42 protein-coding genes (1 of these 42 running past the window's edge) are annotated in these 57671 nt (G+C 65.3%); 23 read left to right on the forward strand and 19 right to left on the reverse strand.

Going from position 1 to position 57671, the window contains the following annotated elements; genetic code table 11:
- Positions 1 to 62: 62 nt before the first annotated feature.
- Both Q0071_RS19020 and Q0071_RS19025 read right to left on the reverse strand, forming a co-directional pair.
- The gene (locus Q0071_RS19020; RefSeq protein WP_298173405.1) at positions 63 to 1478 is read right to left on the reverse strand and encodes a hypothetical protein; all 1416 of its coding nucleotides are present in this window, start codon (positions 1476 to 1478) and stop codon (positions 63 to 65) included.
- Positions 1475 to 2662 carry a polysaccharide biosynthesis/export family protein gene (locus tag Q0071_RS19025; protein ID WP_298173408.1) on the reverse strand — a complete coding sequence of 396 codons (1188 nt, stop codon included), beginning with the start codon at positions 2660 to 2662 and terminating at the stop codon, positions 1475 to 1477. The genes Q0071_RS19020 and Q0071_RS19025 overlap by 4 nt, the downstream gene beginning before the upstream one ends.
- Positions 2663 to 3077: 415 nt before the next feature.
- Here Q0071_RS19025 and Q0071_RS19030 point away from each other — a divergent pair, with 415 nt between their 5' ends.
- Positions 3078 to 4520 (forward strand): sigma-54 dependent transcriptional regulator, encoded by a 1443-nt coding sequence (locus Q0071_RS19030; protein ID WP_298173411.1) that lies wholly within the window; start codon positions 3078 to 3080, stop codon positions 4518 to 4520.
- Between the two features lie 12 nt (positions 4521 to 4532).
- Here the strand turns inward: Q0071_RS19030 and Q0071_RS19035 are convergent, their stop codons facing one another.
- Positions 4533 to 5669: an aromatic ring-hydroxylating dioxygenase subunit alpha gene (locus Q0071_RS19035; protein ID WP_298173414.1), complete on the reverse strand. Its 1137-nt coding sequence runs from the start codon at positions 5667 to 5669 to the stop codon at positions 4533 to 4535.
- Positions 5670 to 5750: 81 nt separating this feature from the next.
- On the opposite strand from Q0071_RS19035, the gene Q0071_RS19040 reads away from it, so the two are divergent.
- The 4 genes from Q0071_RS19040 to Q0071_RS19055 all read left to right on the forward strand — a co-directional run bounded on the left by Q0071_RS19040 (position 5751) and on the right by Q0071_RS19055 (position 13539).
- Complete coding sequence (locus Q0071_RS19040; RefSeq protein WP_298173416.1) at positions 5751 to 7379, forward strand: NAD(P)/FAD-dependent oxidoreductase; 1629 nt, start codon at positions 5751 to 5753, stop codon at positions 7377 to 7379.
- Entirely contained in the window at positions 7379 to 8782 is a 1404-nt protein-coding gene (locus tag Q0071_RS19045) for an APC family permease (protein WP_298173419.1), read from the forward strand. The genes Q0071_RS19040 and Q0071_RS19045 overlap by 1 nt, the downstream gene beginning before the upstream one ends.
- A 2-nt stretch (positions 8783 to 8784) precedes the next feature.
- On the forward strand, positions 8785 to 9411 hold the full coding sequence (locus Q0071_RS19050) for a TetR family transcriptional regulator C-terminal domain-containing protein (RefSeq protein WP_298173421.1): 627 nt from the start codon (positions 8785 to 8787) through the stop codon (positions 9409 to 9411).
- Between the two features lie 138 nt (positions 9412 to 9549).
- Complete coding sequence (locus Q0071_RS19055) at positions 9550 to 13539, forward strand: non-ribosomal peptide synthetase (protein ID WP_298173424.1); 3990 nt, start codon at positions 9550 to 9552, stop codon at positions 13537 to 13539.
- Positions 13540 to 13696: 157 nt separating this feature from the next.
- Here the strand turns inward: Q0071_RS19055 and Q0071_RS19060 are convergent, their stop codons facing one another.
- Both Q0071_RS19060 and Q0071_RS19065 read right to left on the reverse strand, forming a co-directional pair.
- Positions 13697 to 15448: a M10 family metallopeptidase gene (locus Q0071_RS19060; RefSeq protein WP_298173428.1), complete on the reverse strand. Its 1752-nt coding sequence runs from the start codon at positions 15446 to 15448 to the stop codon at positions 13697 to 13699.
- A 186-nt stretch (positions 15449 to 15634) separates the two neighbouring features.
- A complete protein-coding gene (locus Q0071_RS19065; RefSeq protein WP_298173431.1) occupies positions 15635 to 17134 on the reverse strand; it encodes a glycerol-3-phosphate dehydrogenase in 1500 nt (499 codons plus the stop codon).
- Positions 17135 to 17387: 253 nt separating this feature from the next.
- Here Q0071_RS19065 and Q0071_RS19070 point away from each other — a divergent pair, with 253 nt between their 5' ends.
- Positions 17388 to 18692: a dienelactone hydrolase gene (locus tag Q0071_RS19070; RefSeq protein WP_298173435.1), complete on the forward strand. Its 1305-nt coding sequence runs from the start codon at positions 17388 to 17390 to the stop codon at positions 18690 to 18692.
- Positions 18693 to 18901: 209 nt separating this feature from the next.
- Here Q0071_RS19070 and Q0071_RS19075 read toward each other — a convergent pair whose 3' ends face one another.
- Complete coding sequence (locus Q0071_RS19075) at positions 18902 to 19912, reverse strand: LysR family transcriptional regulator (protein ID WP_298173438.1); 1011 nt, start codon at positions 19910 to 19912, stop codon at positions 18902 to 18904.
- A gap of 95 nt (positions 19913 to 20007) precedes the next feature.
- On the opposite strand from Q0071_RS19075, the gene Q0071_RS19080 reads away from it, so the two are divergent.
- The 5 genes from Q0071_RS19080 (at position 20008) to Q0071_RS19100 (ending at position 25092) form a co-directional block, all read left to right on the forward strand.
- Positions 20008 to 20964: a LysR family transcriptional regulator gene (locus Q0071_RS19080; protein WP_298173441.1), complete on the forward strand. Its 957-nt coding sequence runs from the start codon at positions 20008 to 20010 to the stop codon at positions 20962 to 20964.
- A gap of 132 nt (positions 20965 to 21096) precedes the next feature.
- The gene (locus Q0071_RS19085; protein WP_298173444.1) at positions 21097 to 22233 is read left to right on the forward strand and encodes a TauD/TfdA family dioxygenase; all 1137 of its coding nucleotides are present in this window, start codon (positions 21097 to 21099) and stop codon (positions 22231 to 22233) included.
- Entirely contained in the window at positions 22230 to 22949 is a 720-nt protein-coding gene (locus Q0071_RS19090) for a class II aldolase/adducin family protein (RefSeq protein WP_298173447.1), read from the forward strand. The genes Q0071_RS19085 and Q0071_RS19090 overlap by 4 nt, the downstream gene beginning before the upstream one ends.
- Before the next feature lie 109 nt (positions 22950 to 23058).
- Positions 23059 to 24132, forward strand: a complete 1074-nt coding sequence (locus tag Q0071_RS19095) for an alcohol dehydrogenase family protein (RefSeq protein ID WP_298173450.1) — start codon at positions 23059 to 23061, stop codon at positions 24130 to 24132.
- A gap of 6 nt (positions 24133 to 24138) precedes the next feature.
- Positions 24139 to 25092: an NAD(P)-dependent oxidoreductase gene (locus tag Q0071_RS19100; RefSeq protein WP_298173453.1), complete on the forward strand. Its 954-nt coding sequence runs from the start codon at positions 24139 to 24141 to the stop codon at positions 25090 to 25092.
- A 35-nt stretch (positions 25093 to 25127) separates the two neighbouring features.
- Here the strand turns inward: Q0071_RS19100 and Q0071_RS19105 are convergent, their stop codons facing one another.
- From Q0071_RS19105 to Q0071_RS19130, 6 genes are all read right to left on the reverse strand, one after another.
- Complete coding sequence (locus Q0071_RS19105; RefSeq protein WP_298173456.1) at positions 25128 to 26747, reverse strand: GMC family oxidoreductase N-terminal domain-containing protein; 1620 nt, start codon at positions 26745 to 26747, stop codon at positions 25128 to 25130.
- Positions 26744 to 27931 (reverse strand): mandelate racemase/muconate lactonizing enzyme family protein, encoded by a 1188-nt coding sequence (locus Q0071_RS19110; RefSeq protein ID WP_298173459.1) that lies wholly within the window; start codon positions 27929 to 27931, stop codon positions 26744 to 26746. The genes Q0071_RS19105 and Q0071_RS19110 overlap by 4 nt, the downstream gene beginning before the upstream one ends.
- Complete coding sequence (locus Q0071_RS19115) at positions 27928 to 29370, reverse strand: aldehyde dehydrogenase family protein (protein ID WP_298173463.1); 1443 nt, start codon at positions 29368 to 29370, stop codon at positions 27928 to 27930. Before Q0071_RS19115 ends, Q0071_RS19110 begins: the two co-directional genes overlap by 4 nt.
- Positions 29363 to 30673, reverse strand: a complete 1311-nt coding sequence (locus Q0071_RS19120) for an MFS transporter (protein ID WP_298173467.1) — start codon at positions 30671 to 30673, stop codon at positions 29363 to 29365. The genes Q0071_RS19115 and Q0071_RS19120 overlap by 8 nt, the downstream gene beginning before the upstream one ends.
- 18 nt (positions 30674 to 30691) lie before the next feature.
- Positions 30692 to 32782, reverse strand: a complete 2091-nt coding sequence (locus tag Q0071_RS19125) for a tetratricopeptide repeat-containing sulfotransferase family protein (protein WP_298173470.1) — start codon at positions 32780 to 32782, stop codon at positions 30692 to 30694.
- A 123-nt stretch (positions 32783 to 32905) separates the two neighbouring features.
- Positions 32906 to 35590: a TonB-dependent receptor gene (locus Q0071_RS19130; RefSeq protein WP_298173473.1), complete on the reverse strand. Its 2685-nt coding sequence runs from the start codon at positions 35588 to 35590 to the stop codon at positions 32906 to 32908.
- Positions 35591 to 36149: 559 nt separating this feature from the next.
- Between Q0071_RS19130 and Q0071_RS19135 the strand changes: the two genes are divergently transcribed.
- From Q0071_RS19135 to Q0071_RS19170, 8 genes are read left to right on the forward strand one after another with little or no spacing between them, the layout of a single operon-like run.
- Positions 36150 to 37361, forward strand: coding sequence for an aromatic ring-hydroxylating dioxygenase subunit alpha (locus Q0071_RS19135; RefSeq protein WP_298173476.1), 1212 nt, complete (start codon positions 36150 to 36152; stop codon positions 37359 to 37361).
- Positions 37351 to 38616, forward strand: coding sequence for a cystathionine gamma-synthase family protein (locus Q0071_RS19140; RefSeq protein WP_298173478.1), 1266 nt, complete (start codon positions 37351 to 37353; stop codon positions 38614 to 38616). Before Q0071_RS19135 ends, Q0071_RS19140 begins: the two co-directional genes overlap by 11 nt.
- Positions 38617 to 38619: 3 nt before the next feature.
- Positions 38620 to 40080: an NAD(P)/FAD-dependent oxidoreductase gene (locus tag Q0071_RS19145; protein WP_298173481.1), complete on the forward strand. Its 1461-nt coding sequence runs from the start codon at positions 38620 to 38622 to the stop codon at positions 40078 to 40080.
- 1 nt (position 40081) lies between these two features.
- A complete protein-coding gene (locus Q0071_RS19150) occupies positions 40082 to 41302 on the forward strand; it encodes an FAD-binding oxidoreductase (RefSeq protein ID WP_298173483.1) in 1221 nt (406 codons plus the stop codon).
- The gene (locus Q0071_RS19155; protein ID WP_298173486.1) at positions 41299 to 42558 is read left to right on the forward strand and encodes a sarcosine oxidase subunit beta family protein; all 1260 of its coding nucleotides are present in this window, start codon (positions 41299 to 41301) and stop codon (positions 42556 to 42558) included. The genes Q0071_RS19150 and Q0071_RS19155 overlap by 4 nt, the downstream gene beginning before the upstream one ends.
- A gap of 13 nt (positions 42559 to 42571) precedes the next feature.
- The gene (locus Q0071_RS19160) at positions 42572 to 42835 is read left to right on the forward strand and encodes a sarcosine oxidase subunit delta (RefSeq protein ID WP_298173489.1); all 264 of its coding nucleotides are present in this window, start codon (positions 42572 to 42574) and stop codon (positions 42833 to 42835) included.
- A complete protein-coding gene (locus Q0071_RS19165) occupies positions 42832 to 45597 on the forward strand; it encodes a 2Fe-2S iron-sulfur cluster-binding protein (RefSeq protein ID WP_298173492.1) in 2766 nt (921 codons plus the stop codon). The genes Q0071_RS19160 and Q0071_RS19165 overlap by 4 nt, the downstream gene beginning before the upstream one ends.
- Entirely contained in the window at positions 45590 to 46084 is a 495-nt protein-coding gene (locus Q0071_RS19170; RefSeq protein ID WP_298173495.1) for a sarcosine oxidase subunit gamma family protein, read from the forward strand. The genes Q0071_RS19165 and Q0071_RS19170 overlap by 8 nt, the downstream gene beginning before the upstream one ends.
- A 143-nt stretch (positions 46085 to 46227) precedes the next feature.
- On the opposite strand, the gene Q0071_RS19175 is transcribed toward Q0071_RS19170, so the two are convergent.
- The 3 genes from Q0071_RS19175 to Q0071_RS19185 all read right to left on the reverse strand — a co-directional run bounded on the left by Q0071_RS19175 (position 46228) and on the right by Q0071_RS19185 (position 48983).
- Entirely contained in the window at positions 46228 to 47592 is a 1365-nt protein-coding gene (locus tag Q0071_RS19175) for an FAD-dependent oxidoreductase (protein WP_298173498.1), read from the reverse strand.
- 103 nt (positions 47593 to 47695) lie between these two features.
- Positions 47696 to 48094: a PilZ domain-containing protein gene (locus Q0071_RS19180; RefSeq protein WP_298173501.1), complete on the reverse strand. Its 399-nt coding sequence runs from the start codon at positions 48092 to 48094 to the stop codon at positions 47696 to 47698.
- Positions 48095 to 48284: 190 nt separating this feature from the next.
- Positions 48285 to 48983, reverse strand: a complete 699-nt coding sequence (locus Q0071_RS19185; RefSeq protein WP_298173503.1) for a pirin family protein — start codon at positions 48981 to 48983, stop codon at positions 48285 to 48287.
- A gap of 129 nt (positions 48984 to 49112) precedes the next feature.
- On the opposite strand from Q0071_RS19185, the gene Q0071_RS19190 reads away from it, so the two are divergent.
- Positions 49113 to 50042: a LysR family transcriptional regulator gene (locus Q0071_RS19190; protein ID WP_298173505.1), complete on the forward strand. Its 930-nt coding sequence runs from the start codon at positions 49113 to 49115 to the stop codon at positions 50040 to 50042.
- 3 nt (positions 50043 to 50045) lie between these two features.
- On the opposite strand, the gene Q0071_RS19195 is transcribed toward Q0071_RS19190, so the two are convergent.
- Positions 50046 to 51239, reverse strand: a complete 1194-nt coding sequence (locus tag Q0071_RS19195; RefSeq protein ID WP_298173507.1) for an acyl-CoA dehydrogenase family protein — start codon at positions 51237 to 51239, stop codon at positions 50046 to 50048.
- 148 nt (positions 51240 to 51387) lie between these two features.
- Between Q0071_RS19195 and Q0071_RS19200 the strand changes: the two genes are divergently transcribed.
- Positions 51388 to 52659 (forward strand): HD-GYP domain-containing protein, encoded by a 1272-nt coding sequence (locus Q0071_RS19200; RefSeq protein WP_298173509.1) that lies wholly within the window; start codon positions 51388 to 51390, stop codon positions 52657 to 52659.
- On the opposite strand, the gene Q0071_RS19205 is transcribed toward Q0071_RS19200, so the two are convergent.
- Both Q0071_RS19205 and Q0071_RS19210 read right to left on the reverse strand, forming a co-directional pair.
- Positions 52635 to 54275 carry an NAD(P)/FAD-dependent oxidoreductase gene (locus Q0071_RS19205; protein WP_298173511.1) on the reverse strand — a complete coding sequence of 547 codons (1641 nt, stop codon included), beginning with the start codon at positions 54273 to 54275 and terminating at the stop codon, positions 52635 to 52637. The genes Q0071_RS19200 and Q0071_RS19205 overlap by 25 nt on opposite strands.
- Positions 54276 to 54462: 187 nt before the next feature.
- A complete protein-coding gene (locus tag Q0071_RS19210; protein ID WP_298173513.1) occupies positions 54463 to 54777 on the reverse strand; it encodes a PilZ domain-containing protein in 315 nt (104 codons plus the stop codon).
- A 124-nt stretch (positions 54778 to 54901) separates the two neighbouring features.
- Between Q0071_RS19210 and maiA the strand changes: the two genes are divergently transcribed.
- Both maiA and Q0071_RS19220 read left to right on the forward strand, forming a co-directional pair.
- Positions 54902 to 55540 (forward strand): maleylacetoacetate isomerase, encoded by a 639-nt coding sequence (maiA, locus tag Q0071_RS19215; protein WP_298173515.1) that lies wholly within the window; start codon positions 54902 to 54904, stop codon positions 55538 to 55540.
- A gap of 35 nt (positions 55541 to 55575) precedes the next feature.
- Complete coding sequence (locus Q0071_RS19220) at positions 55576 to 56814, forward strand: dipeptidase (RefSeq protein ID WP_298173517.1); 1239 nt, start codon at positions 55576 to 55578, stop codon at positions 56812 to 56814.
- A 61-nt stretch (positions 56815 to 56875) separates the two neighbouring features.
- Here Q0071_RS19220 and Q0071_RS19225 read toward each other — a convergent pair whose 3' ends face one another.
- Positions 56876 to 57671, reverse strand: the 3' portion of a protein-coding gene (locus tag Q0071_RS19225; RefSeq protein ID WP_298173519.1) for a Ppx/GppA family phosphatase. The gene runs 680 nt beyond the window's last position; only the last 796 of its 1476 coding nucleotides appear in the window; its start codon lies off the right edge, out of view; the stop codon is at positions 56876 to 56878.

Genomic DNA, 57671 nt, shown 5'->3' on the forward strand with positions numbered 1-57671 from the left:
CCCTGCAAAGTAGAGGCCGCCCGTGATCCACAGGATCCAGGTCGCGCCGATCGTGCCGGTGATCAGCCTTTCCGCAACATGCGCTCGAGGAGGGGTTGCCGCAGCCATGCCAGCGCGAATGCTAGCAGTGTCAGCATGCTTGCCGCTAGGGCACCGGCGAGAGCTATCACCAGAGATGGGCTCGACGGGCGCTTGGGCAGCGATGGCGAGGCCAGCGTCTGGACCAGCGGATAGGATGCGAACGGGTCCTGCTTGTTGGTATCGATGCGGGCAAGGGCGGAGGAGAACACCGCCTCGGCGACGTGGTGATCGCGCTGGAGGTCCGCAAGCTCGGACGCCTGCTCGATCAGCGCGGGCGATTGGGCCTGCGCGCGGGCGAGATCGCCCCGGATTTCGGCGAGGGCCGCACCGGCGCCGGCGGCCTGCGCATCGTTGACAGTCATCGCCTGCATCAGGTTGGACCGTCCGTCCGCCACCTGCATATCGATACCGGCCATGATCGCACCTTCCGAAAGGCCGGTCAGCTGCCGCCCGCGCGTCACCAGAGCCGCGCGCAGGGCATCGCGCTCGCCATTGGCCTTGGCCATCTCGACATGGCGTTCACCCAGCGTGGCGGACTTCTCGCTCGCCTGGGCATTGCTGGTGGCGTAGCGATCGGCGAGCTGCTGGAACACCGGATCGCCGCGCAGCCGCATGGCGATATCCGCGGCATGCGGGTTGCTGCCAAGGCTGCCCGAAAGCCGCCCGGCGGTCCCGGCATACTGGCGCAGCTGCATGCGCACGTCGCGCTCCTTGTCGTGGAGGGTATCGACCGCAGTGATGCGCGCGTTGAACTGCTCCAGCGTGGCAAGGCCATGGCTTGCCTGAAAAGCGATCAGCTTGCGCTGCGCGGTCTGCACCTTGTTCGAGAGCTCGACGAGGCGCTTGACGTCGGATTCCTCGCGCTTGTGCGCTTCGTCGGCGCGCAGCATGTCGAGCCGGGCGAGAAAGGCGTTCTGCAGCGCATCCGCACGGGCCTTGGCCTGCTGTGCGGAGCGGCCGGTGATGCTGACGTGAATGAGATTGGTCTGGTCGACGAGCTTGATGACCGGATCAGGGAAAAGATCGCCGTCCTCGCCTATCAGCTTGGCCGCTGCCCGCTGGGTGATGTCTGCCGAAAGAAGCTGCTTGTAGTTCTCGGTCGGGCTCAGGGTCGAGCTTGAGAAGGCAGAGCTGGATGAAGACTGGGCTTGCCCGATCGATTCCACGTTGAGCGAGCTGCCCACGCCGGAGCCCGGCACGATCAGGCTGAACTCGCTGGTGTAGCTGCGCGGCACGATCAGCAGATAGGCCGCCGTGGCGAACCAGATCACGCCCAGCACCGGGGCAATGCTCCGGACATAGCGCTGGTAGCGGCCCACGGCGGGGAGGTGGGGGAGGAGGACCCGGCGCAGCCATTCGCGGCGGCGGTCCAGCATGCGGATGTGCTTCTGGCTCATTTCTTGAGACCGTTGACCAGCACGGCAGGCCCGAGCAGGCTGCCGACCACGCCCACTGCATCGACGAAGGTCATCGCGTCGCTGTCGTAGCAAGCGATTGCATCGCCGGGCATGAGCATGGGGTTGAGATCGTCGCGATCCGAACTACGCACGAGGCCTTCTACCGAACGCGCGATCACCACCGAGCGCCCGGTGACCGGATTGCGCGAGATGAGCACGGCCTTGCGGCCCGCGTTCATCGCCGAACCGCCGACACAGTTGGCGGAAACGAGGCCCTGCAGCATGCGCGTGCCATAGGGGAAGCTCGTCGAATCCCTGTTGATCGCCGAAGCCGAGTTGCTGCTGGCCGGACGCGAGAGGTTGGAGAGATAGACGCGCACGCCCGGGGCGGTCACGCTGCTGGGGCGGACGTAGTCGGCCTGGAAGCAGCCTGCGGACGGCACGATGATGCGGTCTCCGGCGGCAAGCTGCGGATCGGCCGGGACACCGCCGGTGAAGGCCGGGGTGACGTCGATCACCGCGTAGCTATCGCCGCGCACGAGATAGACGGCCTGTGCTGCGGCATCGGGGCGGATGCCGCCCGCAGCGCGCAGTGCGGCCGAAAGCGAACGGCCCGAATTGAAATCACCTCCAGCCGGATGGTCGACCGTCGTTGCGCGCGAGTCTGCGGCGCGTTCGCCGGCGCGGACGAGGCCGGGTTCGAACACCGCTCCTTCGACCGATACCTGCACCCCGGCGGCTTCAACCTGGGCCAGCTTCACGCCGCCGGCCACATCGCGGACAAGCGCGCCGGCGATCAGGCGCTGACGGACTTCGCGTTCCACCGCACTTACCGGGCGGCCGGCTGCCACGATCTCACCCAGAAAGGGGATGGTGAGGCGGCCGTTTGCGGCCACGACATAGCTGCCGGTCAGCGTTTCAGCATCACCGGCGACGGCAAGCTTCAAGCGGTCACCGGGGCCGACGAGATCGGGGCTTCCGGAAAAGACATTGGCATCGACATGCACGAGGTGGGCGATGACGCCCGGCGCGCCCGGCAAGCTGCAGGTGGCAAGCGGCTGGTTTTCGAGCTGCTGTTCGCGCTGGAACCGTGCGCCGGGCAGGTTGGCCGGAGTCGGCATCGTCGCGCATCCGCCGAGAAGCGCAGTGCACAGCAGCATGCTGAGGGTGGTTCGGGAATTCATGGTCATCTCCTGATGTGCTTCAGGAGACAGCAAGGCGCGTGCCAGCTTCGCATTCTGCATGAGAACCTACGCAAAACTGCGCGAAACGCGAGATGACCGGGGTCCAGGCGAGATCGGATCATTGCAAAATGCGTAGAAATGCGTACGCAATTTGCGAAGAAATGCCGTTGCGAAATGCGAATCGCGGTATGCGAAGCGGCCGAAATGCAAATGTTTCCGCGCTTGGCACGGTTCCTGCAAAGCACGGATCATTCGTCAGTGCGGGCCCATGCGACGATCGCGCGAGCTTGCCGCACTTTCGCAAAGGGACACGCCGATCGCTTTTTCAGCACCTGCTGCTCCGGCAGCCGCTGATCAGGCGATTGGTTGCGAATTGGAAAGCACTGCGTTTGCATAATGCAAGCGGCAGCATGAAGTGGATAAGCGTATGGCGCGCGAGAAAATTCTGATCGTCGAGGACCTTGCCTCTCTGGCAATGGCCTACGCAGCCCAGATCGAGAAGGCGGGGCACCAGCCGTTCGTGGCGCATTCCGCTGCGGCGGCGCTCGCGGCGCTTGCTGAAACGCCGGATTTCGGCGCCATCCTGCTGGACCTCCAACTGCCCGATGCCGACGGGCTGGAATGGCTGCGCGCCAATCCGGGCATCTGCGAGACCTATCCGGTGATCGTCGCCACGGCAGACGGTTCGCTCTCGCGCGCGATCGAAGCGATGCGGATCGGTGCGTTCGATTTCCTCGTAAAGCCGATTGCCGGTGCGCGGCTGCTTGCGGTGCTGGCAAGCGCGATCGAACTTGGCAAATCCGCCAGCCGCGCTGCGCCCACCGGTGCTCCGCAGAAGGCGAAGAAGGCCAAACCCGGCACGTTCATCGGCAATTCGCCGCAGATGCAGGAAGTCTATCGCCAGATCGAATGCGTTGCCTCAAGCCGTGCCACGGTGTTCATCACCGGTGAGAGCGGGACCGGCAAGGAAGTTTGCGCCGAAGCCATCCACGGTGCGAGCGGACGGGCCGGCGGCCCTTTCATTGCTCTGAACTGCGGCGCCATCCCTGAGAACCTGCTGGAATCGGAGATCTTCGGCCACCTCAAGGGCTCGTTCACCGGTGCGGTGAGCGACCGCGTCGGCGCGGCGCAGGCGGCGCACAAGGGGACGCTGTTCCTCGACGAAATCTGCGAGATGCCACTGCCGCTGCAGGTCAAGCTGCTGCGCTTCCTGCAGACCGGCTCGATCCAGCGCGTCGGCTCCAACCGTATCGAGGAAGTCGACGTCCGCATCGTCTGCGCGACCAACCGCGATCCGGAGCGCGAAGTGGCGGAAGGGCGCTTCCGGGAAGACCTGTTCTACCGCCTCGCCGTGGTGCCGTTGCATATGCCGCCCCTGCGCGAACGCGTCGGCGATGTCCGCGAACTTGCCGAAGGGTTTCTCCAGCGTTTCGCGCGTGAGGAAGGCAAGACCTTCAACCCGCTCGCCGCTGCCCAGCTTGCTGCGCTGGAACAGTACCGTTGGCCGGGCAACGTGCGCGAACTGCAGAACGTGATGCGCCGTGCAGCGGTGCTCCACATGGGCCCCGATCTGCCGGCATCGGCATTTCCGCTCTCCAGCCAGGTCACAGCGCCGCCTGCCGCAGCCCAGCAGCCTGCACCGGTCGGCGCGCGCTCACCGGTCGAGGTCGACCCAGCGACGGATGTGCTTGCCGTGGTCAATGCGGTGAAGGGGCTCACGCTCGACGAACTGGAGCGCATCGCCATCGAGGCGGCGATCGACAATGCAGGCGGCAGCCTGCCCTCGGCGGCCAAGGCGCTCGGCGTCAGCCCTTCGACGCTCTATCGCAAGCGCGAGCGGTGGATGGCGGCGAGCTAAGCGCCCGCGCGCTCAGGGTTCGCCGCAGCGTTCGATGTAGCGCCGGATATCGAGGCTGAGGTCCTCGATCGGCGCGTAGTAGCCGTGCGTGTGGACGCGCGCGGCGATACCGGACTGGACGCGTTCGCACACGGCCCAGTCCTGCCGGTTGACGAGGTCCCAGAAGTTCACCGCGTCCGCTGGGTCGAAATCCGCTTTGGCCATCTCGTCCGGGTGGAACAGGAAGCGGCATTCGATCAGGGTGCGATCCGCCGCCAAGGGCCACAGCAGGAAGGCCGCGGCGTGATCGCAGCTGACGCTGAACATGAGGTTGGGATAGATCAGCTCGCCCTTGTGGCGCACCTTTTCTTCCTCGGAGAGGCCGGGGAAGGGGGCGCGGTTGGTCGTGCCGGTCATCGTGTAAGTATAAGCGCCTTCGCGATGCGGGATGCCGGCTTCCCAATCGAGGTCGATCCCGCCGCGCACCTTGAACGCGGGCACGATCGCGGTGAGCTCCGGGTGGACGCCGGGGCAGTGATAGCACTCGTTGTAGTTTTCGAGGATCAGCTTCCAGTTGGCGCACACTTCGTAGCGGATTGTCTGCGCGGTGCGCAGATCGGCAAGCGGATAGTTGGCGAGGCGGCGCGCCGGTTCGGCCAGCTCCGCCGCGAAAGCGGGCGCGGTTTCGGGCGAGAGGTTGAGGAACACGAACCCGCCCCAGGTCTCGACCGCCACCGGATGCAGGCCGAACCGGCTCTTGTCGAAACCCGGCGCGTCCTGCAGCTGCGGTGCTGCCAGCAGGCGGCCATCCAGCGCATAGGACCAGCCGTGGTACGGGCAGCGGATCATCGTCTTGCCGACAACCCCGGCATCGAGCGTGACGCCCCAACGCGCATCGCTGACTGCGTCGCACATCCGCCCGCCGCGGTGTCGGCAGACGTTGTAGTGCGCATGGAGCGCGCCCTGCTTGCCGCGCACCACGATCACGCTTTCGCCCGCCACATCGAGCACCTGATGATCGCCGGGGCCGGGCATGTCCTCTTCGCGGCCTGCGCAGAACCACTGGCGGTGGAAGATCGCGGCCTTGTCGCGCGCGAAGGCTTCGGCGGTGAGGTAGGCAGAGCTTTCGAGCGACTGCTCCATGCCGCCATTGGCTTGCTGAACGTTCATCGCCGCTTGCTCCGCATCGCTTATTAGACGCTTGCCTTATAAGCACCATTGCGGCACTCATCCAGCCAGAAAGCGAGGGGGATGAGCAGCGCGGCCATGGATGTGACGGGCAACGTCTGGGATGCGATCATTGTCGGCGCGGGGCACAATGGGCTGACCGCGGCGGCCTATCTGGCCAAGGCGGGGCGTTCGGTGCTGGTGCTGGAAGCGCGGCCCATCGTCGGCGGAGCCTGCGTGACCGAGGAGGTTATCCCCGGCCACCGCGTTTCGTTCACGTCCTACATCGCCTCGATGCTGATGCCGACGGTGATCCGCGACCTCGATCTCGGCCGCCACGGGTTGCGCATGGTGGCCTGCGATCCGATCCTGACGGTGCCGCTGGGCGAAGATGAAATCATCCGCTGGTGGGCAGATCCGGAGCGGACCGCGCAGGAAATCGCCCGCTTTTCCTCGCGCGATGCGGAAAGCTTCCTCGAAGTCGACCGCAAGCTCAAGGCGCTCGCCGCCTATCTCCAGCCCTTCTTCCTCGAATCCCCGCCAGACCTTGCCGCGCGCGGGCTCGACCGGCTGCGCGAAGGGCTGCGGATGATCCGCCGCTTCCGCCGCATCAAGGGCACCGAGATCGGCGAGATGGTGCAGTTCCTCACCGGCAGCCTTGGCGAGTTCCTTGATCGGCATTTCGAATCCGATGCCGCCAAGCGCATGATCCTGGCCAACAACGTCTATGGCAAACATGGCGGACCCTATGAACCGGGTTCGGCAGTGGGCCTCTTGTTCCACCTGCTCGCAGGCGGGGACCATGCGGTGCAGGGTTTCAACGGCCATGTCATGGGCGGGATGGGCGCGGTTTCGGGCGCGATTGCCGCTGCCGCGCGCGGCTTTGGCGCAGTGATCGAAACGAGTGCGCCGGTCGGCAGCATCGACGTGTTCGCCGGGCGGGCAACCGGAGTGACCCTGCTCGACGGGCGGCAGGTGCGCGGGCGTGTCGTGCTTTCCAACGCCGATCCCAAGCGCACGTTCCTCGCGCTGCTGGCCAAGGCCGATCTGCCTGATGATTTCCGCCGCGATATCGCTGCGATCAAGATGGGCGGCCCGGCGGCCAAGCTCAACATCGCGCTTTCGGGCGAGCCCACGGTGATCGGTCGCAGCCCGGATGCGACGCCGCTGGAGCGCGCACTCCTCACCATCGCGCCCACGCTGGAGGGCGCGCAGCGCTGCGCCGATATCGCCCGTTTCGGCGATGTGCCTGAGGAACTGTGGATCGATTGCGTGATCCCCAGCCTCGTTGACGACAGCCTCTGCCCGCCGGGGCATCATATGCTGACCTGCTTCATCCAGTACGTGCCCTACAACCTGCGCGAGGGCACGTGGGACGAAAAGCGCGAGGCGCTGGCGGAATCGATCATCAGCCAGATCAGCCGCCACATGCCGAACCTGCGTGAGCTGATCCTCGGCCGCGTGATGCTGACCCCGCTGGATCTGGAGCGGATCTACGGCCTGACCGAAGGCAATATCTTCCATGGCGACCTGCACCCTGGCGCGCTGTTCTCGATGCGCCCGGTGCCGCGCTGGTCGCAGTATCGCACGCCGGTCGAGGGGCTGTACCTTTGCGGGGCCGGCGCGCATCCCGGCGGAGGCGTGACCGGCGCACCGGGGCATAACGCGGCCATGCAAGTGCTGCGCGATACCAAGAAGCAGGGCCGGCGCTGATGGCCGGCGGCGCGCCCCATCCGGCCAAAGTGATGGGCGTTGCCGATCTTGCGATGTTCTACGTAGTGACCGGCGTCAGTCTGCGCTGGATCGCGACCGCGGCGGCCTTCGGGCCGAGCTCGATCGTGATCTGGGTGGGCGCGCTCTTGTGCTTCTACCTGCCCTTCGTGCTCGCCATCGTCGAGCTCTCCTCGCGTTATCCGCAGGAGGGCGGGCTCTATATCTGGACGCGCGAGGCCTTCGGGCCATACGTCGGCTTCATGGCGGGGTGGAGCTACTTCACCTCGAACCTCCCCTATTTCCCCAGCGTGCTCTATTTCGATGCCGGCAACGCGATCTACATCGGCGGGACGAGTTGGCTCCATCTGCGCAGCAATCCGGTGTTTTTCATGAGCTTTGCGCTGGCCGCGCTGGCCTTCATCACCGCGATCAACATCTTCGGCCTGCGCTTCGGGCGCTGGCTGCACAATCTGGGCGCGGTCGGCATGTGGGGGCCGGCGCTGATCGTGATCGTGCTGGGCGGGATGGCCTGGTGGCAGTTCGGCTCGGCGACGGAGTTCACGCCGCAATCTTTCGTGCCGGTGTTCGATATCCAGCACATGATCATGTGGGCGGCGATTGCCTTTGCGCTCTCCGGCGCGGAGACCGCCTCGTTCATGAGCGGCGAGATCAAGGACCCGCGCCGCACGATCCCGCGCGCATTGCCGATTGCGGGGGTGGTGATCGTCTCCTGCTACATCATCGGCACGTTCGCCGTGCTGCTGGCGATGCCCGCGAGCGAAGTCAACACGCTGCAGGGCCTGATCCAGGCGGGTGCGGTGGCGGCGCAGAAGGTGGGGGCGGGCTGGATCGTGGTGCCGCTGGCGCTGCTCATCACGCTTGGCAATCTCGGCGCGGCGAGCGGGTTCCTTTCGTGCGCTGCGCGCATTCCCTTTGCGGTGGGGATCGACCGGCTGCTCCCGCCGGTCTTCGCCAAGGTCCATCCCAAGTGGGGTACGCCTTATGTCGCGATCCTCGTGCAGGGCGGGCTCGGTGCAGTGCTGTGCATCCTCGGGCAGGCTGGAACCGGGGTGAAAGGCGCGTATGACGTGCTGGTGAGCATGGGGATCATCGCTGCCTTCCTGCCTTTCGCGCTGGTCTTCCTCGCGGTGATCCGCCTGCAGGGCCGCCCTGCCGAAGCGGGGGTCACCCGGCTGCCCGGCGGGCGCGTAACGTCCACGGTCTTCGCCTGCATCGGGCTTGCCACCACGCTCACCGCGCTGGTGCTGGCGGGCTTCCCGGCAACGGACGAGCCGAACAAGCTGCTTGCGGTAATCAAGATCCTGGGCCTCACTGCCGTGCTGCTGGGCAGCGGGACGCTGGTCTATTACCTCGGCCAGCGCTCGGCGCGGCGAGCCGCCTGACCATGGCGAGCACGGCCCTGAAACCGCCGGTACCTCCGCGCCGTCGCCGCGCGTCTCCGCTAGTGCGGCGCGCCGACCTTGTGGCGGCGACGGTCAGCTGCCTTGCTCACCTCGGCGCCAAGGGGACCACGGGGCGCGAGATTTGCCGGAGGGCCGGGGTCAGCCACGGCTTGCTGCGGCACTATTTCCGCAATCCGGACAACCTCCTACTCGAGACCTACGAACAGCTCTGCGAGGACATGCTTGCGCAGATGGAGGCGGTGGCCATGCCCCACGCGGCGGACCCGCTGGACGCGCTCCATCGTTACTTCCTTGCGGTCTTTTCGGATGACTGGGCTGGGCCCGATATCATTGGCGCGTGGATGGTGTTCTGGCAGCAGGCCCGCAGCCGGGCCGATTTCGCAGCCGTTTCGGACAGTTTCAACTTGCGGCAGCGCGCGCTGCTCGAACGCCTCGTCGCGGCGCTTCCCGCGCGTGCAGACGCGCTGCCCATGGCCGATGCGATTGCGCTGCTTTCGGCGGTGCTCGACGGGCTGTGGATCGAATACTACCTCTCGGACCAGCGCACTCCGCGCGAGCGCTGCGTTGCCCTGTGCGATGCTGCCGCGCGCCGCTTGTTTGGCGTTTGAGCGGGATCAGGGTAGCGGCGCGCCCTTACTGGCACAAGGCTCAGCTGGGCGCAAAATGCCCATGCCATGGGGATTTGCTCCACGGTTTCGGGGCTATCCGCTGCTTGACCGCCTTTTCCGCAGCGATAGAGGGGCGCAATGCTCCCAGCACCTCAAGTCCATCCTGCTTTGCTCCACGCGTTCCTTGCCGAAGCGGTCGCGCGCTATCCGGATGGCACCGCGATCGAGGTGCCGCCTGCGCGCACCCGTCCCGAACGGCAGGTGATGACGTATGCCGAACTCGCGGTGCTGACTGACCGGCTCGCGCTTCATCTCGCGCCGCAGCTCCAGCCAGAGCGGATCGTCGCGCTGCTGCTGCCGCGCACTTCGCCGATGCTTTATGTGGCGCAGATCGCGGTGCTCAAGGCGGGCGGCGCCTATACCGCGATCGATCCCTCGTTTCCTGATGACCGCATCGCTGAAGTGCTAGAGGATGCTGATGCGGTTGCTGTGCTGACCGATGCGGTCGGTGCACAGCGGCTTGGATCCATCGCGGGCACGGTGCCGCTGCTTCTGGTGGCAGAGCTTGCAATGCAGGCGCCGCCCGCAGGCACGACGCTGCCCACCGAAGTGCGCCCTGATCAGCTGGCCTATGTGATCTACACCAGCGGAACGACCGGCAAGCCCAAGGGCGTGATGGTCGAGCACCGCAATGTGGCCAATCTTGTTGCATCCGATCTCGCTGAATTCGGTCTTACGCCTTCAGACCGCGTGATCCAGGGTTCGTCTGCGGCCTACGATTCCTCGATCGAGGAAATCTGGCTGGCGCTCGCCTCCGGCGCGACGCTGGTGGTGATGGACGACGAGGCCGCACGGCTTGGCCCCGATATCGTCGCATGGCTGCAGCGCGAACGCGCCAGCGTTTTCTGCCCGCCGCCGACTTTGCTGCGCAGCAGTGGTTGCCGCGATCCGGAAGCCGCGCTCCCCGATCTGAAGTTGCTCTACGTTGGCGGCGAGGCGCTGCCGCGTGACATAGCTGACCGTTGGGCCAAGGGTCGCCGCATGGTCAACGGCTATGGCCCCACGGAATGTGCGGTGACCTGCCTGCGCGGTGACATTGTCCCCGGCGGGCCGATCACCATCGGCCGCCCGGTGCCGGGAATGGAGGCCTTCGTACTGGGCGAAGACCTTGAGCCGGTTGCAGAGGGCGAGCAGGGCGAGCTGTGCATGGGCGGCGCGGGCGTTGCGCGCGGCTATCGCCACCGTGAGGACCTGACCGCCGAGAAGTTTGTCGATCACCCGACCTGCGGGCGGATCTACCGGACCGGGGACCTCGTCCACCGCGAGCCGGACGGCAACCTGTTCTACCATGGGCGCATCGACGCGCAGGTCAAGATCCGTGGCTACCGCGTCGAACTGGGCGAGATCGAGGCGCGCCTTGCCGCGCTGCCCGGCGTGCGCGCGGCGGCAGCGCGGCTGCAGGATGCAGGCGGCGTGCCCGAACTTGTCGCCTATGTCGTGCCGGGCGAGGGTGTGGATGCGCTCGATCTGGACGATCTGCGCACGCAGCTTGCCAGCACGGTGCCGAGCTACATGGTGCCCCGCCGCATCGGCATGCTCGCCGAGCTTCCGACCACGGTTGGCGGCAAGCTCAACCGCGCGGTGCTGCCGGTGATGACCTTTTCCGCCGATGCGGGGCCTGCGCGCGATATCGTGCCGCCGGCGACCCCGCTCGAAGCTGCGCTAGCCGCCGCCGTCGCCGATATCCTGACACGTCCTGACGGCGTGTCGGTCGATGACGATTTCTTCGAGGATCTCGGCGGCGATTCCTTGAGTGCCGCGCTGCTGGTCACGCTGCTGCGCGAGGGCGGCGCTGGGGACTGGGTCACGGTCAGCGATATCTATGCGGCGCGCACCGTCCGCGCGCTCGCCGCACTGGGTGAGGAAGCAAATGCCGCTTCCGCCAATGCTGCGCAGCATAAGGCGCCCGTGCTGGTGCGCGAGGGCGAGGCACGGCCGGTTCTCGCCAATATCGTCCAGATCGCCTGGCTGGCTGGCGAAATTGCCTTTGGCGGCTGGGTGAGCTGGGCTGCCGCCTGGGTGCTGTTTCCGCTACTGTTCGACAAGCTCGATCTTGTCGCCTTCGTGCTGCTCACGCCGCTGATCACCGTGGCGGGCGTTGCGCTTTATCTGCCGGTTTCGGTGGGGTTCACGCTCCTCGTGAAGTGGATCGCGCTAGGGCGCTACCGTCCGGTCCGCGCGCCGGTCTGGAGCACCTATTACCTCCGGCACTGGGTCACCGTGCAATCGGCGCGGCTGATCCCGTGGCCGATGCTCTCGGGCACGGTGTTCATGAATTCCGTGCTGCGCCTGCTGGGCGCGAAAATCGGTCACGGCGTGCATATCCATCGCGGCGTTCATCTCCATCGCGGCGGCTGGGATCTGCTTGAGATCGGCGACAACGTGACGCTGGGGCAGGACGCGCATATCGGCCTCGTCGAATACGACCGGGGCGATATCGTCGTCGGACGCATCGTGATCGAGGCCGAGGCCACCCTGCAGACGCGCGCGACGGTGGAGCAGAATTGCCGCATCGGCGCGGGCAGCGTGATTGCGCCGCTCTCGGTGGTGACCCCGGGCACCACGGTGCCGCCGGGCGAGCTTTGGGACGGCGTGCCGGCTCGCCGCGTCGGCCCGGCACCCGAAGCGCCTGCGCTTACCGGCACCGGCCTGCACTTCAGCCCTGTCATGCACGGCCTGGCGACCTTGGCTGCTGAAGGGATCGCGACGATGCTCGGCGCGCTGCCCGCCGGTCTTCTTGCCTTGCTGCTGTGCTACCTCCTCGGTGTCGGCTCGGAGGAAATCTGGGTCTGGATCTACGCGCCGAAGCTTGATCCGCAGGTGCTCGCGGTCGTCTTCGGGGTGACTGTGGTCAGTGTGCCCGTCAGCCTCGTCTGGAGCGCGCTGATGGTCCGCGCGATGGGCCGGGTGAAACCCGGAGTGATCGACCGCTGGAGCCTTGCCTACATCCGCGTCTGGCTGAAATCGGCGGCGACGTTCAATGCCGGGCAGTGGCTTTCAGGCACGCTGTTCTGGAAGCAATGGCTGCGGCTTGCGGGGGCCAATATCGGCGAAAAGTGCGAAATCAGCACGATCTTCGATGTGACGCCCGAACTCGTCACCATCGGCGCGGAGACCTTCTTTGCCGACGGCATTTACCTCGGCGGGCCGGAGATCACGCGCGGCACGGTGCGGCTCGCGCCGATCGTGCTCGGGCGCAACACTTTCCTTGGCAACCATGCTGTGATCCCGGCGGGCGAAGTGCTGCCGGACGATATCCTGATCGGCATCAGCACGGTCGCCCACGCCAGCGAAATCGCCACCGGCCAATCCCGCTTCGGGCGGCCAAGCTTCGATCTGCCGCGCCGGCAGGTGGTGGAGATGGACCGCAGCCTCACGCACGATCCCTCGCTGATCCGCTATTGCAACCGCGTGTTCTGGGAATTGCTGCGTTTCGTGCTGCCGGTCGGCACGCTGCTGGCAACGGTGTTGTGGTACAAACTGCTGGTGGAAGGCGCGCCGGAAGCGAACGACCTCGAGTTCGCGCTGATCGTGATTCCGCTGGCGACGCTGGCCCCGCTACTTGCGCTGCTGCTCGCTGTCACTGTGCTCAAGTGGACGCTGATGGGCCGGGTAAAGCCGGGTCAGCACGCGCTGTGGTCCTGCTGGGCCAGCCGGTGGGACTTCGTTTTCGTGGCCTGGGCGCGCTATGCCAATGCGATTCTGCAGCAGCTTGAAGGCACGTTCCTGCTGACGATCTACTTGCGCCTGATGGGCCTCAAGATCGGCAAGCACGCAGTGCTCGGGCCGCAATTCTCGCAAGTCGTCGATCCAGACATGATCGAGATCGGGGACGGCGCGACAGTAACCGCGTTCTTCCAGGCGCACACCTTCGAGGACCGCGTGCTCAAGGTGGACAAGGTGCGGATCATGGCAGGCGCGACGATCGGTGCCGGCACTGTCCCGCTCTATGGCTGCGTTGTGGGCGAAGGCGCGCATGTCGGCCCGGGCAGCGTGATCATGAAGCAGGAGAGCCTGCTGCCCGGCCTGTCGTATCAGGGCGTGCCGCTCAAGGTGGTGCGTGGCTAGATCCTGACGCTAGAGCGCGATGACATCTGATGGAATCGTCGGCCCGGACTTGATCCGGGCCTTGGCTTTCTTTTTCGGGCGCCACGCCAGAAGAACAGCCCAACCCCGTGTCAAGCACGGGGAGACGCATGAAGGATCAATCTAAAGTCTGCAGTTTCTAGAGGACGAAATCGAGGCCGGTGAGGGCGGGTGCCTTTTCGATCCGGATCGCGAAGTCTGCCGTGCCGTTGCCGTCGATATCGCCGCTGACGAGGCCGACGCCGTTGGTCACGACATAGCGCAATTGGCCCGCAACCTTGGTGAAGGCCCCGCTGCCGATCCATGTGAAAGCGTCATTGACGGTGGCGGTCTGCTTCACGGCGTCCATGCCGGAAAGATCGATCCGGTCTCCCTGTGCGCGGCTCAAATCGAGGATCGTATCCGCGCTCGTCACGGCGGTGCCGGAAATGTCGCCCATCGCCGTGAAGCGGAAAACGTCGCCGCCTTCGCCGCCTTCGAGTATATCACGACCGCCGCCGCCGATCAGGATATCGCTGCCGCCACCGCCGATCAATTGATCCGCCCCGTTTCCTCCGTCGAGCACATTGGCCGCGCCATCGCCGATGAGAATGTCTGCGCCAGTGCCGCCGATGAGGTTCTCGATCCCGATCAGCGTGTCGTTTCCGCCGCCGCCGGTGGCCTGCGCTCCGCTGATGGCCAGGCTCACGCGGACGGGTGCACTGCCCGAGGCATAGCTCGCCGTGTCGTTGCCTGCGCCGCCATCAAGCGTGTCATTCCCGGCGCCGCCGATCAGCACGTCGTCATTCTCGCCGCCGGAGAGCGTGTCATTGCCGGCCCCTCCATCGAGCAGGTCGTTCCCGGCGCGGCCCTGCAGTGTATCGTTGCCGCCATTGCCGCGCAGCGTGTCCGCTCCCGCGCCGCCATCGAGGGTGTTGGCAAGTTCGTTGCCCAGCAGCGTATCCGCGCCTGCGCCGCCAATCGCGTTCTCGATGGTGCAGCCAAACGCAATGCCGATGTTGTTGGTGAGTGAAACACCGCTGTAGGCGAGCGAGGAATAAGCCCCTGGCGTCAGGTCCAGCGTGCAGCCGTTGGTGAACGTCGCGACGCTGAACGTGTCCGTTCCGCCCGCATCCCAGATCGCCTCGAACGAAGGCGCGGCGGGATTGAAGGCGTAGGTGTCGTTGCCAGTCCGCGTCGTCATGTTCGCGCCGTAGAGCGCCTGGATCGCCTGAATGTCATAGACCATCGGCGTCTTGACGAGGAACTCGGCGATCCCCGTCGCGGGGTTTGTCCACCACACCTTCTCAGGCGAGGTATACGACATGATCGTGTAGCGCTGGTTGTCGTATCCCGCCGGGATCTTGGGTGTTTCGAACGGATGCTTGAGGCCGAGGCTGTGGCCGATCTCGTGCAGCATCGCCATGTAGTTGTAGGTGCCCGGCGCGAAGGACTGGCCGATGATGGCGTCGTCGATCCAGATATCGCCATGCGCATTGCTGCGCCCGTCCGATACGCCGAGGGAATAGCCCCAGTAGCCTGCTGAAACTGCCGAGGTGAAGGCGATGCGGATATCGCCGACCGTGCCGCCGGCGGTCTCGGCCACTTGCGTGAAGGCAATGTTCGCAATCTCCGACCAGGCGCCGAAGGCCTTGGTGATCATCGCGGCTTGCCCGCTTGTCACCGCACCCGTCACCGCCGCCGCATTTTCACCGCGCCCATAGGGGTTGGCGAACTGGCTGGCGACGCCGTCCGCCCAGGGGAAACTGTAACTCACCTGCGTGGTGCCGCCGGCATCCTTGTTCGACCAGGCCACCCGGAACGCCGCCTGCGAGGGGAGCAGCGCATTGATGAAGGGCTTGGTGCTGGCGCCGACGCGCGCGACGGTGGAAAGGTCGGTGAAGCGGGGCATGGCTGGGGCTCGTGCGGTAAGGGATGACCCTTGCAGCAATGCCAACACCGTCTGAAGGTGCGTCTAAACCCCCGCGCGGACTATCCCGCAGCGCCAAAGCGCCGTTTCGCGGGGCTTACCGCTTATCAACCATGGCAAGGCGCACGCATGCGCGGTTCCCGTTGGTTAAGCGTTTTGCGCGCACGCTTAGGGATTTTGCCCCGCAAGATAGGCCTCGACTGCATCTGCCGTGCCTGGCGGCACATGGAGACCCAGCTTGCTGCGGCGATAGAGCACGTCTTCGGCGGTGCAGGCCCATTCCTGCGCTGCGAGGTAATCGACTTCGGCTTGGGTCAGGCCGCCGCCGAAATCGGTGCCGAGCGCTTCCATGGTCTGCGCGGTGCCCAGGATCACCCGCGCGCGCGTGCCATAGGCGCGGGCGAGCCGGGTGAGTAGCGCGCGCGGCAGGCCGGGATGCGCGGATGCCAGCTGCGCGGCGAAGGCTTCGAAGTCATCGCCGGGAATATCACCGCCTGGCAAGTCGACACCGGCGGTCCAGTCCCCCTTGGCGCCCGGATAGAAAGGCACCAGCTTTTCCAGCGCATGCTCGGCGAGTTTGCGATAGGTGGTGATCTTGCCGCCGAACACGCTGAGCAGCGGCGCTTTCCCGTCGCCGCCATCGAGATCGAGCACATAGTCCCGCGTCACTGCCGAAGCGTTCGCGGCATGATCGTCGTAGAGTGGGCGGATGCCGGCATAGCTCCACACCACATCCTGCGGGTGAATTTCGCGGGAGAAATAGCGGCGCACCGTCTCGCACAAGTAGTCGGTTTCCTCGGGCGAGATCTGCGCCTTGCCGGGAAGCTGCTCCCACGGCTCGTCGGTCGTGCCGACCAGCGTGAAATCGTGCTCGTAAGGGATCGCGAAAACGACGCGGCGGTCCGGGTTCTGGAGCAGGAACGCGTGATCGCCTTCGTAGAGCTTGGGCACGATGATGTGGCTGCCCTTGATCAGCCGTACACCGCGATCCTGGCTGGCGCTGGCGGCGCGCTGGAGCACATCCTCGACCCATGGGCCCGCCGCGTTGACAAGGCCGCGCGCCAGCACCGTGCGGGTTCCGCTGCCGCTGGCGATCTCTGCCTTCCACAGCGCGCCCTCGCGTACTGCGGAAACCAGCTTGGTGCGCGTCTCGATCCGCGCGCCGCGCTCCGCCGCATCGCGCGCGTTGAGCACGACGAGGCGGCTGTCCTCGACCCAGCAATCGGAATAGACGAACGCCGTTTTTGCACCCGGCTTCAGGCCATTGCCCAGCGCCGAGCGGGCGAGGTTCACAGTCCGCGTTGCCGGCAGCTTCTTGCGGCCGCCGAGGTGGTCGTAAAGGAACAGACCCAGTCGCACGAGCCAGGCGGGGCGGGGCGAATTCATCTGTGGCAGCACGAAAGCCAGCGGCCAGATGATGTGCGGGGCCATGCCCAGCAGCCGCTCGCGCTCGATCAGAGCTTCGCGCACCAAGCGGAACTCGTAGTATTCGAGATAGCGCAAGCCCCCGTGGATCAGCTTGGTGCTGGCCGATGAGGTGTGGCTGGCAAGGTCTTCCTGCTCGACCAGCAGCACCGAAAGCCCGCGCCCGGCGGCATCGCGGGCAATCCCGGCGCCATTGATCCCCCCGCCAACGATCAGCAGGTCATAGGTTTCCGGATCCGGCACGTGGTTGCTCCTGCCTGCCATTGGGGCACTGATGTGGTGGCGTCCGCTCCTTAGCCACGCGCGCGTGGTCGGACAAATGCAGCTAGCGCAACCGGGGATGCGAATACAAGATGGCGTAACTGCAGGTAAATGCGGTAACAGGGGCTATGCGAGAGGCAAGGCCATACCCGGCGATTGACCGGGAGAACCCATCGATTCACGCCGGATGCGGGCCTTGCAATGCCTGCTGCCCGGCATTTCGGACGATTCGCGCTTGAGGCCGCTCTCCGTTTTCGCGGCGATGCTCACCGCCTCTTCCGTCGCTGCGGCTCCCGCCGAAGCAGCGCCCCCACCCAGCATTCCCGAAGTCGGCGCGCCCGCACTTGCGGCGCTTGGCCCCAACGGCGTTGGCGTGATCGAGAAGACTGTGGTCGACAAGGACGCGGTCGATCCGCTCGGCAGCCTTGCCAAGGGCGCGCTGGTGCGCGCCGATCGGACGATGCCGCTGGTGATCTGGTATCCTGCCCGCGTTGGCCCCAAGGACCGGCGCGCGACCTACCGGGCGAGCCTCGTTTCGGAACCACCCAAGCCGCCGGCCTATTTCACGGTCCCCGCGCTGGCGGTGACCGATGCGAGGCCTGCAGGGCAGGGCTATCCGATCGTGCTGCTCTCGCATGGCTACAACAATGATCCGGTCATGCTCTCGTGGCTGGGCGAGAACCTCGCGACCAAGGGTTATGTCGTCGTCGCGATCCGTCACCATGATCCGGCGATCACGGACACGGCGAAGACGCCCGCTACGCTGATCCGCCGCCCGCTCGATATCACTTACGTGCTGCGCCGCATCCGCAATGGGCTGCTTGGGAACCTCGGCGATACCAAGCGTATCGCGCTCGCGGGCTATTCGTTTGGCGGCTATGGCGCATTGACCGTGGCCGGGGCAGAGCTTGATGCGGGCAGCCCTGCGGTCAAGCGGCTGCCCTCCGCGCTGGTCGAGCGCTATACCGGAAGCGGCGCGGAAGCGGCCGCATTGCATGACCCAACAATCAAGGCGGTTGTCGCCATCGCGCCCGCAGGCGGCGCGCCTTGGGCGGCCTGGGGCGCAAACGGCCTGTCTGGCATCAAGGCACCGCTGCTCATCGTGGCCGGCACGGCGGACCGCACTGTCGGCTACGATCCCGGCCCCGCCGCGATCTTCCGCGATGCCAAGGGTTCGGACCGCTGGCTGCTCGCGCTGAAGGGCGCTGGCCATGCCATCGGCACCAATCCCGCGCCGGCTGAAATGCGCGGCACCGTGTGGGATTTCGATTGGTTCGAGGACCGCATGTGGCGCAAGCCGCGCGTGAACTCGATCGCGCTCCACTTCATCACCGCGTTCCTCGATCTGCAGCTCAAGGGTGAGGCGGCCAAGGCCGAGTATCTCGCCGTGCCGTCAGAGGAATCCGATGGCGCGAAGTGGGCGAGCGAGGACAAGCGCTACGATGCGGTGAGCGAAGGCGGCACGAACCCTACGTGGAAGGGCTTCGTCAAGGACCACCAAGATGGGCTGTTGCTGAAGCATTTGCCGCCTTCACCTTAAGCCTGTCACACGAGCTTCGTCGGCATGGCATTGCCGCACGATCCGAAGCGCTATGCTAGGCCGCTCTGGATTCCCGCCTTCGCGGGGATGACGAAGGATAGCTGGACAAGACGAGACACAAACCTCGTTATCCCCGCGAAGGCGGGGATTCGGGGGAGCAAGGCGCGACGGCTCTGGATCGCTGTCAACGCTTCGACGAAGGTTAGCCCTCAGCCGCGCATTTCCGGGACCATCTCGGTCGGGGCAGGAGCTTCACGGCCCATGCTGTTCGAGAAGTGCCGGATGATCCACTCGCGCAGCAGGTAGATTGCCGGATCGCCGAGGTCTTCGGCGTGGGTCTTGAGATAATAGCCAAAGCCATCCGCTGAAACGCGGTCATAGGGCATCACGAGTTGCCCGCTGGCGATTTCCTGCGCGAACATGTCGATATCTGCCAGCACCACGCCTGACGCCCCGATGGCATAGCGCACCGCCGAAAACGCTGTATCAAACGCGAGCCCGTCGCCCGCTTCGATCGCGAGGCGCTGCTGCGCCGCATAGCTCGACCACAGCAGACCGCGCGGTTCGCCTTCCAGCTTCACGTGCAGCAATTCGTTGTCGTGGAGGAACTGCTCCAGGCTCTTGCCCTTGTGCGTGACGGCCGTTTCGGGCGAGCACAGGGGTGCAACGCGCACCATCCACAAGAGGTCCGCCACGCTGTCATCGACATTGGGCCGGTCGAACACCACCGCCATGTCCACGTTGTCGCGCGGCGCACCGGTGACGTTCGAGGTCACCACGTCGATGCGGATCTCGGGGTGTTCCTTGTGGAACTGCGCCAGCAGCGGCAGCGCGTTCTGGTAGAGCAGCGAAGGCGGAATGTGCAGCCGGATCGGCCGGCTTTCGAGATCCTTGTTGCGGATCGTGTTGATCGTCTGCTCCATCCGGTCGAGGCACTTGCTTACGACCGGAAGCAAGATCGAGCCCGCCGGAGTCAGCTTGAGCCCGGTCGGGCCGCGCTCGAACAGCGGGCGGCCGATAAGATCCTCCAGGCTGCTGACATGTCGGCTCATCGCGCTCTGCGACACGGTGAGCGCCTGCGCGCCTGCGGTGAAGCTCATGTGCCGTCCCACCGCCTCGAACGCACGCAGCGCGTTCAGCGGCAGCCAGCGGCGGTTGATGAGGCGATCAGGCGCGATCTCGGCTACTCCCTTGCGACATTGACATTTTGCTCCCCGCATTGATCTACGTCAATCCGCGTTGCCTGCACGAACGTTCTTGCCGCAGGATAACAGTTTATAATATGAGGGTTCACGCAATTTTATTGTGAGGTCCGATGCTGCTCCCCGCCGAGTTCGATTTCCACGCGCTGGAAGTCTTCGTCCTCACCGTCGAACTGGGCGGGATGACCGCGAGCGCCCAGCAGCTGCGCATCACCCAGTCCGCTGTCTCGCAGACTATCGCGCGGCTGGAGCAGGGCATCGGGGCAACTCTGTTTGATCGCGCCCTGCGCCCGCTCGGCCTCACGCCCGCAGGCCGCGCGCTTTATGAACGTGCGACGCACTTGCTCGCCACCGCGCGCACGATGGTCGATGAGGTGCGCGAAGGCGCCAACCAGCCGATCGACAAGGTGACCGTGGCGATGGCGGAATCGCTGGCAATCCTGCTCACCGGTCCGCTGCTCAGCCGCCTCGGGCCAAGGGTGGCGCGCTGGCGGGTGCGTTCGGGCATTTCGCTCAACCAGCAGCAGGATTTCCTTGCGCGGCGCGTTGATCTCCTGATCACCGGCAGCAGCGTGCTCGAAAAGCAGGAAGGCGTCGTCCACCACGATGTGCTCGATGATCCCTTCGTGCTCGTGTTTCCGCCGAGCTTTCGCGGCGTGGCCGATCCGATTGCCGCTGCAGAGGGCCTGCCGCTCGTGCGCTATTCGCTCGATACCGGCATGGGCCAGCGGATCGAAAGCCAGCTGACCCGCATGCGACTGCGCCTGCCCAACGTGATTGAGGTCGATATCGTGCCGCAGCAGCTGAACGCGGTTGCGCTCGGGATCGGCTGGAGCATCACTTCGCTGCTTTGCCTTGCCGCGATGCCTGCGCTGATTCCGGATCTGCGCGTCGAACCGCTGCCGCGCGCGCGCTTCGCCCGCCGCATCCAGGTCGTCAGCCGCGCGGGCGAACTGGGCGATCTCGCCATGGAGACCGCCAAGCTCGCCGGGGAGACCATCCGCAAGGAAAGCCTGCTCCCTGTCCTAGCGCAGCTTCCGTGGGCGGAAGACCTCCTCGGCAGCAACTGATGCGAGTGCATTACCGTCATTGATCCGATATATGATTGTTGATGATGCACTGCTGGGCCGATCCATTCCGGGCTAAAGTCGCAGCGCAGGAGAGCGGCAGGCAGGCCGCCACACATCCCAGCGGGGGCATACATGACCACCACCACCTCGTCCACAGCACCGGTCACACTGACCAAAACCGGGCTCGAAGTCGTGCTCCCTGGCGGAAACTCGGCCTATTTCAACAACTACTGGCTGCGCGACAACTGCCCGACTTCGTTCGACAGCCAGACGCGCGAGCGGGTATTCGATATCTTCCACCTCGATGCCGCGCCGCGCCCGCGCCGGGCCGAAGTGGTCGGCGATGCGCTTGAAATCGCATGGGACGGCGAAAACCACACGAGCCGCTACCCGCTGAGCTGGCTCGCCAGCTATGCCGAGGGCAAGCGCCGCCACGATCCGTCCGATCTGCCGCGCCGCGCCTGGTATGCCGATCACTACCCAAGCGTCGCCCGCTTCCCGCAAGCCGAACTGATGGCAGACAAGGCCAAGGTCGCCGCATGGCTGAACGCGCTGATCGTCGAAGGGGTCGCGCTGGTGACGGACATGCCGGACAGCGACGAGGGCCTGACCGATCTCGTCAAGCTGATGGGCCACGTGCGCCCCACCTTCTTCGGCGAATACTTCGACGTGATGACGCACATCGAACCGACCAATCTGGCCTACACCGCCAAGGCGCTCGAGTTGCACACCGATACCCCGGCCGAAGACATGGCACCCGGCGTCCAGTTCCTCCACTGCCGCGCCAACAGCGTGGAGGGCGGGGCCAATCTGTTCCTCGACGGCGTGGCGGTCGCGAACGATTTCCGTGAACTGTACCCCGAGGACTTCAAGCTCCTCGCCGAAACCGAAGTGCCCTTCTACTGCGAGCACGACACCTACGACGTCCGCTCGCGCCAGCGGGTGATCGAACTCGACGCGCATGGCGAAGTTTCGGGCGTCACCATCAGCCAGCACATGGCCGATGTGTTCGATCTGCCGCAGGACGTGCTCGACCGCTACTACCCAGCGTTCTGCCGCTTTGGCCGGATGCTCCAGTCGGACAAGTACCTCATGCGCTTCCGCATCAACGCGGGCGAATGCATCGTGTTCGACAACCATCGCATCGTGCATGGGCGTGAGGCCTATTCCGCCACCAGCGGCGCGCGCTATCTGCGCGGCACCTACGCCGATCGCGGCGAGATGCGCAGCACCTACCGTGCGCTGACGAGCGAGGGCCGCTTCAAGTGACTGAGGCCGAAGTCGCTGCGCTGCGCGAGGATCTTGCCGCCGCGTTCCGCATCACTGCGCAGATGGGCTGGTCGGAATCCGTCGGCAATCACTTCAGCGCGGCGGTCTCGGCGGACGGCAAGCAGTTCCTGCTCAACCGCAAGTGGCAGCACTTCGCCAGCATCAAGCCTGAAGAGCTGATGCTGCTCGATGCCGATGATGCAGACGTCATGAACCGCCCCGATGCGCCCGATGCCTCAGCCTGGACAATCCACGGCACCGTGCACCGCCAGTGCCCCGCCGCGCGCGTGATCATCCATTGCCACCCGCCGCACGCCACCGCGCTTGCGACGCTGGCCGATCCGCGCATGCTGCCGCTCGACAACAACACGGCGCGTTTTTTCAATCGTCTAGCCATCGATCAGGGCTTCGGAGGCATTGCCGACGAGGCGGAGGAGGGCCTGCGGCTCGCCGCAGCGCTGGGAGACAAGAAGACGCTACTGATGGGCAACCACGGGATTACCTGCACCGGCGCAACGGTGGCCGAAGCCTTCGAAGACCTCTACTTCTTCGAAAAAGCCGCACAGACCCTGCTGCTTGCCTATGCCAGCGGCCAGCCTTTGAATGTGCTGTCCGACGAGGTGGCAGAGAAAACCGCGCGCGGGTGGGACGATTATCGCGGCATGTCCTACGCGCATTTTGGTTGGCTCAAGTCCCAGCTTCCGGCGCTGAGCTGAAAGCCATGCCAACCACACCACCCCCGTTTCCGTCGAGCGAAGTCGAGACATTTGCCGCTGAGCATGGTGTCTCGACTTCGCTCGACACGAACAGGGGTTGGGGGGTGCAATGACCAAGAATCTTTCGGAGATGTCCGCCGTTCTGCTCACCGGAAACGGCGGCTTCGAATGCCTCTCCTATCGCACAGATGTCCCAGTGCCTCAGCCCGGGGCGGGTGAAGTTCTGATTTGCGTCGGCGGCGCTGGGGTCAACAACACCGATATCAACACGCGCACCGCGTGGTATTCCAAGGCCGTCACGGTCGCCACCGAAGCCGGGGGTGGCGACGGTTTCGCCGAGGCGAACACCGAGGATTCGGGCTGGACCGGGGCTGTCCCGCAGTTCCCGCGCATTCAGGGAGCTGATGCTGCCGGGCGCATTGTTGCGGTAGGCGAGGGCGTCGATCCCGCCCGAGTGGGTCAGCGCGTGCTGGTGGAACCCGTGTTTCGCGGCGCGAGCCGGTTCGAGGCCACGTATTTCGGTTCCGAAGTCGATGGCGGGTTTGCACAATTTGCGCGCGTTCCGTCAGCGCATGCGCACCGCATCGAGACGGCACTGACCGATGTCGAACTCGCCTCGTTCCCCTGCGCCTATTCGGCGGCGGAAAACATGCTGACCCGCACTGCACTGGCTGCGGGCGAACGCGTGCTGATCACCGGGGCGTCGGGCGGGGTCGGCTCTGCTGCAGTGCAACTGGCCAAGCGCCGGGGTGCAAAGGTGACTGCGCTCGCCAGCCTGGAAAAGGCCGATGGCGTGCGCGAACTTGGCGCGACCCAAGTCGAACCACGCGGGTGCCGGTTCGAGAGCGAAACGTTTGATGTGGTGATCGATGTTGCCGGCGGCGAGGGCTTTCCCGCCCTGCTCGATGCACTCAAGCGCGGCGGCCGCTACGGCGTGGCAGGCGCGATCTCCGGCCCGATTGCCGAGCTTGATCTGCGCACGCTCTACCTCAAGGACCTTACGCTCTACGGCTGCACGATCCTTGAGCTGGAGGTCTTTCCCAATCTCGTCGGCTATATCGAACGCGGCGAAATCAGGCCGGTGGTTGCCGCCACATATCCGCTTTCCGAAATCGTCGCGGCGCAGCGCGCCTTTCTTGAAAAGAAGCACATCGGCAAGATCGTGCTGATACCCGGAGTGTAAGCCCCCATGAAGATCGGTTTCATCGGCCTCGGCAATGTCGGCGGCAAGCTCGCGGGCAGCCTGATCCGCAACGGCCATGACGTCACCGTGCGCGATCTCAATCCCGAACTCGTCGCCGAATATGTCGCGCGCGGCGCCAAGGAAGCGGCCAGCCCGGCGGCGCTGGGCGAGGCGGTGGATGTCATCATCACTTGCCTGCCTTCGCCGGCTGCCAGCGCCGCCGTGGCAGAAGGTGAAGACGGTTTCCTCGCCGTCATGCGCCCCGGGCAGGTGTGGATGGAAATGAGCACGACCGATTATGCCGAGGTACTGCGCCTCGGCCCGCTGGTCGAGGCGCGTGGCGGCTTGTTCATGGAATGCCCGGTCTCGGGTGGATGCCACCGGGCGGACACCGGCAATATCTCGATTTTCGCCGCTGGCCCGCGCGAGGGCTTTGAGCGCGTGCTGCCTGTGCTCACAACACTCGGCCGCCGGGTGCTGCACACGGGCGACTGGGGCACCGCCTCGCAGCTCAAGGTCATGACCAACTTCCTCTGCACCGCGCACCTTGTCGCGCTCGCCGAGGCACTGACGGTGTGCAAGGCGGTCGGGCTCGACATGAACACGACCTATGAGGCGATCCGCATTTCCTCGGGCAACAGTTTCGTGCACGAGACGGAATCGCAGGTGATCCTCAACGGCAGCCGCGATATCAACTTCACGATGGACCTCGTCTCCAAGGACGTCGGCCTGTTCGACAATATTGCCCAGGAAACCGGCGTTCCGGTGGAAATGTCGCCGCTTATCGTGCGCCTGTTCAAGGAAGGCGAAGCCGCCTTCGGCCCGCGCGAATTCTCGCCAAATATTATCCGCCGTTATGAAGAGCCGGTCGGCATCAAGGTGCTGGGCACGGGCTTCCCCGATCAGATGGTCGATGATGAGCCCGAAGAGCAGGGCTACGAAGTGGTGCCGCGCCGCTGAGGCAACAACCGGGGCCGCGAAAATAGGGACAGTCCCTATTTTCGCGCATCCTCAAGGATCATCGCCGCGCCCTTTTCCGCCACCATCACTGTCGGCGCATTGGTGTTGCCGCTGGTGATGTTGGGGAAGATCGAGGCATCGATCACGCGCAGGCCTTCCGTTCCATGCACCCGCAGCCGCGCATCGACCACCGATGTTGCGGCATCAGGCCCCATCGCGCAGGTGCCGGTGGGGTGATAGACTGTATCGGCGCGCGCCCGGAAATCGGCGAGCTGGTCTTCCTCGGTTTGCACTGCCGGGCCGGGGATCAGTTCCTCGGTGATCATGTCAGCCAGCGGGCGGCTCGCGGCGATCTGGCGCAGCAGGCGATTGCCCGCCAGCACTTCCGCGATGTCGGTTTCAGTCGAGAGGTAGTTGGGCTGGATCACCGGGTAGGCCAGCGGATCGGCTGAACGCAGCGCCAGATGGCCCCGGCTCGTCGGACGGCAGGGATTGAACGAAAGCAGGAACGCCGAGAACGGATCGGGATTGAGCAGCTTGCGCGCGGCGAGCGGCGTCTTGGTATAGCTCACCGGGCTGAAATAGAGCTGCAAATCGACCTTTGGCGCATCCGGCGCGCTGCGCACAAACCCGCCACTCTGGTTCACGCTCAGCGAAAGCGGCCCGCGCCGGTCGAATGCAAAGCGCAGCGCCGCCTGGGCCTTGCCGAGCAGCGGATGCAACTCGTCGTTCAAGGTCGCTGTGCGCACCTTGTAGAAATACGAGACCGCAAGATGGTCTTGCAAATTGCGGCCCACGGCGGGCAAATCGCACTGCACGCCAATGCCATGCTGCGCCAGCGCCGCGCCATCACCGATGCCCGACAGCATCAGCAATTGCGGCGAATTGATCGCGCCGCCCGAGAGGATGACCTCGCGCCGCGCCCGCACCTCTTGCAGCTTCCCGCCGCGCCGGTACTCGATGCCGACAGCGCGTGAACCTTCAAACAGCACCCGCGTCGCCTGCGATTTTGTGCGCAGCATGAGGTTCTTGCGCTTCAGCGCCGGGTGCAGGAAGGCGTTGGCAGTCGAGGCACGCCAGCCGCCGCGCGTGTTGATCTGGTAGAACCCGACGCCTTCCGGATTGCTCCCGTTGAAATCGCTCGTCACCGGAAAACCGAGGCCTTCCGCTGTCTCGATAAAACTATGGCAGACGGGATGAACGTGCGGGGTGATCTCCGTCACGTGCTGCAGCCCGCCACGCCCATGGTGCGCGCTGTAGCGGTCGAAATCCTCGGACTTGGTGAAGAACGGCAGCACATCAGCCCAACCCCAGCCGGGATTGCCGGCCGCGCGCCAGTCATCAAAATCGCGCGGCTGCCCGCGCACGTAAACCATCGCGTTGATCGAGCCCGATCCGCCGATAACCTTGCCGCGCGGCCAGTAGCTGCTCCTACCGCCGAGGCCTTCCACCGGTTCGGTATCGTACATCCAGTTGATGCGCTTGTCGAAAAAGGTGCGGCCATAGCCGATCGGCATCTGGATCCAGATCGAAAGGTCGCTACCGCCAGCCTCCAGCAGCAGGACGGTGGACTTGCCGTCCTCGGTCAGCCGATTGGCCAGCACGCACCCGGCGGTGCCTGCGCCCACCACGATATAATCGAATGTTTCGGTCATCTTACCGGATGCTGCGTCATTTCCAGGTGCAGCATATCCCCGGTGTAGGGATGCGCGCGCGCCACGTCCTCGTTCAGTTCCACGCCGAGCCCCGGCACTGTCGGCGGGATCACGTGGCCTTCTTCAAAGCGGATCGGTGTCTTGAGGATTTCCGAATGGAAACCGCCCCATTCCTCGATGCTTTCCAGGATCAGGAAGTTGGGTGTCGCGGTTGCCAGCTGGATATTGGCTGCGCCCACAACTGGCCCGCAATAGAGGTGCGGCGCAATCTGCACGTGGCGCACTTCGGCCATGCCGGCGATTTTCTTCGCCTCCAGCAGCCCGCCGACGCGGCCCAAATTCATCTGCAGGATCGCCGCGCTGCCGGCATCGAGCAGGCGCGCGAAATCATACTTCGTCGCCAGCCGCTCTCCGGTCGCGATGGGAATGGATGTCGCGCGCGCGACTTTGGCCATTTCCTCGGGCGCATCGGGCGGTATCGGTTCTTCGAGCCACAGCGGATCAGCCGCTTCCAGTCGCTTCGCCAGCCGGATTGCGCCTGCCGCCGTCATCTGCCCGTGCGTGCCGAACAGCAAGTCCGCGCGGCTCCCCACAGCCTCGCGCAGCGTGTTTGCAAAGCGCTCGCTGAGGTCCAGCGCCTCCAGCGACAGCTGCCGCCCGTCGAACGCCGAATAGGGCCCCGCCGGATCGAACTTCAGCGCGGTGAAGCCCATGGCGAGATATTCCGCCGAGCGCTCCGCCGCGAGGATCGGATCGTGATAGACGTCGGTCTGATCGCCCGGGCGCGGGTAGATATAAGTGTAGGCGCGAAGCCGCTCATGCACTTGCCCGCCAAGCAGCTTGTAGACCGGCTGCCCCGCGGCCTTGCCGATGATATCCCAGCAGGCCATCTCCAGCGCGCTCAGCACGCCCATCAGCGAGAGGTCGCTGTGCTGGGTAAACCCGCTTGAATAGACGCGCCGCCACAGGTTCTCGATATCGTGCGGATCGCGCCCTGCCGCATAGCGTGCGAAGACGTCCTCGATCATCTTCGCCACGAGATGCGGTGAGAAGGGGACGCAATAAGCCTCCCCGATCCCGCTGATCCCGCAGGCCGTGGTCAGTTTCACGAACACGAAGTAGCGCCCGCCGAAATGCGGCGGCGGATTGCCTACGACGAATGTCTCGATATCGGCGAGCTTCATGCGGCCTCGAAGCCGTTGATCACCTTGATTTCGAGGTAATCGTGGAGGCCGAATTCACCCCATTCGCGCCCGTTGCCCGATTGCTTGTAGCCGCCGAAGGGCGAGCAATAGTCCTGGCCTGCGCCGTTCAGATAGACGCTGCCCGCGCGCAGTTTGCGCCCGACGCGCCGTGCACGCTCCAGATCGCCGGTCTGGACATAGGCGGCGAGGCCATAGGGCGTATCGTTGGCGATCGCGACGGCATCGGCCTCGTCCTTGAACGGGATCATCGCAAGGACCGGGCCGAAGATTTCCTCGCGCGCGATGGTCATCTGGTTGGTCACGTCCGCAAAGATTGTCGGCTTGACGTAGTAGCCGCGGTTGAACCCGTCAGCCCGGCCAGGGCCACCCGTCACCAACCGCGCGCCTTCTGCGATGCCCGCTTCGATGAGCTTCTGGATGCGATCAAAGTGTACCTTGCTGACGACGGGGCCGATATGCGGGCCCTTTTCCATCGGGTCGCCCAGCGTCACGCTTTCGGCGACCGTTTTCGCGATCTCGACCGCCTCGTCATAGACTGAGGCCTCGACCAGCATGCGCGTCGGCGCATTGCACGATTGGCCGGTGTTGTTGAAGCAGTGGCGCACCCCGCGCGCGACGGCAGCCTCAAGGCCCGCATCGGCGAACACGAGGTTGGGCGACTTGCCACCCAGCTCCTGGCTGACACGCTTGACCGTCTCGGCCGCTGATTTGGCGACCTGAATGCCCGCGCGGGTAGAGCCGGTGAACGAAACCATGTCGGCTTCCGGATGGCTTGTCAGCGCATCGCCGATGCCGGGGCCGGTGCCGTGGACCATGTTGAACACGCCCGCCGGGAAGCCAGCCTCGTGGATGAATTCGGCGAAGAGCTGCGCGGAAAGCGGCGCGATCTCGCTCGGCTTCAGTACCATCGTGCAGCCCGCGACCAGCGCCGGGCCGATCTTGGCCGCAAGCTGATTGATCGGCCAGTTCCACGGCGTGATCAGCGCGCAGACGCCGACGGCTTCATGCACCTGCCGACCGCGCCCACCGAGCGGCCGCTCCCACACCATCTCGCGCGCAGCCTTCACGGTTTCCTTGAGGTGGCCGGGCCCGCATTCGGCCTGCGCATTGAAAGAAAGGTCGTAGGGCGCGCCCATTTCGGTGCTGATCGCGGTGACCATCTCGTCATAGCGCGCTTCGAACACGGCGATGAGCTTTTCGACCAGCGCCAGCCGCTCGTCGAGGCTGAGCGACGAATAGCCGTCGAACGCGGCGCGCGCTGCCGCCATCGCGCGGTCCACATCGTCCGGCCCGCACAGCGCTACCCGCGCGCAGGGCTCTTCAGTCGCCGGATTGATCGCCTCGAAAACAGCTGTCGAGGTGGCGGGAAGGGCCCTTGCGCCGTTGATATAGGAGGGGAGGGGGTTCAGTTCAGACATATCCGATGGCTCGCTTCTGGTCTTCGACGATCGTTTTGGCCGCCATGAAGTAATGGAACGCGGCCCAGAACCCCGTGGGGGCAAGGATCAGCAGCGCCGAGCGCAGTGATGCCGCATCGGGGCCAGCGGGGCCGGCAAAATAGTCGCTCAGCAAGCCAACGCCCTGCGGCGCGACGATCAGGTTGAACACGTTCGCGATCAGCAGGGCAATCGCGCTGAACATCGCGCGCATCTTCGGCGGCGCTAGGTTCTGGCCGAGCGCGAAGGCGGGGCCGATGTAGAAGTAGATGCCCGGAATGAACAGCCACAGCGAAACGGTCGCGAGCGCAAGGTTGTGCGTGTAGATCGCGAGGATCGAGGGTACCGTCGCCACCGCCGTCACCGCGCCCAGCAGGTACACGATCTTGCGCGGATCGGTGTAGGACGGCCGGGCCAGCATCCACGCTGTGAGCAGCGAGGCACCGATGCCCATCACGAGGTGGATCGGACCGACGATGGCGCCGGCCGCGCCCACGTCGAGGCCGTAAGTCCGCTGCAGGAAGGTCGGGATGAACCACATCAGGCCCCAGCCCCAAAGGGCGGAAAGCCCGCTGCCCATCATAACGTGAACCGCCGAGCGCTGCTGCAGGCAGAAGCGCATCGTTTCCATCAGGGTCGGGTTGTCGTCGCTCTGCACCACGTCGAGGCAGCCGCGCTTGGGCTCGCGGATCGTCGCCATGATGAGCAGGGCAAGCAGCACACCCGGAATGCCGAGCACGAGGAACGCCGCGCGCCAGCCATAAGCATGGGCCACTGCGCCCGCCATGTCCGCGCCGATCCACGCGCCGATCGGAGCGCCGAGGCAGAAGATCGTCAGCGCCATCGGGCGGCGGGCAGCGGGGAAGTAGTCGCAGATGATCGAGTTGCAGGAAGGCGTGCCGCCCGCTTCACCGATGCCCACGCCGATGCGCGCCAGCAGAAGCTGGTAATAGCCGCGCGAAAGACCGCACAGCGTGGTCATCACCGACCAGAGCGTAATCGAGATCGCCAGCAGGTTGCGCCGGTTGTAGCGGTCCGCGATCCAGGAAAGCGGGATCCCCATCCCGACATAGAACAGCGCCAGCGAAACACCGGTGAGGAAGGCCACACCGCCATCGCTGAGGTGCAGGTCGAGCCGGATCTGTTCGAGCACGGTCGACATCACGTAGCGGTCCGCGATGTTGATCGTATAGGCCAGCATCATCACGAACAGCACGTACCAGCGCAGGGCTACCGAGGCATTTTCCTCGCCTGCGGGGGCTGATGTTGCGCCTATTGCTGCCATTGGCTTGTCCTGTCCCGATTAGGCTTGTTGTTGATCGTCGTGGTGCGGCTTAGGCGCCAGCTCAGGCCCGAGTGCTTCGCGCAGCGGCTCAAGCCAGGGCTCGAACTTCTTCCACTGATCGAGCCCGTCACGGAATATGGGCTGGCGCACTTGTTCCGAGCTCGGCGTGCGGACGGAGCGCTTGGTCTTGTGGAATTCGACGCAGGCGTCTTCGAAGGGGAGGCCGCAGTAATCGAGGATGCGCCGTACGCTGCCTTCAAGGTCTTCGACCACGTCTTCGTGCTGCACGCGCAGGACCCGGCCCGGCAGGACAGCATCCCAGTGGTCCATCAGCTCAAGATAGGTCTTGTAGTAGCGGGCGATGTCCTCGATCCCGTAGGTGAATTCCTGCCCCTGCGCGAACAGTTGCTTGAGGTTGCTGAAGCAGCACGACATCGCATCGCGGCGCGCATCGATGATCTTCGCGTTCGGCAGGATCAGGTGGATCAGGCCCACGTGCCGGAAATTGTTCGGCATCTTGTCGATGAAGAAGGGCCGGCCGAGGATGCGGTTGGGCATCGTGTCGGCGATATACTGCTCGCCGAACCGGCGCACCGCGTCCGCATCAAGATCGAGCAGCGATCCGGGATAGAGCGGCTTGTCGAAATTGAGTTCGCGGCCCTGCAATTCGTGGACGATCCGCTGGATATCAGGCAGTTCCTGCGTGCCTTCGACCATCGAGTGCGAGGCGAGGATCTGTTCGAGCAAGGTCGAACCCGAACGCGGCAGGCCGAGCACGAAGATGGGGGAAGGATCGTCCAGCCCCCAACCCTCGCGCGCGGCGAAGAAAGTGGGCGTGCACACACGCTTTTGCTCGCGCGTGTTGGTCTCGAACACTTCGGGGAGATAGCCATTGCCCGCGCGGTGCATGGCATTGCCGCGTGCGTAGGCAGCCCACGAGGCTTCGTAGTCTCCGGCATCCTCCAGCGCCTTGCCCAGCGCGAAGGCGATGTGGATGCGGTCGACATCCGCCGTCGCCGGATCATCGAGCCGCGCCTGCATCACCGCGATGGATTCGGCAGAGAACCGGTAGGTCTTGAGATTGGCGAGGCTCCACCACGCATCGCCGAAATCAGGCCGGTCGGCGGTCGCGGCCATATAGGCATCGATGGCTTCGGCCGTGCGGGCTTCGGTCTTGAGCGCGTGGCCGAGCCACAGGTTGAGATCGGCGCGGCGGACGCGGGTTTCGAGCGTCTCGCCCGAAATCTCGCTGATCATCACGCGATATTCGGGGATCACGCTTTCGAAATCGCCAAGCCCGACCCGGATCGTCGCGGCCTGGATGCGGTGCGCGTGCCCGCGTGGATCGCGCTTCAGCAGCGGCTCCAGCGCCTCGCGCGCCTGCGGGAACTTGTGCCGGGCGATCAGCACTTGCACGTATTCGTGCCGCGCCTCGTCATGGTCCGGCACCATCGCGAGGACGCCCTCGTAAAGCGCCTCGGCATCATCGAGCACATTGCGCCGGTGGCCGATCTGGCCCAGCAGCCGCATGGCTTCGGGGTGGTTGCCCGCCTCCAGCAGGAACCGCCGGATCAGCGTTTCGGCGACATCGATCTCCCCGTCGCCAAACAGCACCTTGGCCTGGACGATTGGTGGCGGGAGGCTGGCGAGATGGGCAAAGTGCCGTGCGGCAAGCCCAGCGCTGCGGGTGTCCCCGGTCATCCGGTAGAGCCCGTCGAGCATGCGCCAGCCCATCGCCAGCGCCGGATTGGCAGTGACCGCCGTGCGCAGATCGAAGATTGCCGCGGGAGCATCGCGCCGGGCGACATGGCAGAGCCCGCGTTCGAGGTACAACTGGCTGAAATTGGGGTGATGCGCCGCGAGCCGATCAAGCGCGGCAAGCGCCGCATCGGTCTGCTGCATCATGCGCAGCGAATGCGCCTCGATCAGCAGGAGATCGCGATTGGCCGGCGCGGACGCAAGGAGGCGCTTTGCTCCGCTCGCCGCTGCCGCATAGTCACCCTTGGCCTGAAGCCCATGAAGCGCCCTCAGTTCTGCCTCCGGCGGAGCCGCAGTAGACGGGGCAGGGTGGGTATTCTCAGGATGGGTCAGGTCTGCTTGCGTGGCCATCTACGCACTTTCCTGTCGGCCATCGCCGCGCGTGTCCATCAAACTCGCCCATCCAGTTTCGTGTGCCGCGAGAAGCAAGGGGTGGCGTTTGCCACGCCACCCCTTCCATTCATCAGCCTTCGATCACATCCGGGTTGCGATCTTGATGCCGTAGGTCAGCGGACGCACGATCGTCGACGTCTTGATGTACTGCGACGAGTTGGTGAACGTCGAAGCATGGCTGTTGAACAGGTTGTCACCGAAGATCGTCACCGTCCAATTGTCACGCGTGAAGCCGATCTGCGCATCGGTCAGCGCATAGCCCGGCATCTTGTAGCGCAGCACAGTCGTAGCCGGAACGATGATCCCGTTCGGGCTCAGGCCGTTGCCGTTGCCCGGGACGTTACCGTCAGGATAGGTCGAAGGCTGGTTGTACTGCGTGCTGATGTAGTTCACGCCGGCACCGATGAACCAGTCCATGCCGCCCTTGCCCGACCATTCGTAGCGGGCGCGGATGTTGCCCTGGAACTTGGGGCTGAACGGCGTGATGCTGCCGACGTTGCCGAACGGGCTCTGCACCGGCTTGACCTGTCCGCCCACGAACACCTGCGTGATGCACTGGCCGAAGCTCGACACACCGGGGTTGTTGGCGATGAAGCAAGGCGCGTTGGCCTGCTTGCTTTCGTTGTAGGTCGCCGAACCGTTGATGGTCAGACCTTCCATCGGACGCGCGAAGAGCTGCGCCTCAAGACCCTTGATGTGATAGGTCGGGCCGTTCGTCGCGAAGGCGGTGTTGCCGAAGCCTGCGGCTGGGTTGAAGAACCCGATCTGGATGTTCTTCCACTCCATGTAGTAGCCCGACAGGTTGAAGGTCATCTTGCCGTCAAAGAGCTCGGTCTTCAGGCCGGTTTCCCAGTTGATCAGGTTATCCGGCGAATAGGCAGCCGGAACGAGAAGCTGGGGTGCGTGCGGTGCGATCGGATCGCGCACACGGGCCGAAGGACCGCGGTTGAATGCGCCCGGACGGAAGCCTTCGCTGTAGGTGAAGTACAGCATCGTGCCCTGCTGCGGCTTCCAGGTGATCGTGCCCTTGCTGCGGAAGCCCTTGTACGTCGACTTGAGGCCAAGCGCATCGAGGTTCGAACCCGTGGTGCAGACCGCGACCTGATAGCACCCGCCGTTGAACGACGAGTAGACCGAACCCTTCTGGAAGTTGTCGTAGTAGTAGTAGCGGGTGCCGGCGGTGATCGTCAGATTGTCGGTGATATCGAAATCGATCGAGCCGAACGCTGCATACTGCTTGTAGCCGCGGGTGATGTCCTGACCGAACGACACGCCGGGTGCGCGGGGACCGGGCACATTGAGCGTTGCATTCGGGTTGGGTGCGACCTGGCCGAGGCAAACCGGGTTCGCCGCACGCGATTCACCACCGGATGGTGCCTTGACAAAGTCGAGACCGCAGTTCGGAATCGTCGTGTACGACCAGTCCATGTTGTCCTGGATCTTGAAGTTCTCGTAGTACCCACCGACGATCGCATGCAACCGGCTGCTGTCATACGAAAAGCGCACTTCGTGGCTCTCGTGGGTGTTGCGGACCTTGTCGTTCCAGCGGCTGTTCGGCTCGTAGCAATAGGGCGCCGCGCCGACGTTCCAGTAGTAGTTCGCACCGCCGGTGCACTGGTAGAAGATGCCGTAGGTCGCGCGGGCGTAGTTGGTGTAGTCACCCTGCTGCGAGATGTGACGCTTGAGGTAGGCGCCGGTGTAGATCACCTTGATGTTGTCGCCGATCTTGCCGTTCAGCGTCCAGGCCGTGTTCCAGTAGTCGTCCTTGTTGTACTGGGGCGAGAACAGCGTGGCCGAGAGGCCCGTCAGCGGCTGATAGTCGTAGGTGTAGGTCTGCACCGCGAAGGTGCCCTTCGATTCCAGCTTCTGGTAGGCCTGCGTAACGAGCAGGTCCCAATCCGGCGCGATCTGCCAAGCAAGCGCCAGACGGCCGCCGGTGTAGTCGACCGGGTTGAAGTTGTCTTCGACCAGCGCGGCGTTGCTGTACTTGCCCTGGCGGCTCTGCTGGTCAGGCGTCAGCTGGTTGCCGTTGCCCTGATAGGCGAGGTAGTACGAGCCAAGGTCGCTCGGCAGACGGGTGAAGGTCGAGAGCTTGTTGTCGATATAGCCGCCGCGGTGGTCGGTGTAGGCCACCACGCGGATCGCCAGCTTGTCCTCGACGATCGGAACGTTGATCATCGCGTTGAACGAGCCGTTGGTCGTGCCGCCGGCGGTGCCGCCGAAGCTGCCTTCGAAGCGGCCCTCGAACTTGCTCAGCTTGGGCTTGTTGGTGATGTAGCGAACCACACCGGCCTGCGCGCCGCCACCAAAGAGCGTGCCCTGCGGACCTTCGAGCACTTCGACGCGCTCCATGTCGGCCAGATAGACGTCGGCGTTGCGCGCCGGGAACTGCATCGACTGGTCATCGAGATACAGCGCCACGTTGGGGAAGCCGCCGATGGTCGCCGAGGACTGCTGACCGGCGAAACCGGCCGAAAGGCCGCGCAGGAAGATCGCGCCCTGGCCCGGACCGTTGTTCGAGAAGGTGACGTTCGGCGTGTACTTGAGCAGGCCTTCGATCGAGGTCACGTTGAGCTTGCTCAGCGTGTCGGTGCTGAAGGCCTGCAGGGTCAGCGGCACGTCCTGGATCGACTGGTCACGGCGCTGTGCCGTGACGATGATCACATCGCTGCTGCTGGCAGCGGCGTCTGCCTGCGGTTCGGCATTCTGCGCCAGCGCGAAATCGCCCGAGCCCAGCGCGACGGCCGCGGCTGCGCACGACAACATAAACCGAGATTTCATTGATACCCCCATCGTTTCCATTCCCTGTCGGCCCAAAGCCGCATCCCGTCAAAGCGCAGCGGGCCGAACAAAAACGGAGGCAGTCGTCAGGAGATAGCCAAAAAGGGTGCAAGGGCATGGTGTCTGCCGCTTCAATCCGGATCGACCATTCTGGTCTGATCCCCCTCATGCTGGCAATTCCCTGATTTTACTCCCCGTTTTAGCTCGCGCTTTACCGCGTTTGGGCAAGCCTAGGTTAAAGCAGGGCCTAAATCCACCCCCAGATTGCGGCGACCCAACGTCGTGGGAGACTGTGGCTTTTTGGTCCTCCTTGCCGCATGTGGCTGGGCATAATTCAACAAATTATTGATATAACAGAAATTTATTCCAGATTGGACGAATCTGCAACCATCCGCAAAGGGCGCGGCGACGCATCAAGCGGCCATGGCTCATGCCATTTTGTCAATTTTCCATGGCGGCATAAGGAAATCCGATTGGCTGCATTCGCGCGGTTGGTCCACGCGGTTCCTTATCCGTACCTCGCGACTTCGGGAAACTTCACGTAATGATCGACCTTAGCCGGATCGGCTCGCTTCTGGCCCAGCGGCCGCAAGGGCACTGCCTCCCCCAGGCGCTCTACAACGAGCCTGAAGTCTTCGACTTCGACATGACTGCCATCTACGGCACCAGCTGGCTCATGGCCGGCTTCGAGTGCGAGCTGCCCAAGGCGGGCAGCTATATTTCGCAGATGGTTGGCAAGTGGCCGGTGCTGATCGTCAAGGGCCGCGACGGCGAGATCCGCGCGTTCCACAATTCCTGCCGTCACCGCGGTTCGCTGCTCTGCGCGGCGGGCAGCGGCTCTGCGCCCAAGATCGTTTGCCCTTATCACCGCTGGACCTATGAACTGGATGGCTCGCTGCTTTCGGCGATGCGGATGGAAGACGGGTTTGACAAGGCCGCCCACAGCCTGCGCCCGATCCAGCTTGAGCGCGTCGCCGGCTGCCTCTTCATCTGCTTTGACGACAACCCGCCGCCGTTCAATGAATTCGCGCTTCGGCTTGAGGAATACCTCGCGCCGCATGATCTTCGCAACGCCAAGCTCGCGTTCGAGAGCACGATCACCGAGTACGCCAACTGGAAGCTCGTGATGGAGAACGGGCGCGAGTGCTACCACTGTGCGACCGGCCATCCTGAACTGGCGCGAACCTTTCCGGTCGGCCTCAAGCGGCACTTCGATGTCGATGGCGATACCCGGCTCGCCAGCTTCCACGAGCAGATGGCGGCCGTGGGCCTCACCACCGAGGCAATCGAGGGCGACTGGTGGCAGCTTGCGCGCTTTGCGCTAAACCCCGAGGTGGTCTCGCTCTCGATGGACGGCAAGCACCTCGTCAAGAAGCTGATGTGCGAGCTCAACGGCGGCGACATCGGCTCGATGCGCCTGGCCATTGATCCGCACTGCTTCACCCACTCGACCGCCGACCACACCTTCATGTTCAGCGCGATGCCGGTTGGGCCGCATGAAACCGCGGTGACCGGCAAGTGGCTCGTCCACAAGGATGCGGTCGAAGGCGTGGACTACTCGGTCGAGGACCTTGCCGACCTGTGGACGCGCACCAATCTGCAGGACAAGGAACTGGCGGAGAACAACCAGCTCGGCGTGAACAGCCCCGGCTATATGCCCGGACCCTACTCGCAAGAGGCCGAGATGCTCGCGTTGCGTTTTACGGACTGGTACTGCGACACCGCCCGCAAGTATGTCGAGACGCATGGTAGCTGATTCTTCCAAGGGCTTGAGGCCCGAAACGCTCGCTGTCTCCTTCGGCTATGATCCGGCCGGGGCGCTTGGCGCGGTCAAGCCACCGGTCTATCTTACCTCGACCTTCATCTACCCCAGCGCCCAGCACGCGAAGGACGTCCACGAGGCGTTCTTTGATGGCACCGGGCCGCTGGCGGGGAAGAAGGGTGAGGGGCATATCTATTCGCGCCTCGGCCATCCGGGGCTCGACATTCTGGAATCGCGCCTCGCCGCCATTGATGGCGCGGAGGCTGCCGCCGCGTTCTCTTCGGGCATGGCGGCGCATTCCTCGATCGCGCTGACTTTCGTGAAGCCAGGGGACAGCGTGCTCCATGGCCGCCCGATCTATGGCGGGGTGGACATGCTCTATGGCTCGGTCATGCCGGGCTTTGGCACGCACGTTGAAACTTATACCGACGGCTGCGATCCCCATGCCGTGCGCGCCGCCGCGCGTGCCGCGCTGGCCAAGGGGCCGCTGGCGCTGATCGTGGCCGAAACGCCGGCCAACCCGACCGCCGCCATGGTCGATCTCGATCTCATGGTCGCGGTGGCGGACGAGATCGGCCGCGAAACCGGTCGCCGCCCGCTCGTGGTGGTGGACAACACCTTGCTTGGGCCCTTCGCCCAGCGTCCGATCGAGCAGGGCGTGGACCTGTGCATGACCTCGCTCACTAAGTACTGTGCCGGGCACAGCGATCTGCTGGCGGGCGGGGTGAGCGGCAAGCTGGAGCTGATCCACCAGCTGCGCACGCTGCGTACCACCTGGGGCAATCACCTCGATCCGTTTACCGCGTGGCTCGTGGTGCGCAGCCTCGAATCCGCCTCGGTGCGGATCGAGCGAGCGATGTCGAACGCGCAAAAAGTGGCCGAATATCTGCGCGATCATCCCAAAGTGGCCGGCGTCACTTACCTCGGTTTCCTTGCCGAGGGCACTCCGGCGCGCGCCGTCTACGATCGCCAGTGCAAGGGTGCAGGTTCCACGTTCTCGTTCCATCTCCATGGCGGCGAGGCGGAATCGTTCCGCATGCTCGATGCGCTCAGGCTGCTCAAGCTCGCGGTCAGCCTTGGCGGATCGGAAACGCTGATCTGCCATTCGGCGACCACCACGCACTATGCCGTCCCGCGCGAGGGGCGCCTTGCCGGCGGCATTACCGACGGAACAATGCGCCTGTCCGTCGGGCTCGAACACGCCGACGATATCATCGCCGACCTTTCCCAGGCACTAGAGGCTGTCTGAATCATGCACCTGAATAACGGAACCGATCCCCACGCGATCGGCACCAAGCTTCCTGCGCCCGAGGCGCGCTACGACATGGTCGTGGTTGGCGCCGGACCCTCAGGGCTTGCCGCCGCCATCGCCGGGGCAGGTGAGGGCAAGTCGGTCCTCCTCGTCGACGAGAACCCCATCCCCGGCGCGGCGATGGGCAACGACGTGCCGCTACTGTTCGGCGGCCGCATGACTGCCGCGACGCAGAACGCCGAGCGCATGCTCGAAACCGTGTTCATGAGCGAGCCGATGCTCGAAGCAGCCATGGAAGCTGGCGTCGAAGTGCTTCTCGGCACCAGTGCGTGGGGCGTTTATCGCAACGGCCCCGGCATTACCGGCCTTCCGGAAAACGTCGTCGCGCTCGCCGACAAGGATCGCGGCTGGATCGCCGGCTACGGGGAACTCGTGCTTGCCACCGGCGCGCGCGATCTGGCCATCGGGTTCCCGGGTTGGAACCAGCCGGGCGTGATGGGCGCCGCTGCGCTTGAGCGTCTGCTCACCCGCTACGAAGCCTTCGCAGGCAAGCGCGTGCTGATCGTCGGTAGCCACGATCTTGCACTCAGCACCGCGCTCCTTGCCCGCGAGAAAGGCGTCGATGTCGCGGGTGTGGTCGAAGTACGCAACGCGCCGCAAGGCGATGCCGCGCTGGCCGAAGCCGTCCGCGCCGCGCAGATCCCGTTCTATCTGGATGACGCCCCAGCCGAAGCTATCGGCGGCATCGATGGTGTGGAACGCGTGCGCCTGCGCTCGGGCGCCGAAATCGCAGTCGATACGATCGTGCTCGCCATCGGTCTCGTCCCCTCGATCGAATTGGTCGACGCGATGGGCGGCAAGCGCGTGCTCGATGGCGCGCGCGGCGGCTATATTCCGGGCGATAACGCGGGCGTCACTTGCGTCGGCGATTGTGCCGGGCTTGCCGACACCGGCTTCGACCATGTCGAATACCGCATGGAATGGGCCCGCGAGCTCGGCAAGCTCTCCGCGCCGGATACCATCGTGTGCCAGTGCGAGGAAGTGACCCGCGCCGATCTGCTCGGCGTGCAGCCCCCGCGCTATCTGGAGCGCCCAGCGCCGATGGCCGCGCGTTCGCTCGATACACTGATCAAGGATGGCCCGCCCAACCCTGACCAGATCAAGCGCCTTACCCGCGCAGGCATGGGCGTGTGTCAGGGCCGCCGCTGCCGCGATCAGGTGGCGATGATGCTGGCCACGGCCGCGAACGGCCCGTTCGGCACGGTCCCGCTCGCCACGCACCGCGCGCCCGTCCGCCCGCTGCCCTTGCGCATTCTGGCCGATTGGGAAGAGAGCGAAGATATGCGCGCCGGTTGGGACGTCTGGTTCGGCATCCCCACGCAATGGGTGCCTTACCGGGATATCGACACGCCGCGCGAGCGTGAGCACCAGCAAGCCATCGCCGAAGGGTGGAGCCTCTAAAATGTCTTACGTCGGTATGCCCACCCCCAGCGAAACGCCGCAGGAAACCATGGCGAAGATCGCCGGCACCGCGGCGAAGATGAAAGTCGTCATTGTCGGCGGCGGCGTCTCCGGTCTCAGCGCAGGCTGGTGGCTCGCGCGTTCGGGCGCTCAGGTCACGGTGCTCGACAAGGGCATTGTCGGCTGGGAAGCCTCGGGCCGCAATGGCGGCGGCGCCTCGCACTATCAAAGCCCGCTGTTCGAGGAAGAGCAGCGCATGTGGCCGCACATGGACGAACTGCTCGGCTACCCGACTGAGCACCAGCAGGAACGCCTCGTCATCGCGATCAGCCCCAAGCAGCTGAATCAATACCATTACCTCGCCAAGATGAACAACGACATGGGCTACCGTGTCGATCTGCTGACTGGCGATCAGGTGCGTGCGATGGTGCCGCTTGCGGGCGACAACTGCCTTGGCGGCATGCACTACCGCTTTGGCGGCCACGCCAATCCGCAACGCTCGGTGCAGGCCTATGCTTGGGCGCTGCAGGATCTGGGCGGGCGCATCGTCCAGCACAGCCCCGTCACCGGGTTCGAGACCGAGGGCGGCAAGGTCATCGCGGTCCATGCCACCAGCGGCCGGCATGAATGCGATGCCGTTGTTGTCGCCGCCGGCCCGCAGATTCAGGCGCTCATGGCCAAGCTTGGGGTTGAGGTTCCGCTCGCCGCCGCACGCGCCGAAATGATTGTCACCGAACCCGCGCCGATGATGCCCATCGGCGGCGTCGACGGGAACGGGCTCTATGGCCGCCAGACCTTGCGCGGCAATCTTGCCTATGGCGGCGGCCCGCACGAATGGCTGGAGACCTTCGAGGCCGGCCCCCCGGCGCGGCCTTCCTCGCCGCTGACACGCAACCTCGCGCGCCGCGTGGCGGAACTGTTCCCCAAGGCTGCGCATCTCAATGTGATCCGATCCTGGGCGGGCATTGTCGAGAATACGCCCGATGGCCGTCCGATCATCGACCGCATGAAGGACCCGGAGAACGTCACCGTGGTCACCATGTCGGGCGTCGGCTTCGGCCTCTCGCCCGCCTCGGGCCACGCGGTGCGCGATCTGGTGGTCGATGGGCAGTGCAGCTTCACCGATGTCGCCAAGCTTAGCCTATCGCGCTTCGACGGCATTGGCGCAGACTGGCGCGAGCAGCGCGGCTGGCAGCCTGCGAAAGCCGAACTCGCCGCATGAAGACGCCCTATTCCGCCTTCAGTCTGCTGCGCGGTGCGTTCAACGGGCAAAAGCACTGGGAACCGGCGTGGCGCGATCCGGAGCCGCGCGCGAGCTATGATGTCATCATTATCGGCGGCGGCGGGCACGGCCTTGCCACCGCCTATTACCTCGCCAAAGTCCACGGCATCCGTAACGTGGCGGTGCTGGAAAAGAGCTGGATCGGCGGCGGCAATGTTGGCCGCAACACCACGCTGGTGCGTTCGAACTACCGTCTGCCGCAGCTCCACAACTTCTTCGAGTTCGGGCTCAAGCTGTGGCACAATCTCAGCGACGATCTGAACTACAACGTCATGTTCAGCCCGCGCGGGGCGATGTTCCTCGGCCACAACGATGGTGACATGATCAAGCTCGCCGAACGCGGCGATGCCATGCGCTGCGACGGGATCGATGCCGAACTCCTCACCCCCAAGCAGATCGCCAAGATCGAGCCGCTGCTGGACCTTTCCCGCAATGCCCGCTTCCCCATCGACGGCGCGCTGATCCAGTGGCGCGCCGGCACCGCGCGGCACGATGCCGTCGCCTGGGGCTATGCCCGCGCCGCCGATGCGCTGGGCGTTGATATCATTCAGAAGTGCGAAGTGACCGGCTTCGTGCGCTATGGCAACAAGATCACCGGCGTCGAGACCACGCGCGGCCGCATCCTCGCGGGCCGCACCGGCATCTGCGTCGCGGGCCACAGCGGCCATGTCGCGGGGCTTGCGGGCCTCGAGCTACCGATTGAATCGCAGACCCTGCAGGCGCTCGTTACCGAAGGCGTCAAGCCGATGGTCCAGTCCGTCGTTATGTCGCAGTCGCTCCACTTCTATATCAGCCAGTCCGACAAGGGCGGCATCGTCATGGGCGGTGATCCGGACAACTGGCCGAGTTATGCCCGCCGCGGCCAGCCGACGATCAAGGAACATGCCATCGCGCAGGCGGTGACCTGCATGCCCGCGCTCTCACGCCTCAGGATGCTGCGCACTTGGTCGGGTGTGACGGACATGAGCTTCGACGGCGCGCCAATCATCGGGACAACGCCGATCGACGGCCTCTACCTCAACGCGGGTTGGTGCTACGGCGGCTTCAAAGCGACGCCCGCCTCGGGGTGGACTTATGCCCACACGCTCGCCACCGGCAAGCCGCATGAACTCAACGCGCCGTTCAGCCTCGAACGCTTCATGACCGGGGCAACCATCGACGAAACTGCGGTCGGCCCCATGCCGAACCATCGCTGAGACAGGCTGCAAGATGTACCAGATCACCTGTCCCCACTGCGGCCCGCGTGCCCAGACCGAGTTCACTTACGAGCGCACGACCGATTCCGTCGTCGATCCCGCCGCCGATGCGCACACCGCGATGCAGGCGCTCTACACTCGCGCCAATCCGATGGGCCTCGATGAAGAAATCTGGCGTCATACCTATGGCTGCCGCGCGTGGATGGTGCTCACCCGCCACCGCGTCACCCATGTGATCGAAGCGGTGAAGGCCATCGGTCCGGAGGCGCTGGCATGAGCGGCCCCGCACGCGCGCCCTCGGGCGAAGAGACGATCCCGTTTACCTTCGACGGCACGACCTACCACGCGCGCCCGGGCGATACGCTTGCCGCCGCGCTGCTGGCCAACGGCGTCGGCCTCGTCGCGCGCAGCTTCAAGTATCACCGCCCACGCGGGATCATGTCCGCCGGAATCGAGGAGCCCAACGCGCTTGTCACGGTGGGGAAAGGTGGCCGCACCGAACCCAATACCCGCGCGACCGATGTGTTTGTCTATCCCGGCATGGTCGCCATGAGCCAGAACCGCTGGCCGAGCCTGTCGTTCGACATCGCGTCGATCTTCGGCCTCGCTGCGCCCGCGCTCGGTGCCGGGTTCTATTACAAGACCTTCTTCGGCCCGGCGAAGCACTGGATGCTTTATGAGGGCTTCATCCGCCGCGCCGCCGGCCTCGGCAATGCGCCGACCGAGCCCGATCCCGACAATTTTTCGCAGCGCGCAGGCTTCTGCGATGTGCTGGTGGTCGGCTCCGGTCCGGCAGGCCTCAAGGCCGCGCTCGAAGCCGCCGAGGCAGGCAAGCGCGTCATGCTGGTCGAGCAGGACGCTGTCCCCGGCGGCTCGCTCCTTCGCGATCCTGATCCCGCCATCGATCCCGCCGCGATGGTCGAGCGGATCAAGGCTCTGGGCGGTGAAGTCCTCCTGCGCACCACGGCTTCGGGCTACTGGGACCACAACTTCCTCACCCTCACCCAACGCCTTGTCGAACCCGGCGCAGTCCCGCCGCATGGTTTCGCCCAGCGACTCTGGCACGTGCGGGCAGGGCGGGTGGTGCTCGCCACTGGCCTGATTGAGCGGCCAGTGCCCTTTGCCAACAACGACCACCCCGGCGTCATGCTTTCGCAGGCCGTGCGGAGCTATGTGCGCCGCTGGGGGGTGCTTCCGGGCAAGCGTGTTGTTGTCGCCACCAATAACGATGATGCCTATCTCACGGCGCAGGCCCTTGTCGAAGCAGGCGCAGAAGTCGTTGCCCTGCTCGATGCCCGCGCTTCTGGCCCCGCCGCACCTGCTGGCGTTAGCGTCCATTACGATGCGCGCCCCTCCAGCGTCACCGGCCGCAAGCACGCGCTGCGCAATGTCACGGCCGTTATCGGTGGCAGCGAGCAGAGCTTCGAGGCGGACCTGATCGCCGTCTCCGGCGGCTTCGTGCCCGTATCGCACCTCCACATGCAGGCAGGCGGCAAACTCGTCTGGAACGAGGAGGCGCAGGCCTTCATCCCCGGCGAAACGCCGCAGATGTGCGAGACCATCGGCAGCGCGCTCAGTCCGCCACCTGCGCCCGCTGTGGCGCCAGCGGGCAAGGCCAAGAAAAGCTTTGTCGATTTCCAGAACGACGTCAGCCTCGCCGATATCGATCTCGCCTGGCAGGAAGGCTACCGCTCGGTCGAGCACCTGAAGCGCTACACCACGCTGGGCATGGCGACCGATCAGGGCAAGACCAGCAATATGGTCGCGCTCTCGCGGCTAGCCGAAAAGCAGGGCGTGACCGTTCCGCAGGCCGGCCTCACCACCTTTCGCCCGCCGTTCACGCCCGTCACCATGGGCCTTCTGGCAGGCGCCGGCGCACGCAATGCGGGGGCACACGTGCGCCGGATCCCCTTGCATGTGCTGCACAAAGCGCACGATCCGATCTGGCAGCCGCTGGGCTACTGGTTCCGCCCGCGCGCCTATCCGGTGGATGGGGAGAGCCTTGCGCAGGCCGCGCTGCGCGAGGCACGCACCGTGCGCACCGTGGCAGGCCTCAGCGATGTTTCCACGCTCGGCAAGTTCGAAGTGAGTGGTCCCGATGCGGCTGCACTGCTTGAGCTTGTGTGCGCCACCACAGTCGGCAAGCTGGCGGTCGGGCGCGGGCGCTACACCTTCATGCTGCGCGAAGACGGCTTCGTCAGTGACGACGGCACCGTCTGGCGCCTTGCCGAGAACCGCTACCTGCTGACGAGTTCCACCGGCGGCGCGGACCGCATGGCCCACCACATTTCCTATGTGCGCAACAGCCTGCGGCCGGACCTCAAGTGCTCGGTTGTCAACGTGCAGGAACACTACGCCGGCATCGCGCTAGCTGGCCCGCGCGCCCGCAGCATCCTTTCCGCACTCATCGGCGCCGAACCGCCGCGCCACATGGGCTATGTCCCCGGCGTTCTGGCGGGCGTTCCGGTCCATGTCCTTGCCGCCAGCTACAGCGGTGAGCGTGCCTTCGAAATCCATGTCGAAGCGAGCCATGCCGCCGCCGTCTGGAAGGCCATCGAGGCCGCGACCCGCGCCGAGGGCGGCGCGCCCTATGGCCTCGAAGCGATGGAATTGCTGCGGATCGAGAAGGGCCACGTGGTCGTCGGCGGCGAAGTCGATGGCCGGTCTACCCCGCAGGATCTCGGCCTTGGCGGCATGCTCAACAAGGCGGGCGGCTTTATCGGTGCGGCGGGCCTTACGCGGCCTGCCCTTGCCTTGCCGGACCGCAACAATCTCGTCGGCCTCGTCAGCCTTGATGGTCCGATCCCCGAGGGCGGCATGCTGATCCAGCGCGCGGGCCAATCGCCGCAAGGCCATGTAACCGCCGCGGCCCGCCGCATTCTGGAGGGTGGAGCCATCGCGCTCGCGCTGCTGGAGGGCGGGCACAAGCGCCACGGCGAGGAAATGATCGTCAGTTCGCCCACGCGCGGGGAGAAGGCCCGCGTGCGCGTCACCTCGCCGCACTTCTATGATCCTGCTGGGGAGCGCTACCGTGACTGATCCCACTTCGATCACAGTGATCCCGGCCGCGCCGCTCCATGCGCTGGAAATCTGGGCAAATCCGCAGGCGGTCGCTACGCGCGTGCAGAAGGCGCTCGGTTTCGCGCTGCCCGTCATGGGCCGCAGCGCGGCCAATGGCGCGATCACGCTGATGCGCTTTGAACCGAACGTGTGGCTGGCCGAGGGCGATGTCTCGGTGCTTGCCGATACGCTGGGAGATGACGGCGCCCTTACCGGCATCGGCGGCGGCGTCGTGCGCTTCCGCATTGCTGGCCCAGGCTGGCGCGAGCTTCTTCTGGAAGGCGGGGTGTTCGATACCAGCGCTGCCGCTTTACCGGCGGGCGCCACCGCTGCCACGGTCATCGACCATGTCGGCGTGCGGCTCCATGTGGAGAGCGATGACGCCTGCGTGGTCTATGTGCCGTCAAGCTATGCGCAGAGCCTCCACCACTTCTGGGACGCAGCGCTGCCGCTGTTGGGGGCCTGAGGCCGCTACCCTGTTCCCTCAAAACCTCGTCATTGCGAGGAGCGAAGCGACGAAGCAATCCAGAGCGCCGCGCACAATCGCTCTGGATTGCTTCGCTACGCTAGCAATGACGAGGCTTGCGAGGTCTGGGAAGGGTGGGGCCGTTAGTGAATCCGCGCGCCCTGCCGCCTGAGCTCCGCCTGCACCGCGCCAATATCCAGCGCATCGAAATCACGCCCCGTCTTCACCGAAATCGCCGCCGCCACGCCCGCGCCTTGCCCAGAGACTGCGCAGCACATCATGTTGCGCACGGCGGCGTGGCTCACCTTGTCCCCGCCGATCACGCGGCCTGCAACCAGCAGGTTCGTGATCCCCTTGGGCACCAACGAGCGATAGGGCACGTGGAAATAGCGCCCCGTCGTCGGCAGGATCAGCAGGCCATAGCCATCGATGAACTCTGGGAAGATGCCGATGGAATCCTCAAAACGTCCTTCGCCGCGCACATCATCGCCGGTCATGTTGTAGGCCGCGTCGATCTTGCGCGTGTCGCGCACCCCCAGCGTCATGCCGAAGTTGCGCAGCTTGGCCCCCTCGCACCCCGGCATGAAGCCGCGCAGCGCGGCAATCGCGTGCATCGCATCGCGGCGGCCGTGCATTTCGCCGCGCGTCAGGCTGTCCGGATCAGTGCCGTCGAGATAATGGTGGACGAGGTTGAGGTAGGTGAGGTCGCCCTGATCCGAAACCGTGCCCCAGGTGCCCGCGATGGTCGCAAGGTTGGGCGGCAGCAGCCCGGCGGCGAGCGCCTGCCGGAAGGGCTTGCGCAGGAAAGGCGAGAACATCGCGTCCTCCTTGCCGCTGGTGGTGATGTCCCACTCGCCGCCACCGGACCAGTCGCCATAGGTCTGCGGATCGGCCTTCACCGCGTCGATGAAGCGCGCCTTGTTGACCCCGCTCATAGAGAACATGACTGAGACCGACATCATCTCATCGACCGGATGCTTGATGGTCGGCGCGCCGCCGCGATGTGCGAGGTCGGCATCCCCGGTCGCATCGATGACCCGCTGCGCGAGGATCGCCTCGCGCCCGGCTTTGCTTTCCACGATCACGCCCCGGATCGTGTCGCCTTCCATGATCGGCGCGACCACCAGCCGGTGGAGCATCGGTATCACGCCAGCTTCCTCCACCAGCACGTCCGCCACATGCTTGAACGCCTCGGCATCGAGCGCGTGGCTGATCGATTGCGGTTCGGGCAGCGCCGCATCCATTGCCACCGCGCGGTCTTCGAACTCGCGGCCGATGCCTTCGCTATCGATGGTTTCGGGATGGCGGTACCAGGCAAAGCCTTCAACGCCGACTTGCGTGATGTTTCCGCCGAAGCAGCCATAACGCTCAACCAGCGTGGTCTTCACCCCCGCACGTGCCGAGGCGAGCGCGGCGGCGAGGCCGCCCGGCCCCGATCCCACCACGAGCACGTCGGTCTCATGGATCACGTCGATCTGGCGGGCGGGTTCTTCGATCTGTCTGGTCATGGCGGCGCAGCATGGCGCAAGCACGGGGGCGGTCAACCGGCGCGGGGGGCGCCGCCTGCCATTAAGCAAGTCTGATGTAGAGGTTCAGCCTGGGTGATGGCGATCAGACGCGGCGGATGCGCGAAGGGTCGGTCATCGGGGTGATCACCCGGTGGCGGTTCTCGACCTTCCATTCGCCCGAGACCTGCGCGACATGCGCCTGCCGCTGGAGCGCACGGCCCAGCGCTTCGAGATCGAGCGGTGCGTCGAGCTGCATGCCGAAGGTGTGGCCGCCGAACCAGCGGACGATACCGTTCACTTCCTGCTCGCCGGGCAGCACCACCAGCACGCGCTCGCCGCGCACTGGCGCGGGGCCGCGAGCACTGGCGCCGAGCCCGCTGGCCGAGACATTGCGGATCACGATATCCTGCACTTCGCCATCCCGATGCACCAGGCGCGCGCGGATGATGCGGGGCTGGCGCTGCTCGCGCACAACCTGGTCAGTCGGTGGAATGGGAGCCATGAAGGACATCTACCGCACCATCACCTTGAACGAGCCACTCGGCGCCGATCCTGCGCCGTCATGTCATAGTGGACCAAAGGCGGTAAACGATCCGTTATGGATGGTCTTTCATTGATGCGATTTGAGCAATAATTCTGGTTATGCAGCTTGCGGGGAGCCCGGATGAGGTCCGAAACTCCCCGCTTGCACGTCAGGCCGCGTCGACCATCACGATTTCGCTGTCTTCGAGCGCGGTCAGGGTCAGCACGTCAAGGTCGCGAATCGCCGCGCCGTCGCGGGCATTCACGGTCACGTCCGCGATCTTCACCGCACCGGTCGCCGGCACGAGATAGGCCTTGCGGTCGCTTCCGAGCGGGTAGCTCGCGGTTTCGCCGGCCCGCAGGGTGAGGCCCAGCACGCGGGCGTCGGTGCGGATCGGCAGGGCATCGCCGTCGCCTTCATAGCCCGAGGCCAGCGTCACGAACTGCCCGGCGCGTTCACCCTTGGGGAAGGGCCGTGCGCCCCAACCGGGGGCCTCGCCGCTGCGGGTGGGCATGATCCAGATCTGGAAGATGCGGGTCGTCACGTCCTCCATGTTGTATTCCGAATGGCGGATGCCGGTGCCCGCGCTCATCACCTGCACATCGCCCGCTTCGGTCCGGCCCTTGTTGCCCAGGCTGTCCTCATGGGTGATCGCGCCTTCGCGCACGTAAGTGATGATTTCCATGTCGCGATGGGGATGGGGCGGGAAGCCGGTGCGGGGTGCGATGGTATCGTCGTTCCACACACGCAGGTTGCCCCAGTGCATCCGCGCCGGATCATGGTATCCTGCAAACGAGAAGTGGTGCTTGGCATCAAGCCAGCCGTGGTTCTCACCGCCAAGGCTGGCGAAGGGGCGCAGTTCGATCATGGTCTTGTCTCCTGTCCGGCGCCGCCTGCCGGGAAGGGGAGGGGCGCTTTCGTTGGAGCCGATATAGCGCTTGCCCGCTTTCCTGATCAGTGGGATAAATTGAACCGGTTTGTTCTATGGAGCCGAACGATGGCCAATCCCGGCACCCCCACGCTCGATCAGCTGCGTATCTTCCTGACGATCGTCGATACCGGCAGCTTCGCCGGCGCTGCACGCAATCTGGGCCGTGCGGTCTCGGTCATCAGCTACGGCGTGGCCAATCTCGAAGCCCAGCTCGGTGTCTCGCTATTCGACCGCGAAGGGACCCGCAAGCCGCAGCTCACCATGGCCGGCCGCGCGCTGCTGGCGGAAGCCCGCGCCATTGCGCAAGGGGTCGACGGCCTGCGCGCCAAGGTCAAGGGCCTGCTCGACGGGTTGGAGGCCGAAGTCGATCTTGCGGTCGATGTCATGGTCCCGCCCGAGCGGCTGGCAGCGGTGCTGCGCGGGTTTGCTGCCGAGTTCCCGACCGTGCAGCTCAGGCTCCATGTCGAGGCGCTCGGCGCGATCAGTGCCATGGTCCTGGCCGGAACCGCCACTATCGGCGTTTCGGGCCCGCTGGCAACCGAAGTTCCAGAAATCGATGGCAAAGTTGCGGGTGCCACGCTGCTCGTCCCTGTGGCCGCGCCCGACCATCCGCTAGGCCGGATGACCGAAATCCTCCCCGGCGCGGGGCGAGACTATATCCAGCTCGTGCTGTCGGACCGTTCCGGCACGACTGCAGGCCGCGATTTTGGCGTCGTCAGCCCCAAGACCTGGCGGCTGGCCGATTTGGGCGCCAAGCACGCGCTGCTGCGCGAAGGGATCGGCTGGGGCAACATGCCGCTGCCGATGATCGAGGGCGATCTGGCGGCGGGCACGCTGGTCCGCCTCGCGATGCCCGATCACCCGGGCGGCGCTTATCGCTTCACCGCGATCTGGCGGCGCGACACGCCACCGGGCCCTGCCGCGCGCTGGCTGCTGGATCAGTTCGTGGCGCTGGGCGTGCCGGATGCCGAGGCCTGCAACACGCCGGACGTTTAGGACTCAGCTGACGCCTGTCGCAAAGTCCTTCAGCATCTGCTTGGCGATCACCAGTTGCATGATCTGCGTGGTGCCTTCGTAGATGCGATAGATGCGCGCATCGCGGAAGAAGCGTTCTGCCTCATATTCGGCGAGATAGCCCGCGCCGCCGTGGATCTGCACGCAGCGGTCTGCCACGCGCCCGCACATTTCGGAGGCAAACATCTTGAACGCGGCGGCTTCCATCAGGATCTTCTGCCCCGCGTCTGCCTTGGCGATTGCGTCGCGCATCATGCATTGCGCGGCGTAGATTTCGGCCTGGCTGTCCGCCAGCATCGCCTGGATCAGCTGGAACTGCGCGATCGGCTCACCGAAGGCTTTGCGTTCATTGGCATAGCGGATCGCGGTATCGAGGAAGCGCCGCGCCTGCGCCGTTGCCGCCGCACCCACCGAAAGCCGCCCGTTGTCGAGGCTCTGCATTGCGGTGGCGAAACCCTTGCCTTCCTCGCCGCCGAGCAGTGCATCGCCGGGCACGAAGACGTCTTCCAGAATGATATCGCCGATATGGCTGCCCTGCTGGCCCATCTTTCTGTCGGACTTGCCGCGCGTGATACCCGCCGTATCGAGCGGCACGAGAAACGCCGAAACATGCGCGTTGCGCGGCAGGTTCTCCTTGCTCGTGCGCGCCATGATCAGCCCCACTTTGGCGTAGGGCGCATTGGTGATGTACCGCTTGGTGCCGTTGAGCACATAGCCATTGCCCGAACGCACCGCCATGGTCGCAAGCCCAGCCGAATCCGAACCCGAACCCGGCTCGGTCAGCCCGAATGCCGCGATCTCACCCGCCGCCAGCCTTGGCAACCATTCGGCCTTCTGCTCTGCCGTGCCGGCATTCTTGATCGCCGAACAGACCATGCCGATGTTGATCGAGATGATCGAGCGGAACGCCGGCATGGCATAGCTGATCGCGTGGATCGTCTCGATGTACTGGCTGATGTTCATGCCTGCGCCGCCGTATTCCTCGGGCATCGTCAGGCCGAACAGGCCCATCTCGCGCATTTCGGCCAGAAGATCGTCCGGGATCGCATCGCCCGCGATGACCTGCGCCTCGGCCGGAATCAGCCGCTCACGCACATAGCGCTGCAATTGCTCCAGGAACTGGGCGAAGACCTCCGCGTCCATTCCGGGATTGTGGGTCGCGCCATGCGCACTGCTCATCTGGCCATCCTCGTCATTCTGCTTGTCTCTCCAACGCTAGCCAAGAATTCGCGGCGGGGGAATTGCCCTTTGCACGCACCAATCAGGGTTACTGCGTAGCTGCGCAGTCAGCCGCTTTCAGCCACACCGGTGGCATGAACATCAGACCATGCTGAAACGCGTCGAAACCTCCGAGCTGCGGCTCGGCATGTTCATTCAGAAGCTGGAGGGGAGCTGGTTCAAGCATCCCTTCTGGAAGAGCAAGTTCTTGCTCGAAGAGATGTGGATGCTCGAAGCGCTGCAGGGAAGCGCGGTCGAAGCCGTGATCATCGATACCGAGCGCGGGCTGAACAATGTGCCCGAGCGCGAGGTGGCCACGGCAGGAGCGGCACCGCCGCCCCAGCGCGGGATGCCACTAGTGCCGCCGCGCCCAACGGCCAACAAGTTTGCGGCCGCCCGCGTTGCCACAGCGAAGGAATTCGGCACCGCGCGCAAGATCGCCGAGCGCCATTCCAAGCTGGTCAGCCGCGTGTTCATCGAAGCGCGTCTCGGCCGCGGGATCAGCGCGCGCACGGTCGATCCGTTGATCGACGATATCTACGCCTCGGTGCAGCGCAATCTCTATGCCTTCAACGGCCTCCTGCGCTGCCGAGAGGACAGCGAGGAAACCTACCGCCACGCGCTCGCCACCAGCGCGCTGATGATCGCGCTGGCCCGCCAGATGAACCTATCTGCCGCAGAGACACGCGATGCGGGCATGGCCGGCCTTCTCATGGATATCGGAGCCAATCAGGAAACCGGTGGTCCGCCGCACCCGGAGGATGTCTGGGCCGGTGGCACTACCGATCTCGAAACTGATGCGCATTGCCAGCATGTGCTGGCGGGCCATGCCTTGCTGAAAGCGGCGGGTGAAATTCCCGATACCGTGCTCAAGGTCTGCCTGCGCCATCATGAGCGGCTCGATGGCAGCGGCTATCCGCACCGCCTTGCCGGGAACGACATCGACCAGCTTTCGCGCATGGCGGCGATCTGCGATACCTACGATCTGCTCGTCGCGGGCAAGCATGGTCGGCCCGGGCTCGATCCGGCCGAGGCGATCCGCCATATGGGCGAGCATTGCGAGGGCCTCGATCCCGTGATCATGGTCGATTTTATCGAGATGGTCGGCATCTATCCGATCGGCGCTTTCGTGGAGCTGCGCTCGGGCCGCCTGGCCATGGTGGTCGACGAAGATCCCACCGAACGCGCGCTGCCTACGGTCTACACCTTCTGGTCGAGGCCGCTCGACAAGAAGGTGAAGGGCGAAGCCATCGTCCTCTCGCAGTGCTACGGCGCGGACGGGATCGTCGGCATCGCGCAGCTTGGCGGGCTCGATGTGCCCCCGCTTGGCGCGCTGCGCGAGTCGCTGCTCGGCGCTTATGCGCGGGCGGCAGGCGCCTGACCCAGAAGTTCGAGCGCCAGCGCCTCGGCGACACGAATGCCATCCACCGCTGCTGAAAGAATGCCCCCCGCATAGCCCGCGCCTTCGCCCGCAGGGTAGAGGCCGGGGGTATTGAGGCTCTGCAGATCAGCCCCGCGCGTAATCCTGACCGGTGACGAGGTGCGCGTTTCCACCCCCGTCAGCACCACGTCGGGATGGTCGTAGCCCGGCATCTGACGGCCGAACACCGGCAGCGCCTCACGCATCGCGGCAATCGCGAAATCGGGGAGGCACTGCGCAAGGTCGGTCGGCGTGACCCCCGGCTGGTACGACGGGGTGATCGAACCGAAGCTGGTCGAAGGGCGCCCGGCAAGGAAATCGCCCAGTTTCTGCCCCGGCGCGCTGTAGTTGCTGCCGCCTGCCACATAGGCGAGCTCCTCCCACTTGCGCTGGAACGCCACGCCCGCGAGCGGCCCGCCGGGATAGTCACGCTCGGGATTGATATCGACGACGAGGCCGGAATTGGCGTTGAACTCGGCGCGGGAATACTGGCTCATGCCATTGGTCACCACGCGGCCCGGTTCGGAAGCCGCTGCCACCACGCGCCCGCCCGGACACATGCAGAAGCTGTAGACCGAGCGGCCGTTGCTCGCCTGATGTGCCAGCGAATAGGCCGCCGGGCCCAGGATCGGATGCCCCGCGCCCGGCCCATAGCGCGCCACGTCTACCAGTCGCTGCGGGTGCTCGATGCGCACGCCCACTGCAAAGGGCTTGGCTTCGATATGCACCCCCGCGCTATGCAGCACGGCAAAGGTATCGCGTGCGGAATGGCCCACCGCCATGATCACGCGCCGTGCAGGCAGGACTTCGCCGGTAGAGAGGACGAGGCCTTCCAGCTGCCGTTCGCCGCGCTCGTCCTTGCCGATCACGAAATCCTCGACCCGCGTCTCGAAGCGGTATTCGCCGCCCAGCGCCTCGATCGTCTCGCGGATCGACATGACCATCGTGACAAGCCGGAAGGTGCCGACGTGCGGGTGCGCTTCGGTGAGGATTTCCGGTGGTGCACCCGCCTTGACGAACTCGGTCAGCACCTTGCGGCCGAGATGGCGCGGGTCCTTGATCCGGCTATAGAGCTTGCCGTCCGAAAACGTGCCCGCGCCGCCTTCGCCGAACTGGACGTTCGATTCCGGGGTAAGCTCGCTTCGCCGCCAAAGGCCCCAGGTGTCCTTGGTCCGCGCGCGTACCGCCTTGCCGCGCTCGATGATGATCGGCTTCAGCCCCATCTGCGCAAGGATCAGCGCGGCGAGCAGGCCGCAAGGGCCCGCACCGATGACGACCGGGCGCGGCCCATGCCAGCCTTGCGGCGCCATGACGGGGAAGCGGTAGGCGGTATCGGGGGTAGGGCGGACTTGCGCGTCACCCGCATGGCGCGCGAGCACGGCGGCTTCGTCGGTCACACTTGCGTCGATCGCATAGACCAGCTTGATCGCCGACTTGCGCCGTGCATCGTTGCCACGCTTCGCCACGGTGTAGCGCAGCAAGGCGGCAGGCTCGATCTCCAGCCGCTCGGCAATCGCGGCTTCGAGATCGGCAGTCGTGTGATCGAGGGGCAGCTTGAGTTCGGTGAGGCGAAGCATTCCCGTCCCCTACTCACTGCGGGGGCGGCTTGAAAGCAGTCCATTCGCGAAATCCGCGAAAGAGCGGATTTCGAGGCGGCACCAGCCCGCTCCCCGCCCGGCCACCCATTCAGGTTACTCTCGTGGGTGGCCGGGCGGGGGAGCGGGCTGGTGCCGCCTCATCCGAACCGCAGGTTCGGATCATAAATCAGTGCATGTGCCCGGCGACAATCGCGTCAAACACAGCCTCGTGCAGCGGCTCGATGAAGGCGCAGCCTGCCTCGAAGCGGTCGACCCAGACAACCTTGGCCTGGCGCGGTGGCAGGCCGGGGAGGGTGATCCACACGCTTTCGCCCACACGCAGCCGCTCCATGCCGGCAAGGCGCAGGCCGTGGCACGAAAGATCAAGGATCTGCGCTGCGAGCCGCACGATCGAGCGCCGATACTGCACGCGCACCATCAGCGGGCGGCGCTCTGACTGGCGCTCCTGCTGTGGACGTTGCTCGGGCAGTTCGGCGGCCATGCTTGCTCCCGGTGGTCTGTCCGGAATGACGGACGCTCTCGATATATGTCCACAATGACTACTTTTCCTTTAACCCGATGGAAATGATGACAAGCGGCGGAATTCCGCGCTATTTGCCGCGGGCATGGAACTTGTCCTCCACACCTACTGGCGCTCTTCTGCCGCATGGCGGGTGCGCACCGTGCTCGCGTTCAAGGGGCTTGCGTGGGAAGCTGCCCCGCACGATCTGCGCATCAACGAACAGACCGCGCCCGATTATGTCGCGCGCAATCCGCAGGGCCTCGTGCCGACGCTCGAAGTGGATGGCGCAGTGCTCACGCAGAGCCTTGCGATCATCGAATACCTCGAGGAACGCTATCCCCAGCCGCCGGTCCTGCCGACAGACCCGCTGGACCGCGCCCGCGTCCGTGCGTTCGCGATGGCCATAGCCTGCGATATCCACCCGGTGCAGAACTTGCGCGTGCTGCGCATGCTGCGCGCGCGCGGGCTTGAGTCTGCGGCGGTCGATGGTTGGGCGCGCGAAGTGATGGAAAGCGGACTTGCGGCCTGCTCGCGCCTGATCGAGGACCGCAGCGGGCCGTTCTGCTTCGGCGCGGCGATCACGCTGGCCGATGTCGTCCTGATCCCGCAGATGGCCAATGCCCGCCGCTTCGGCGCGCGGACCGACTATCCCCGGCTGGAAGCGATCGAAGCCGCCGCGCTTGCGCATCCCGCCTTTGCCGCCGCGCGGCCCGATGCGCAGGGTGACGCCGATCCCGCCTGATTGACATTCGCGGCGGCAGCGCGAAGGTTGCGGGCATGCAAACCCGAACGCTCCTGCTCGCCGCTTCCGCCGCATTGGCACTCATCGCCGCCGGCCCCGCCAACAGCGCGCCGAAAAAGGCTGCCGACCCTGCCGGCGCGCTCCAGCAGCGGCTGCTGACGCTTGACACCCACCTCGATACGCCCGCCTCCCTCGCGCTTCCAGGCTGGTCGATCATGGATGCGCACACGGTGGCGCAGGATTACACGCAGGTCGATCTGCCGCGCATGAAGCAGGGCGGGCTCGATGGCGGGTTCTGGGCGATCTATACCCCGCAAGGGCCGCTCGACGCGGAATCCACTCGCAAGGCGCGCGATTTTGCGCTGATGCGCGGCGTTGCCATCCGCGAGATGGTCGCCGCACACTCCGAAAGCTTCGCGCTTGCCAGCAAGGCCGCCGATGCCGCCGCGATCAAGGCGAGCGGCAAGCGCGTGGTCTACCTCTCGATCGAGAATGCCTGGCCGCTCGGCGATGATCCCACGCTTCTGCGCAGCTTCTACGCCATGGGCGTGCGCATTGCGGGCTTTGCGCATTTCCGCACCAACCAGTTCGCTGATAGCTCGACCGACAAGCCCAAGTGGGATGGCCTGAGCCCGCTCGGCGTCCAGCTGCTTGCCGAAATGAACCGCCTCGGTGTCGTCCCCGATCTCTCACACAGCTCCGACCGCACGCTCGATGATGCGCTGCGCCTCTCGAAGACGCCGCTGGTGCTTACGCATTCGGGCTGCAAGGCGGTGTTCGATCACCCGCGCAACATCGATGACGCGCATCTCAAGGCGCTCGCCGCGGCCGGCGGTGTCATCCAGATCAACTCGGTCTATGTGAAGGGCCTCAAGCAAAGCGCCGAGCGCGAGGCCGCGATGAAGGCGCTCGAGGAAAAGTACCCCGAAGACCGCAAGCTCACTGCCGTCGAGCGCCAGTCCATGCTCGCCGAGCGCCATGCGATCGACGTGAAGTACGCGGAGCTGCGCGCCACCTTCGAGGACGTGATGGCCAATCTCCTCCACGCTTTGCAGGTCGCGGGTGTCGATCATGTCGGCATCGGGCTCGATTGGGACGGCGGCGGCGGCGTGACGGGGCTGGAGGATATCGCCGATCTGCCGAAGATCACCAAGGCGCTGCTCGCCGCCGGCTACAGCGAGGCCGATGTCGCCAAGATCTGGTCGGGCAATGTCCTGCGCGTTCTGGCAGCCGCCGAGGCTGAGGCGGCGAAGGAGCAGGCTGCCGGAACGTGAGTTGACTACCAAACCCCGCTCACCCTGGGCTTGCCGAAGGGGTGCTGGCGAACCTGGTGCGCTAGCGCACCTGCGCCTTCAGCCCGAGATGCGCGGCGAGCGTCTTGAGATCACGCTCCACGCCTTCGTTCACCAGCACCGCAATTTGCGGCTGTACGGCGAGCACCAGCGCGCTGCCTTCAACGCGCAGTGCGCTGCCGCTGATCCCTTGCGCGGTATTGCCGCTGAAACGCCGACACAGCCGCGTCGCGAGGCCCCAGGCCTGCGCCTCGCGCAGCTGCTCGGGGGATGCCAGCAGGCCAAGATCTGCCGGCAGGTCAGAGCGCCCGGTATTGGCGATCATCGCGGCCGCCAGCATCGCCCGGTCCGCCGGTGACGCCCCGATCCAGCGCTTGCGCAGCGCCCATTCGCGCGCAAGGTCGCCGCGCAGGTTCGGCTCGACCATGGCGGTGGCGAGGCACAGCATCGTCGCGGTGAGGCGCAGGTGCTCCGTGCCGGACGCTGCATCAGGCAGCCTTGCCGCAGCGGTCCAGCCGGTCACCATCGCGCCAGTACCCGCGGAGATGCCGTAGTCGGTCGCAAAGGCGGCCGCACCCGCGACTAGCGGATCCTGCATCCGCACAGCCGGTGCCATGCGGTCCCACAGCACACCTTCGCGCAGGCCCCAGGATGAAAACACCAACCGCCCCGGCTGCAGCGCGCGGATCAGCACGAAGAGCAGCGCGGCCGTGTCCGGCAGCGCGGCAAGGCGCGCGCTTGAAAGCCCGGGCACCGGCAGCAGCGTTTCCGGCTTGCGCTTCCCAAGCGCCTTGGCGAGCGCCTGTGCTTGCGGTGCGGCAATCTCGAAGCCATGCGGA

The sequence above is a fragment of the Novosphingobium sp. genome (assembly GCF_027486195.1).
In the GTDB taxonomy this organism is placed as follows: Bacteria; Pseudomonadota; Alphaproteobacteria; order Sphingomonadales; family Sphingomonadaceae; genus Novosphingobium.

What these genes read in the sequence shown, in the direction of transcription:
- Q0071_RS19140 (WP_298173478.1), top strand. Translation starts at nt 37,351, where the DNA reads ATGGTAGCTGATTCTTCCAAGGGCTTGAGGCCCGAAACGCTCGCTGTC.
- Q0071_RS19115 (WP_298173463.1), bottom strand. Translation starts at nt 29,370, where the DNA reads ATGTCTGAACTGAACCCCCTCCCCTCCTATATCAACGGCGCAAGGGCC.
- Q0071_RS19130 (WP_298173473.1), bottom strand. Translation starts at nt 35,590, where the DNA reads ATGTTGTCGTGCGCAGCCGCGGCCGTCGCGCTGGGCTCGGGCGATTTC.
- Q0071_RS19055 (WP_298173424.1), top strand. Translation starts at nt 9,550, where the DNA reads ATGCTCCCAGCACCTCAAGTCCATCCTGCTTTGCTCCACGCGTTCCTT.
- Q0071_RS19185 (WP_298173503.1), bottom strand. Translation starts at nt 48,983, where the DNA reads ATGATCGAACTGCGCCCCTTCGCCAGCCTTGGCGGTGAGAACCACGGC.
- Q0071_RS19205 (WP_298173511.1), bottom strand. Translation starts at nt 54,275, where the DNA reads ATGCTTCGCCTCACCGAACTCAAGCTGCCCCTCGATCACACGACTGCC.
- Q0071_RS19035 (WP_298173414.1), bottom strand. Translation starts at nt 5,669, where the DNA reads ATGAACGTTCAGCAAGCCAATGGCGGCATGGAGCAGTCGCTCGAAAGC.
- Q0071_RS19050 (WP_298173421.1), top strand. Translation starts at nt 8,785, where the DNA reads ATGGCGAGCACGGCCCTGAAACCGCCGGTACCTCCGCGCCGTCGCCGC.
- Q0071_RS19190 (WP_298173505.1), top strand. Translation starts at nt 49,113, where the DNA reads ATGGCCAATCCCGGCACCCCCACGCTCGATCAGCTGCGTATCTTCCTG.
- Q0071_RS19150 (WP_298173483.1), top strand. Translation starts at nt 40,082, where the DNA reads ATGTCTTACGTCGGTATGCCCACCCCCAGCGAAACGCCGCAGGAAACC.
- Q0071_RS19110 (WP_298173459.1), bottom strand. Translation starts at nt 27,931, where the DNA reads ATGAAGCTCGCCGATATCGAGACATTCGTCGTAGGCAATCCGCCGCCG.
- Q0071_RS19180 (WP_298173501.1), bottom strand. Translation starts at nt 48,094, where the DNA reads ATGGCTCCCATTCCACCGACTGACCAGGTTGTGCGCGAGCAGCGCCAG.
- Q0071_RS19165 (WP_298173492.1), top strand. Translation starts at nt 42,832, where the DNA reads ATGAGCGGCCCCGCACGCGCGCCCTCGGGCGAAGAGACGATCCCGTTT.
- Q0071_RS19220 (WP_298173517.1), top strand. Translation starts at nt 55,576, where the DNA reads ATGCAAACCCGAACGCTCCTGCTCGCCGCTTCCGCCGCATTGGCACTC.
- Q0071_RS19100 (WP_298173453.1), top strand. Translation starts at nt 24,139, where the DNA reads ATGAAGATCGGTTTCATCGGCCTCGGCAATGTCGGCGGCAAGCTCGCG.
- Q0071_RS19125 (WP_298173470.1), bottom strand. Translation starts at nt 32,782, where the DNA reads ATGGCCACGCAAGCAGACCTGACCCATCCTGAGAATACCCACCCTGCC.
- Q0071_RS19160 (WP_298173489.1), top strand. Translation starts at nt 42,572, where the DNA reads ATGTACCAGATCACCTGTCCCCACTGCGGCCCGCGTGCCCAGACCGAG.
- Q0071_RS19120 (WP_298173467.1), bottom strand. Translation starts at nt 30,673, where the DNA reads ATGGCAGCAATAGGCGCAACATCAGCCCCCGCAGGCGAGGAAAATGCC.
- Q0071_RS19155 (WP_298173486.1), top strand. Translation starts at nt 41,299, where the DNA reads ATGAAGACGCCCTATTCCGCCTTCAGTCTGCTGCGCGGTGCGTTCAAC.
- Q0071_RS19060 (WP_298173428.1), bottom strand. Translation starts at nt 15,448, where the DNA reads ATGCCCCGCTTCACCGACCTTTCCACCGTCGCGCGCGTCGGCGCCAGC.
- Q0071_RS19195 (WP_298173507.1), bottom strand. Translation starts at nt 51,239, where the DNA reads ATGAGCAGTGCGCATGGCGCGACCCACAATCCCGGAATGGACGCGGAG.
- Q0071_RS19080 (WP_298173441.1), top strand. Translation starts at nt 20,008, where the DNA reads ATGCTGCTCCCCGCCGAGTTCGATTTCCACGCGCTGGAAGTCTTCGTC.
- Q0071_RS19040 (WP_298173416.1), top strand. Translation starts at nt 5,751, where the DNA reads ATGAGCAGCGCGGCCATGGATGTGACGGGCAACGTCTGGGATGCGATC.
- Q0071_RS19210 (WP_298173513.1), bottom strand. Translation starts at nt 54,777, where the DNA reads ATGGCCGCCGAACTGCCCGAGCAACGTCCACAGCAGGAGCGCCAGTCA.
- Q0071_RS19020 (WP_298173405.1), bottom strand. Translation starts at nt 1,478, where the DNA reads ATGAGCCAGAAGCACATCCGCATGCTGGACCGCCGCCGCGAATGGCTG.
- Q0071_RS19085 (WP_298173444.1), top strand. Translation starts at nt 21,097, where the DNA reads ATGACCACCACCACCTCGTCCACAGCACCGGTCACACTGACCAAAACC.
- Q0071_RS19075 (WP_298173438.1), bottom strand. Translation starts at nt 19,912, where the DNA reads ATGCGGGGAGCAAAATGTCAATGTCGCAAGGGAGTAGCCGAGATCGCG.
- Q0071_RS19025 (WP_298173408.1), bottom strand. Translation starts at nt 2,662, where the DNA reads ATGAATTCCCGAACCACCCTCAGCATGCTGCTGTGCACTGCGCTTCTC.
- maiA (WP_298173515.1), top strand. Translation starts at nt 54,902, where the DNA reads ATGGAACTTGTCCTCCACACCTACTGGCGCTCTTCTGCCGCATGGCGG.
- Q0071_RS19095 (WP_298173450.1), top strand. Translation starts at nt 23,059, where the DNA reads ATGACCAAGAATCTTTCGGAGATGTCCGCCGTTCTGCTCACCGGAAAC.
- Q0071_RS19105 (WP_298173456.1), bottom strand. Translation starts at nt 26,747, where the DNA reads ATGACCGAAACATTCGATTATATCGTGGTGGGCGCAGGCACCGCCGGG.
- Q0071_RS19145 (WP_298173481.1), top strand. Translation starts at nt 38,620, where the DNA reads ATGCACCTGAATAACGGAACCGATCCCCACGCGATCGGCACCAAGCTT.
- Q0071_RS19200 (WP_298173509.1), top strand. Translation starts at nt 51,388, where the DNA reads ATGCTGAAACGCGTCGAAACCTCCGAGCTGCGGCTCGGCATGTTCATT.
- Q0071_RS19045 (WP_298173419.1), top strand. Translation starts at nt 7,379, where the DNA reads ATGGCCGGCGGCGCGCCCCATCCGGCCAAAGTGATGGGCGTTGCCGAT.
- Q0071_RS19135 (WP_298173476.1), top strand. Translation starts at nt 36,150, where the DNA reads ATGATCGACCTTAGCCGGATCGGCTCGCTTCTGGCCCAGCGGCCGCAA.
- Q0071_RS19175 (WP_298173498.1), bottom strand. Translation starts at nt 47,592, where the DNA reads ATGACCAGACAGATCGAAGAACCCGCCCGCCAGATCGACGTGATCCAT.